The 41,096-nt window shown below is 35.4% G+C and carries 42 protein-coding genes and 6 pseudogenes; 17 read left to right on the forward strand and 31 right to left on the reverse strand.

The features are described 5' to 3' along the window. Positions 1-720 precede the first annotated feature (720 nt). Positions 721-1,335 (reverse strand): ATP-binding cassette domain-containing protein, encoded by a 615-nt coding sequence (locus tag JCM21714_RS14215; protein WP_035725355.1) that lies wholly within the window; start codon positions 1,333-1,335, stop codon positions 721-723. 420 nt (positions 1,336-1,755) lie between these two features. On the opposite strand from JCM21714_RS14215, the gene JCM21714_RS14220 reads away from it, so the two are divergent. Next, positions 1,756-3,117 (forward strand): IS4 family transposase, encoded by a 1,362-nt coding sequence (locus JCM21714_RS14220; RefSeq protein ID WP_035725357.1) that lies wholly within the window; start codon positions 1,756-1,758, stop codon positions 3,115-3,117. On the opposite strand, the gene JCM21714_RS24380 is transcribed toward JCM21714_RS14220, so the two are convergent. From JCM21714_RS24380 to JCM21714_RS24390, 6 genes are all read right to left on the reverse strand, one after another. Further along, positions 3,091-3,264, reverse strand: coding sequence for a DnaJ domain-containing protein (locus JCM21714_RS24380; protein WP_084040845.1), 174 nt, complete (start codon positions 3,262-3,264; stop codon positions 3,091-3,093). The genes JCM21714_RS14220 and JCM21714_RS24380 overlap by 27 nt on opposite strands. A gap of 117 nt (positions 3,265-3,381) precedes the next feature. After that, complete coding sequence (locus JCM21714_RS22005) at positions 3,382-3,585, reverse strand: hypothetical protein (protein WP_235182895.1); 204 nt, start codon at positions 3,583-3,585, stop codon at positions 3,382-3,384. Continuing rightward, positions 3,575-5,599 (reverse strand): restriction endonuclease-like protein, encoded by a 2,025-nt coding sequence (locus tag JCM21714_RS14225; RefSeq protein ID WP_235182896.1) that lies wholly within the window; start codon positions 5,597-5,599, stop codon positions 3,575-3,577. The genes JCM21714_RS22005 and JCM21714_RS14225 overlap by 11 nt, the downstream gene beginning before the upstream one ends. Continuing rightward, entirely contained in the window at positions 5,568-5,858 is a 291-nt protein-coding gene (locus tag JCM21714_RS22010; protein ID WP_235182897.1) for a hypothetical protein, read from the reverse strand. Before JCM21714_RS22010 ends, JCM21714_RS14225 begins: the two co-directional genes overlap by 32 nt. Further along, the gene (locus JCM21714_RS24385; RefSeq protein ID WP_369403606.1) at positions 5,830-7,320 is read right to left on the reverse strand and encodes an McrB family protein; all 1,491 of its coding nucleotides are present in this window, start codon (positions 7,318-7,320) and stop codon (positions 5,830-5,832) included. The genes JCM21714_RS22010 and JCM21714_RS24385 overlap by 29 nt, the downstream gene beginning before the upstream one ends. A gap of 5 nt (positions 7,321-7,325) precedes the next feature. Next, positions 7,326-8,348, reverse strand: coding sequence for an MrcB family domain-containing protein (locus JCM21714_RS24390; RefSeq protein ID WP_369403607.1), 1,023 nt, complete (start codon positions 8,346-8,348; stop codon positions 7,326-7,328). A 324-nt stretch (positions 8,349-8,672) separates the two neighbouring features. On the opposite strand from JCM21714_RS24390, the pseudogene JCM21714_RS24840 reads away from it, so the two are divergent. After that, positions 8,673-10,389, forward strand: a pseudogene (locus tag JCM21714_RS24840) (IS1634 family transposase). A 149-nt stretch (positions 10,390-10,538) separates the two neighbouring features. Here the strand turns inward: JCM21714_RS24840 and JCM21714_RS22030 are convergent. The 5 genes from JCM21714_RS22030 to JCM21714_RS14255 form a co-directional block, all read right to left on the reverse strand. Then, positions 10,539-10,931 carry a hypothetical protein gene (locus JCM21714_RS22030; RefSeq protein WP_235182901.1) on the reverse strand — a complete coding sequence of 131 codons (393 nt, stop codon included), beginning with the start codon at positions 10,929-10,931 and terminating at the stop codon, positions 10,539-10,541. After that, positions 10,876-11,928 (reverse strand): M28 family peptidase, encoded by a 1,053-nt coding sequence (locus JCM21714_RS14240; protein ID WP_235182902.1) that lies wholly within the window; start codon positions 11,926-11,928, stop codon positions 10,876-10,878. The genes JCM21714_RS22030 and JCM21714_RS14240 overlap by 56 nt, the downstream gene beginning before the upstream one ends. A 60-nt stretch (positions 11,929-11,988) precedes the next feature. Beyond that, on the reverse strand, positions 11,989-13,044 hold the full coding sequence (locus JCM21714_RS14245; RefSeq protein WP_035725359.1) for a tetratricopeptide repeat protein: 1,056 nt from the start codon (positions 13,042-13,044) through the stop codon (positions 11,989-11,991). A gap of 63 nt (positions 13,045-13,107) precedes the next feature. After that, positions 13,108-14,103, reverse strand: coding sequence for a nucleotidyl transferase AbiEii/AbiGii toxin family protein (locus JCM21714_RS14250; protein WP_035725361.1), 996 nt, complete (start codon positions 14,101-14,103; stop codon positions 13,108-13,110). After that, a complete protein-coding gene (locus tag JCM21714_RS14255; RefSeq protein ID WP_035725364.1) occupies positions 14,090-14,725 on the reverse strand; it encodes a DUF6088 family protein in 636 nt (211 codons plus the stop codon). The genes JCM21714_RS14250 and JCM21714_RS14255 overlap by 14 nt, the downstream gene beginning before the upstream one ends. Positions 14,726-15,069: 344 nt before the next feature. On the opposite strand from JCM21714_RS14255, the gene JCM21714_RS20205 reads away from it, so the two are divergent. Genes JCM21714_RS20205 through JCM21714_RS14265 form a run of 3 tightly spaced genes read left to right on the forward strand, consistent with a single transcriptional unit; the run spans position 15,070 to position 16,493 of the window. Continuing rightward, complete coding sequence (locus JCM21714_RS20205) at positions 15,070-15,216, forward strand: hypothetical protein (protein ID WP_158413528.1); 147 nt, start codon at positions 15,070-15,072, stop codon at positions 15,214-15,216. Then, on the forward strand, positions 15,213-15,680 hold the full coding sequence (locus tag JCM21714_RS14260; RefSeq protein ID WP_035725366.1) for a hypothetical protein: 468 nt from the start codon (positions 15,213-15,215) through the stop codon (positions 15,678-15,680). Before JCM21714_RS20205 ends, JCM21714_RS14260 begins: the two co-directional genes overlap by 4 nt. 45 nt (positions 15,681-15,725) lie before the next feature. Next, positions 15,726-16,493, forward strand: a complete 768-nt coding sequence (locus JCM21714_RS14265; RefSeq protein ID WP_035725367.1) for a hypothetical protein — start codon at positions 15,726-15,728, stop codon at positions 16,491-16,493. A 147-nt stretch (positions 16,494-16,640) separates the two neighbouring features. Here the strand turns inward: JCM21714_RS14265 and JCM21714_RS14270 are convergent, their stop codons facing one another. The 4 genes from JCM21714_RS14270 to JCM21714_RS14280 all read right to left on the reverse strand — a co-directional run bounded on the left by JCM21714_RS14270 (position 16,641) and on the right by JCM21714_RS14280 (position 18,761). Beyond that, entirely contained in the window at positions 16,641-17,048 is a 408-nt protein-coding gene (locus tag JCM21714_RS14270) for a hypothetical protein (protein WP_035725369.1), read from the reverse strand. Positions 17,049-17,401: 353 nt separating this feature from the next. After that, the gene (locus tag JCM21714_RS20555; protein ID WP_235182903.1) at positions 17,402-17,626 is read right to left on the reverse strand and encodes a hypothetical protein; all 225 of its coding nucleotides are present in this window, start codon (positions 17,624-17,626) and stop codon (positions 17,402-17,404) included. A gap of 61 nt (positions 17,627-17,687) precedes the next feature. Then, positions 17,688-18,260, reverse strand: a complete 573-nt coding sequence (locus JCM21714_RS14275; RefSeq protein WP_200868460.1) for an SDR family NAD(P)-dependent oxidoreductase — start codon at positions 18,258-18,260, stop codon at positions 17,688-17,690. 267 nt (positions 18,261-18,527) lie between these two features. Then, positions 18,528-18,761 (reverse strand): hypothetical protein, encoded by a 234-nt coding sequence (locus JCM21714_RS14280; RefSeq protein ID WP_235182904.1) that lies wholly within the window; start codon positions 18,759-18,761, stop codon positions 18,528-18,530. 747 nt (positions 18,762-19,508) lie between these two features. Between JCM21714_RS14280 and bla the strand changes: the two genes are divergently transcribed. The 3 genes and pseudogenes from bla (at position 19,509) to blaI (ending at position 22,721) form a co-directional block, all read left to right on the forward strand. Continuing rightward, positions 19,509-20,411, forward strand: a complete 903-nt coding sequence (bla, locus tag JCM21714_RS14285) for a class A beta-lactamase (protein WP_035725384.1) — start codon at positions 19,509-19,511, stop codon at positions 20,409-20,411. A gap of 130 nt (positions 20,412-20,541) precedes the next feature. Further along, positions 20,542-22,314, forward strand: coding sequence for a BlaR1 family beta-lactam sensor/signal transducer (locus JCM21714_RS14290; RefSeq protein ID WP_035725372.1), 1,773 nt, complete (start codon positions 20,542-20,544; stop codon positions 22,312-22,314). A 22-nt stretch (positions 22,315-22,336) separates the two neighbouring features. Further along, positions 22,337-22,721: pseudogene (gene blaI / locus JCM21714_RS14295) on the forward strand (penicillinase repressor BlaI). A gap of 127 nt (positions 22,722-22,848) precedes the next feature. Here blaI and JCM21714_RS14300 read toward each other — a convergent pair. Continuing rightward, positions 22,849-23,046 (reverse strand): hypothetical protein, encoded by a 198-nt coding sequence (locus tag JCM21714_RS14300; protein WP_052000751.1) that lies wholly within the window; start codon positions 23,044-23,046, stop codon positions 22,849-22,851. A gap of 111 nt (positions 23,047-23,157) precedes the next feature. Here JCM21714_RS14300 and JCM21714_RS14310 point away from each other — a divergent pair. Both JCM21714_RS14310 and JCM21714_RS14315 read left to right on the forward strand, forming a co-directional pair. Next, positions 23,158-24,271 (forward strand): annotated as a pseudogene (locus tag JCM21714_RS14310) (IS3 family transposase). Positions 24,272-24,385: 114 nt separating this feature from the next. Next, positions 24,386-24,811, forward strand: a pseudogene (locus JCM21714_RS14315) (ATP-binding protein); the annotation flags it as partial. A 20-nt stretch (positions 24,812-24,831) separates the two neighbouring features. Here the strand turns inward: JCM21714_RS14315 and JCM21714_RS22035 are convergent. The 7 genes from JCM21714_RS22035 to JCM21714_RS14335 all read right to left on the reverse strand — a co-directional run bounded on the left by JCM21714_RS22035 (position 24,832) and on the right by JCM21714_RS14335 (position 27,902). Continuing rightward, positions 24,832-24,993: a hypothetical protein gene (locus JCM21714_RS22035; RefSeq protein ID WP_235182905.1), complete on the reverse strand. Its 162-nt coding sequence runs from the start codon at positions 24,991-24,993 to the stop codon at positions 24,832-24,834. A gap of 250 nt (positions 24,994-25,243) precedes the next feature. Next, on the reverse strand, positions 25,244-25,732 hold the full coding sequence (locus JCM21714_RS14320; protein WP_035725374.1) for an antitoxin YezG family protein: 489 nt from the start codon (positions 25,730-25,732) through the stop codon (positions 25,244-25,246). A 12-nt stretch (positions 25,733-25,744) separates the two neighbouring features. Next, positions 25,745-25,918, reverse strand: coding sequence for a T7SS effector LXG polymorphic toxin (locus JCM21714_RS19480; protein ID WP_084040841.1), 174 nt, complete (start codon positions 25,916-25,918; stop codon positions 25,745-25,747). Between the two features lie 24 nt (positions 25,919-25,942). Next, on the reverse strand, positions 25,943-26,248 hold the full coding sequence (locus tag JCM21714_RS14325; RefSeq protein WP_369403608.1) for a YwqI/YxiC family protein: 306 nt from the start codon (positions 26,246-26,248) through the stop codon (positions 25,943-25,945). Further along, positions 26,236-26,439, reverse strand: coding sequence for a hypothetical protein (locus JCM21714_RS22040; protein ID WP_052000753.1), 204 nt, complete (start codon positions 26,437-26,439; stop codon positions 26,236-26,238). Before JCM21714_RS22040 ends, JCM21714_RS14325 begins: the two co-directional genes overlap by 13 nt. 40 nt (positions 26,440-26,479) lie before the next feature. Further along, positions 26,480-26,659, reverse strand: coding sequence for a hypothetical protein (locus JCM21714_RS22045; RefSeq protein WP_052000754.1), 180 nt, complete (start codon positions 26,657-26,659; stop codon positions 26,480-26,482). Positions 26,660-27,281: 622 nt separating this feature from the next. Beyond that, entirely contained in the window at positions 27,282-27,902 is a 621-nt protein-coding gene (locus JCM21714_RS14335; protein ID WP_084040847.1) for a DUF3298 and DUF4163 domain-containing protein, read from the reverse strand. Positions 27,903-28,129: 227 nt separating this feature from the next. Between JCM21714_RS14335 and JCM21714_RS24845 the strand changes: the two are divergent. Then, a pseudogene (locus tag JCM21714_RS24845) lies at positions 28,130-28,667 on the forward strand (PadR family transcriptional regulator). 14 nt (positions 28,668-28,681) lie between these two features. Continuing rightward, complete coding sequence (locus tag JCM21714_RS14345) at positions 28,682-29,155, forward strand: DUF4188 domain-containing protein (protein ID WP_035725375.1); 474 nt, start codon at positions 28,682-28,684, stop codon at positions 29,153-29,155. Between the two features lie 401 nt (positions 29,156-29,556). On the opposite strand, the gene JCM21714_RS14350 is transcribed toward JCM21714_RS14345, so the two are convergent. Beyond that, the gene (locus JCM21714_RS14350) at positions 29,557-30,141 is read right to left on the reverse strand and encodes a hypothetical protein (protein WP_035725377.1); all 585 of its coding nucleotides are present in this window, start codon (positions 30,139-30,141) and stop codon (positions 29,557-29,559) included. A 9-nt stretch (positions 30,142-30,150) separates the two neighbouring features. After that, complete coding sequence (locus JCM21714_RS14355) at positions 30,151-31,311, reverse strand: ParM/StbA family protein (protein ID WP_035725379.1); 1,161 nt, start codon at positions 31,309-31,311, stop codon at positions 30,151-30,153. Between the two features lie 455 nt (positions 31,312-31,766). Here JCM21714_RS14355 and JCM21714_RS24400 point away from each other — a divergent pair, with 455 nt between their 5' ends. The 4 genes and pseudogenes from JCM21714_RS24400 (at position 31,767) to JCM21714_RS24415 (ending at position 33,791) form a co-directional block, all read left to right on the forward strand. Then, on the forward strand, positions 31,767-32,090 hold the full coding sequence (locus tag JCM21714_RS24400) for a ferritin-like domain-containing protein (protein ID WP_369403609.1): 324 nt from the start codon (positions 31,767-31,769) through the stop codon (positions 32,088-32,090). Between the two features lie 8 nt (positions 32,091-32,098). After that, entirely contained in the window at positions 32,099-32,320 is a 222-nt protein-coding gene (locus tag JCM21714_RS24405) for a hypothetical protein (RefSeq protein WP_369403610.1), read from the forward strand. After that, the gene (locus tag JCM21714_RS24410) at positions 32,247-32,588 is read left to right on the forward strand and encodes a ferritin family protein (RefSeq protein WP_369403611.1); all 342 of its coding nucleotides are present in this window, start codon (positions 32,247-32,249) and stop codon (positions 32,586-32,588) included. Before JCM21714_RS24405 ends, JCM21714_RS24410 begins: the two co-directional genes overlap by 74 nt. Positions 32,589-33,000: 412 nt before the next feature. Continuing rightward, positions 33,001-33,791: pseudogene (locus JCM21714_RS24415) on the forward strand (chloride channel protein). A 77-nt stretch (positions 33,792-33,868) separates the two neighbouring features. Here JCM21714_RS24415 and JCM21714_RS14370 read toward each other — a convergent pair. After that, positions 33,869-35,347, reverse strand: a complete 1,479-nt coding sequence (locus JCM21714_RS14370; protein WP_084040843.1) for a cellulase family glycosylhydrolase — start codon at positions 35,345-35,347, stop codon at positions 33,869-33,871. A 195-nt stretch (positions 35,348-35,542) separates the two neighbouring features. On the opposite strand from JCM21714_RS14370, the gene JCM21714_RS14375 reads away from it, so the two are divergent. Next, positions 35,543-36,424, forward strand: coding sequence for a serine/threonine protein kinase (locus tag JCM21714_RS14375; RefSeq protein WP_052000757.1), 882 nt, complete (start codon positions 35,543-35,545; stop codon positions 36,422-36,424). Positions 36,425-36,513: 89 nt separating this feature from the next. On the opposite strand, the gene JCM21714_RS19915 is transcribed toward JCM21714_RS14375, so the two are convergent. The 4 genes from JCM21714_RS19915 to JCM21714_RS14390 all read right to left on the reverse strand — a co-directional run bounded on the left by JCM21714_RS19915 (position 36,514) and on the right by JCM21714_RS14390 (position 40,947). Further along, complete coding sequence (locus tag JCM21714_RS19915) at positions 36,514-36,666, reverse strand: hypothetical protein (protein ID WP_158413529.1); 153 nt, start codon at positions 36,664-36,666, stop codon at positions 36,514-36,516. Positions 36,667-37,621: 955 nt separating this feature from the next. Continuing rightward, a complete protein-coding gene (locus JCM21714_RS14385) occupies positions 37,622-38,614 on the reverse strand; it encodes a virulence RhuM family protein (RefSeq protein WP_035725381.1) in 993 nt (330 codons plus the stop codon). Between the two features lie 221 nt (positions 38,615-38,835). After that, entirely contained in the window at positions 38,836-38,991 is a 156-nt protein-coding gene (locus JCM21714_RS20210) for a hypothetical protein (RefSeq protein ID WP_158413530.1), read from the reverse strand. 468 nt (positions 38,992-39,459) lie between these two features. Further along, complete coding sequence (locus tag JCM21714_RS14390) at positions 39,460-40,947, reverse strand: type ISP restriction/modification enzyme (RefSeq protein ID WP_052000758.1); 1,488 nt, start codon at positions 40,945-40,947, stop codon at positions 39,460-39,462. Positions 40,948-41,096: the final 149 nt, after the last annotated feature.

The following is a 41,096-nucleotide window of genomic DNA, read 5'->3' on the forward strand; positions in this document are numbered from 1 at the left end:
TTTTATATGCGTCTCAAACGACTAAGTTCGTCTATACTTATATATAATTTATAATCTTTTTTTTTCTTCTTTTGTACAAAATATTGTAATATAAGTTGTATTTGTCTCATAATAAAATTCTTTTCTACCTACACTATATGCCCAACCATCTAAAAGTAAAATATCCCGTAACTAGGGGGGGTAAACGTATAACCTTCAAACTTTAAAGGCGTTGAAAAAATATATTTATCGTCTGCCAAGTCATAGTAAAGCAATTCAATATTCATATATATACCTCCTAAAATAATTTTGATATAGCAGATTTGAATTTCAAATTATATTACCATCGTAAAATTAAATATTTATACATACGAATAATTTTTTTCATCTCCATAAAAAGATATGTAGTGAATTTTTTTCTTAGTAAAACTGCAACACAATTAAATTTAATTTATTTTAAGGATATATCTTTTGGTTAATTTCACTATTTATTATAATACGTATTTACCGCTCAAATATTAGGATGTCAAACAATAACTTTATACCAATAGATCCAGAACCTATTAATAACACTTTACCCACTAACTCATTTTGTAGACCAAACATTAAAGTGAGAGATAAAATAAGTAAACATATTATCAATACTATCTTTTTGCCAATATTCTTGTTTTTAATTTCACTATGGGACTTCATGCAAGGCCTCCTTTATTTTTTTGTTTTCCAATAGCAATGTCTTTGCAGTCAGATCATTTTTATATTTTCTAAATGGGAAATATAAACAATTGAGTTACCCTTCTCTTTATATCTTTGCAAAATTTCTAATGCTATACCATAAGATTTATTATCCCAAGCAGAAAAGGGTTCGTCCATAAATAAAATCTTGGGTTCCCTGGCAAACATAGCGATGAAAAAAAGCTTGTGCTTCATCCCTAAAGAATAATTACCAACTTGTTGAGATAAATAATCCTTAATCTGTAGTTCATTTGCTAAATGATTAGCCAAATCAATATACTTTGTTTTATTCGATATTTTCCAAAGATTCATAATTAATTTTAAATTATCGTATCCATTCAAGAAATCATAAAGCATTGGATAATCTGGTATATATGCAATGGATTTTTTATAATCATTCATAGATTTAAATTGCTCGTCATAAAATTTCATTTGTAAGGATTCTATCTTAATTACACCAGTTAATATCTTAAGTAATGTTGATTTACCGACACCATTAGAACCTTTTATCCAGAGAACCTCTCCTCTATTAACTGTTAAATTTAAATTATCTAAGATTATATTTTCCTCGTAGTTAAAATATAAATTATCTACTCTAAGAAACGGGTTCTTAAATTGAGACATTTAAAGCCACCCCCCCGTAAAAAATTGAAAACAAATTAAACAGCAGAAGGATTGAAGCAAATATTAAGGAAATTTTTCTCGAAAGGCCAGCGTAATTTAAGACTCCATAATAGAATATTCGTATACCCCCCCAAATACTAATAAAAGCTAATATAATCGATGAAATTAAATATACATAAAAACTTTCATAGGTTAAATAATTTGAGACAGACATCATATTAAATAATAACATAAAACTATTATAAGATAATAACTCAACTTTCGCACCTAAAAAAATGTTATAAGTTTAACTAGCTGTAAGTATGATAGCGATTGAAGTCTGATCATTGACAAGAGCATAAACATGAAAAAACACCCCAACGTTTGGTATAGTTGATTTGTCGAGAATCACATAACCATACAGAAGAGGTGCCCCCCTATATGATAACGAATAATGACCATAATAAGCAACTACCGAATGAACTAACATCGACATTTAAGGAATTAAAAGTACTAAAACATCTAAGAAAGGCCGGTATTACAAAGTCCTTCGGGTTTTCATGTTCTTACCTTTTCCAATTGATTTTTTGTTTGATCTTTGAAAACAAGAACTGGTTTCGAACTCTTGAAAGTAAGAAATCTACCGATTTCCCTGCCAAGGATGCCGTATATCGTTTCTTGCATCAGTCTACCTTTGCGTGGAGAAGATTTTTACTGTTCCTCAGCGTTCACACGATTGGAAAAGTAACGAAGCTAACGAACCATGATCGTCCGAAAGTGCTGATATTAGATGATTCTTCGTATGATCGAAATCGCAGTAAATCTGTTGAATTACTAGCCCGCTGCTTTGACCACGCGTCTCAAAAGATGCGCTTTTATAAAGGTTTTCGTATGCTTACCCTTGGTTGGTCAGATGGTGCGACCTTCATCCCAGTGGACTTTTCTTTATTAAGCTCAAAGAAAAGCCAAATTAATGGAATATCATCAAAGGTGGATAAGCGTAGCTCTGGCTATAAACGAAGAGTGGAAGCTCTACAAACGGCGCCGGAACAAATACCTAATATGATCGAACGAGCTATGAATGTCGGCATTGATGCCTCTTATGTGTTGATGGACTCTTGGTTCACCTTTCAGCCTCTCGTTAAGAATATTAAAGACCAAGGGCTTGACGTAATTGGTATGGTTAAAAACTTGAAACAACGTTATCTTGTAGATGGAAAGCGTGTGAGTTTAAAGCAACTCTATCGTTTAGCGAAGCCAACGACTGGAGAAAAAGGTATTCTTCGCTCTATTCATACAACACAAGCGAACGGAGTTCGAATCAAAGTTGTCTTTGTTCGCAATCGTAATAAAAAAAGTGAATGGTTAGCCATTTTAAGTACAGATTGTACGCTTAGTGACCAAGAAATAATCCGTATTTATAGCATGCGCTGGGACATTGAGGTCTTTTTCAAAACAACAAAATCCCTATTAAAGCTCCAAAAAGAGTTTCAAGGTCGTTCATATGACTCCTTAATTAGTCATACAACCATTGTCTTTGCAAGATATATCGTTCTCTCATGGCAAAACCGATGTAGCTCAGACCAACGAACACTAGGTGGCATGTTTTATGAATTAAGTGATGAAATCAGTGACCTCGATTGGACTGTAGCTCTACAGCAATTATTCGAGCTTCTTGAAGATACCTTAAAAAAGAGTAACAAAAATATACAAAAACTAATCAAAAGTCAACTACAACAATGGATTGCAGGCTTACCCAACTATATCAAGGCATACCTACCTATTTCGGTCTGCGAAAGTTGAGTAATTATATTCTGCTCTCTTAGTATCATTTATTAATGTCTCATAAGCCTGCTTAATTTTGATGAAGTCTTCATGTAAACCTCCTGTATCAGGGTGATTTTTCTTAGCAAGTTTTCTATAAGCCTCTTTAATTTCTTTTTTATAGATTCTTGTGTAATTCCTAAGACATCATAATAATCTATAAACGATTTCATATTAGTCTCCTATTTCTACTGATATCTTGCATACCAAATCAGTATATTGGTGATGCTAATCTAAACACACTCACTCTCCGACAATTATTCCCGCCAACTCCTTAAATACCATAGAAGGCCTCTCTCTTAGCCCCCCCATTAAAGAAAACGATAATTTCAACACATTCTCTTCCTTCACTAAAATATTCTCTTCCTGAATAGCCAATTCCAAATTCTTAACATAAAAACTTTCCACCCGTTCAGCCTTATCTAAACTATAATCATCAAGCCCCATACTTCACCCGACCCGAAAACCTTCCCAGCATCCGCCAAAGTGTCCGTTCATCATTCGATTTCATAAATAATTCAGGCAATTCCTTAGCAGCTAATAAATTATTTAGGCTGGTTACAACATAGTTAGAGATTCCATAACCAACAGGCTTTATAATATTAGCGAGCAGCTTCCAGTTATCAACAATGAACCAAACTGCATCTCCATCAACCTTCACTTCTTTAATTTCTGCATAGTGTGTGACACCATTTTCCTCCATTACATTTCTTGTTGTGTAAAGAGATACATACTTTACTTCTTGCCAATTTTGATTTAATCGGTTTACAGCCATTTTAATATAGCGATTATGTAGGGCCAGTTTATATTCTTCTGAATCAGATATTTTCACAACCATTACTTTTTCTTCAATAGAAGATTCCCACTCACTAATAGTGCCTCTTGGCAATATTCCTTCTTGCTGGATTTCTTCTGGACTTTTATCAATTAATTGTTCAACAAATCGCTCTACTAATGTTGTAGCGTTCGGCAGGAATGGTAAACCTCCAATGTTCACGTCTTCAATACTTTTATAGAGCTTATGGCTTTGATAGAGATCTTCATTATTCCACGGAAATAACACATAGGCACCAAAGGCTTTTCTTTCAAAAGGTCCCTCTTCATTTACAACAATTGAATCACGATAACGGTGCATTGTATTGATATCTTCTTCCATGGGACCGGGAATTCCATCATAGTTACGCCCATAAGTTGTATCATTTAAAGCAAAGTCGATACGATATTTCGCATCAAAGACATATTGGTATTCATAGTCCTTTCCTTTTTTCTCAATGCTTAACATCGTATCTGGAATTTGTGTGATCGTCGGCAGTCGTTGCTCTCTTTTCTGATATATAAGTGTAATTTTTTCTTTTGTTTTAGGGTGGCGAAATACTCTCTTAGCTGAGGCGTTAGGCTGTAAATTGACAAAGAGTCCATTATGATTAACCTTAATTACGTCTTGATCAACCATTTCATATTTTCTTCCCAGCAATTGTCCTAGCTTTAAGTAAGTCCAATACTCATATAGGGTAGCGACATCCTTCACGGACATATTATAAATATTTCCTTGCAGTGCTAATCCTCTCGACAACAACAAATAAATCTGGAAAGATTCTCTGTATCCAGGCGCCATTTGTAATACGAGACTCATTACGGACCGATCTAGACGACTAATAGACTTCCAGAAATAACTTTGCGCCTTGTCTTTCAATTTTTGTTTCATATCGTTTAAACGGACTATTATATCCCCATCAACGGTATAATCGGCCCTAAACTGTAAAGTCTTAATTAAATCGTCAAGTTTCTCTTCTAACCGGATCATGATCCATTTAACAAATCTATTCTCATGCGTATCATAGGTTACTTCTTTCCGAATATTTAAACCATTTGTTGGCATGACATGTTGACCGCCTAAATTAATCCCCCCCTTGTCTACTTGGACTAAAAGATGAGGTCTTTTTCTCAAATATTTTCGCGCTTGCTGGTCTTGCCTGCCTAACTGATCTCCTCTTACTTTTCGATGCGTAGTATGAAATTTGTGATGTGGCTGCTGTTCGATCCGTTGAATGGCTTGCATTAACTTCACAAAGTGTGACTCTATTAAACGGAAAAATTCACTTCTTGACGGTGTTCCCTCTAGCTTAGTTTTTGCCCCCCCAAGATGTGTTTTCTTTATAAAATGATAGGCTAGGTTATAAATTTCATCATTTACCTCTTCTAATAGCTTTTTATAATCTTTTCGATAATCTAATTTGGTAGGAAATACTTCAATTGTGACTGTTATCAGTGCCTTATTTTCATGCCTAATCTCAAACGTGGATAACCCTACCTCATTTTGAAATTGGAGATTCCCCCCCATTAAGATATAGCTATTTCCTATCGTCACTTTGTCCACTGCTTTTCTTAGCCCTTGATGTTCATGGTAGAAAGTTAATTCTTTACTATCTTTAGGTGAAACAATTAATTGATAGACCCCCATTTTCAAAGAATATTGGTCGATGTGAGTATTTTTCTGCTAATTCACTAGTGTTTACGTCAAATACTTGAATGGATCCTATGTCATCCCCAATCACAGACAAGCTCATGGGGGGGTCATGGAAATCCATATTACGATATTGCGTCAACCCTTCATATTTTTCATGGTATGGTTTCCCTTTTATAACAATCGTCATATCTTTTGTATCAATGTGAAGTAATTCTACATCATCTCTAGCTGATCCAGAATGAAGTGAAGCCATCTACTAACCTCGCTCTCATTTCTACTAATTTCGCAGTACTCTTAGGATATTTTGCATAAGTTAAATCAATGGGCTGCTCCGTATCCTCTGGTATTTCAAATGCACAGAATTCAATTAATTGATCGATTACGTCTCTAACACGGCTATCACTTCCTGCAATTCGCGGCAGTATTTTTTGAAGCAGGCAATGATCAAGGGCCTGCTCATATTCCATCAGGTTACCCTGTTGATTATAGTTAATGTACATGCATATCTCATCACGTACTCGATAGCCTACCTGTGCATGAATAAGCTCAAGAACTTGATTAATTGAAACTAACTCCTTTGTAACTTGCTTTACCAAATCAGAGTTCTCATCATACACTTCTTTAAGATGTAAATAATTCGCTTCTAGTGATTTCTGATCCAACTTAATGGGATCCATCTCTTCTAATTCTTGCAGAAAGTCTAAATATCCAAGTTCTACTCGATTAAATTCAATCGTATTTGCCCTATCTAATACCTTTTTACTGAATGGATGTGTTGTTTCATCCATATTAACGGTTCCAACTATGTAGACATTCGATGGAAGCGGGAGATTCTCACCAGCTATTTCTTCTGTTAAAAGAGGATAGGTAATTATTTCACCATTCTCCCTTTTCCTGCTCTCCATCACACTTAAGAGATCACTCAAATAGTATTCCACTCGGGCTAAATTCATCTCATCTAATAAGACAATATAAGGCCTAGTTGGATTATTATAAGCATTCCTAACAATCTTTGTTAATGGGCCTTCCTTAAAATCCCCCTTGATATCGATATAACCTAAAAGATCAGAGCTGTCGTTCCAATCTGGGCGAACAGGAATAAGTGTAAACTGATTATTATCATTAGTTGCACCTATTGCTTCTGCAAACCATTCAACTATTTTTGTTTTTCCTGTTCCTGATATACCCGATAGAATGACGAATGGTTTTGTTTTAAGTGATAAAAAGAGATTAGTTACTTCTTCTTTTTCGTAATAGAATCCTTTGCTTTTTATATATTGGTAGATATGATCCACGATTTCTTTAAAGGTTAAGGTATCAGTTTCTTCAACCATATTAGTTGTATCGACTTCTGTATGGCCCGTTGTCTCTTGCTTCATTTGTATGTATTGCTCATAATAATCAATCATTCGCCTCAAGTCATTACGTAGTGATTGTTCTGACGGCAACTGTTTTTCATATTTAATGTAAGCTGCAGTAGATATTTCATATTTTTTCGCTAACGTACTACCACCAAGCTCAATATTATTATTTGTTGCAATATCGTCATCCATTTGTATCGATTGGCGTATTTCTTCATTGATTTTAGCCATTTCTTCTTTTGTTGATTCAGTTACTCCTTGGGCTAAGGTAAGATACAACCTCTCCATATCTTCGCTGAACAAATACACAATATAATAGCCTTTCTGAGTAGAGTTGGTCACATTTTTATTCATAATCGCTAACCAAGCACAGAAGCCCAATTTCCTATTCCAACAGAACCTTTAATCTCATAATACTTATTATCCAAGAACTCTAATTGCTTAAAAGCTTCTACTAGTTCAGTTCTTACAAGCATACCCATTTTATGATCTTTAGTGGATTCACGTTTTGCTGATATATAATTATCCATAACCTTTTGTAGTAATGGACGTATTTCTTCTGTCATTGTTGGGTTCAACTCCTCATCAATTAATTGAACATCTTGTAACCAAGAGATGATATTCCTTGTGCGATAATCAGCTACTGATTCTACCATCAAGTTATCCCCTTTGGAATTACGTACAATTTTCATACCAAGTTCTTTTAAATAATTGATTTTTTGTTTTTTTGTGTAGCTAGTGAGATATTGTAATAGATCATAAACCATTGATATATAAGGGCTTGTTAGCACCATTTCTTGTAGAAAAGTGATTTTATTCTTTTCAAGTTCATATTTACTTGCTTGGGGTTCAATTATTGAAAATTCATCATCTAGGAATCCTAGTATTCTCAAACCTTGACGCGCTCGAGATTTCGATCGTCTTTGAGCTTCTTCTGGAATATCAGGTAACCTTTTAGGATCATGTGTACCTGCTTGTATCTCTTCTAAAAATTTTAATGTTCCATTGAAGTTCATCTCTGGTAATTGATTCGTCTTATATTCAATGATCTGCAATGAAGTTTGTTGTTTAGTAGTAATTACTTCCACAAAAGGTAAACAAGAAAGCAACGCTAGAATAAATCTAGACTTTTCCTGATCTTCTATTTCAGCACGCTTAAGTGTTCCTGTTTTTAATAGCCTGGAAATTTCCCGTCGTACTATATCAAAATTTATAACGGAAGATATTGTCTTTTTGCTTTTTTGATACTCCTCTCTCACTGGATGTGCTTTTATAACAAAGCCATCTGATTCAATATTAGCAATCCAATAGTATTGGCTATTTAAATTTATTTTTTCTTTATTTAAACTTTTTAGGTATTCTAATAATGCATTTTCTAGCAAGTTTACACCGCCTTTGATGAAGTACTAGCTTATACTATATTTCTATTTTACAAAAAACACTTCAATTACTCTCAAATTATCCTAATTCAATTGTACTAAATATTAGAAAATTATGATATCCATAAAATCGCTTACTCTATATGTTTTATTGTTATGCAATCCCGTAGTTTTGCAGTTACTTATTTAGCCATTAAGCTTTTATCTGTTGTGTCTCAACAAGTTGAAGCTTTTTTTATTTTATTTTTTATTTAAATTTTCGTAGCGAATTATAGCGAAATAGTGTATGATAGGTATATATCATACTTTTTGAAGGAGGCTATCATCATGTATCTCAAAAAAACCAAACAAAAAAGCGGACGTATTTATCTTTCTATAGTCGATACTTATCGCGATAAAGAAAAAGGTTATGCACGTACGGTGACAGTTGAAAAAGTAGGCTATCTTGATGAATTAGAAAAAGACTATGATGATCCTATGGCCCACTTCAAAGAAAGAGTAGAACAGTTAAAAGAAAAGAAGGCTGAAAAAGTAGCTCCAATCACTTTGTCATTTAATCAGGATGACACGTTATCCGTTGGACAAAGTAATCGAAAAAATTTTGGTTATATGATTCTCAGCCAAATATATCATGAGCTACAGATTGATAAGGTTTTAACAAGTAAACAGCGTCCATCAAAGATTGATTATAATGTCAATGACATCATGAAGCTACTCGTTTTTTCACGCTCACTCTATCCTGGTTCCAAGAAAAAGACATTCGAAAATAAAGAGAAGTTTTTTGATAGACATGATTATTCTCTAGATGATGTATATCGGTCACTCTCTTTTTTCTATAAGCACAGTTCCTTACTACAAACAAAAATAAATGACCGAATAAAATCCGTCTACAATCGAAAAACAGATTTAGTGTATTATGATGTCACCAACTATTACTTTGAAACAGACATCCATGATGAGCTGAGAAAAAAAGGGGGGGTATCAAAGGAACACCGTCCCAATCCTATCGTACAAATGGGGGGGTTATTCATGGATACAAAAGGTATCCCTATTACGTTTAAACTATTCTCCGGAAACACCAATGATTGTCTAACTTTTCGCCCGGGATTTGGAAGATACATAAAGAGTATAATTTAGGAAGAGTGGTTGTCGTTACCGACAAAGGGATGACGACAGGTGATAATATCAATTACATACTCTCAGGAAAACACGGGTATGTATTTAGCATGTCTGTACGAGGAGCTAGTAAAGCATTTAAGAAATACGTACTCAATGAGGAAAGTTATACGTGGTACGGCACCGAATATAAGAGAAAATCTCGTTTAGAACCAAGAATGATTTCGGTCACATCAACTCATAATAAAAAATCAAAAAGCAAGTCGACGAAAAACAAGTGATTTTTTATAGTGAAAAATATGCAAAGAAAGCAAGAGCTGATCGGGAAAAAGCCATTAAAAAGGCACAAGAAATTATGGATAACCCGAGCAGATACAAAAAAACCAATTCCTATGGAGCTGCAGGCTATATTAAAAACATGGAAATTGACAAAGAAACAGGCGAGATTATCACCCCTCATCATCAACTTCAGTTTGACTATGATAAGCTAAAGGAAGAAGAAGCGTTAGACGGTTATTATGCAATTATAACAAGTGAATACAAAGAAAGTGATGATCATATTATCGATACATACCGTGGATTATGGCGCATAGAAGAATCCTTCAGAGTAACGAAAAGTGACCTTGAAGCACGTCCCGTTTATGTTTCAACAGAAGAGCATATTCACGCACATTTCTTAACTTGTTTTATTGCGCTCGTCATCGCAAGAATTATCGAAGTAAAGATGGATTATAAATATAGCGTGGGTAAATTACTAGAGAGTTTATCAAAAGCAGAGTGTACACATATGAAACAAAACTATTACTTATTCGATTATTATGATGAGGTTCTTAAAACGTTAGGCGATCAATTTCACATCGATTTTTCTAAACAAATTCGCTCTCGAGGAGAAATTAAAAAAATTTTAGCGAGCACCAAAAAACAGTAAAATTCGCTACATGTTCGTGCAAAAAAGGAACAGCCTCCACCCCCAATATTATCAAGGGACGACGGCTGTTTTTATCTTTTTTAAGTGCAAAACTCAGGATATATAGTTACCTACTATTCTATACGAATTGATAGGATTGTAAAGCATATCTATCCTGTAATTTTCGACACAAACTTTTTCCCTTCAATTTCCCGCAACACGCTCCTTAAGTCTTTCGCATTATTAAATATTCCTTTAATCAACTTCACGGTTTCATAAGCTACATGAATATCCAGAGACTCTTCTTCTGTATGTTCATCCATAAAACCTACAGAAAGATTAACGCTTTGAATACCTTTTTCTGCCCAAATCCTTGTATCACTGCTCCCGCCATTCGTGCACTTCCATTCCGTTAATCCTTCCTCTAACGATACACGTTCTATGAACTTCCCATACGCTTCATCACAAAAAGGAATGTAACCACCACAAGATGTGACAATATCACCTTTACCTCTTCGATCTACGACGATTGCAGCATCTGTTCCCCCAAAGGAAATAGTCATCCAGATTTCGTGCTCCAATAAGTCCGCGTTCTTCCTCTATCGTAAAAATGTATTTTACCTTTCCGCTGAATGAGGAATGGACAAGTGACTCCGCTATGTTTAGCAGGATTGCCACACCTGCTCTGTCATCTGCACCAAGTATTCCCTCGCTGCTGGTCCAGATAGAATCAATCTTACTAATTTTGCGATCCGCATTTATTTCAACAACCGTATCCAGGTGTGCATTTAATAAGATGGTTGGCCCATTTCCTGAATTGTATGTCTTCTCAGCTAATAAATTTCCGTGCCGATCGGTTGAAATATTATCTACAAAAGGTTGGAGTTTCTCTTTTACAAACTCACGTACAAGACTTTCATCACCACTTGTTCCAGGTATTGTTAAGAGCCCCCCCTCAAGTGATAGATAAAACATTTGCTCCTTAATATACTCTAACCCTAACTCAAGCCAATGTTCTTCAATAAGGCTCATTTTTTCAGCCAGATCTAGCAGTTCATTTTTTTGAGCGTGTAAATAAATACAATAACTATTACGTTGTTCACGATAATACACCCGTTTTAATCCTAATGCCAAAAGCATTCCTGCTAACTGATCGATGTCTTTTTCTTTTTTCACCATCACATGAGGAGACCTTTTTCCATGACCATCACAAGAACCCTTCGTATGAAATCCCAGGCGATTGAACTGACGAACGATTCCGCATATATACGTATCTAGCTCCTCCACCTTGGGATCCTCCTGCCCTGGTTCGAACCATAGACCTTCGCCTCGCCCTCGATTCGGAAAATCAAGTATCTTAATCCATTCACACTCTGCAACAGGTTTATCTGCAAGTATCAGGTTTGAGCCTTCCATCCAATAAGATACACCCAGCGCTTCAAGATTCTTTTGTAAAAACTCTACATTCTCCTTTGTTTCCATCTGACAATCAAATACATTCCCTTCATTTTTTTGTACATTCCATCCGTGACGAATAAATAACTGGTTCCATGTTTTCACATCCATCATCCCTTTTCGATTTGTTACATACAGTATCTCAAAAAGAGGATGACACTTATGTCATTGATCTAATATAAACGTGGTGTCAGTGCGATGCATAATGATATAAGGCATTGCATCGGTATAATAATATGCAGGTTCACTATTCAATGAACGACTGTTAATAATAACAGATGCAGGTACATCATTCTGTTCCATTTTTCTCTTTAACCGACGGACACTTTGAGTGAATGTGTTATTAGGAATGTTTCCATTTTTAACACTACTAGTGAAAATCTCAGAAAAGGCGTTTTTCGTTGCAGGACAATGCTCTCCTGTTTTCAAAAAAAGATATCGCATTATCTCCGCTTGATTCACGGATAACTGTATATCCTTTCCGTTGTAAATTAAGAGGTGATTTCGATCGGTAAAATAAAGAATTATCCTATCTGGAAAAGCCTCACCAAAAGCTATATCATCACATTTTTCTTTCGAACATCGACTTTCTCCATCTGGTGTAAATATTGCAAAAGCATTAGTTGCCAAAAGATCTTCATTTTGATTAATCTTTTCATATAAAGAAGACCTTTCAAGCTGAGGTACGTTATCCGGGTTCGCCTTATTCTCCAAACGCTGTAATGCTTGCTGAGCTTCTTCCGCAATATAAAGGGAACTATTAGCTAAATACAATTGCGTATTATAGAGCTGTTGATTTGTAAGTCTATATTCAGGAGAAGGACAGTCGACATCATGTTTAACAGCTTGTTGAAAATGATTAATCGAATTAGAATACCTTCTTTTTTTATAATTCAAAAAGCCTAAACGATAATGAGCTATCGGATTGCGATTGTCATACCTTAGGGCTTTTCTTAAGCTAGCTTCAGCAGTATAGTCATCCTTCTGAAATTGTGTCTTCAAATATGTTCCATAGCGAATTAAATAGCGAAGGAGCTTCTTTCTAATTTCAGGCAAACTTGACTCATATTCCTTTCCCCTGTCCCTCGTAATTTTTTTATGAAGTTCTTCATACAGAGATATTATTTGATTTAAAGAACTATCATTTTCCTCATCTGTCAACTGATGAAGATCTATTTCCAAATCAAAAAGTTCGTCAATCGTTTTTGTTCGTAAAGACATGTTTCAGACCTTCTTTCATTCATTACTTGATTTCTTATGAGAAATATTGTGATTATTCTGTGATCAATCAGTACGTAGACCTGTTTCAAGACTGGCTACATCCTCAGGAATTTCTTCAGGTAACCAGCCTCTAGTAACAATCTCTTGTAAAGATTTAATAGATGTCTCATAGTCAACAAAATTTGATAGAAATTCCTTTGTATTTGTTTCATAATCTTCTTTAAAAACTTCATTATCAATTATTTCTTGCATAACCTCTCGTGGTCTATAACCCGTCTCACAGGAGTAAGTTTTCTTTCCCCTTCTTCTTATTTCTATTATTTGGCTCATCAGAGAGGCTAAGTTCGTCGAATCTATTAATCCGCTTTGATAAATCATATGAATATCATAAATATGTCTGGACTTTCGGATATAATCCTTGTCATGATGGTAGTCACATACCGCAAATAGCTTGTCCAAAAACGTTCGATCGATTGATTGAATACTCATGGAAAAAGGATACATATTATACTCATCGATCAAATAATCTATATTTTCTTTCTCTAAAAATTTGGTTATGTAGTTATTAACGAGCTTTATTTCGCACGGAAAGGGTTTAAAGCCAAGGCTGGTTTCAATGAGGATGTGATCTAACATTTGAAAGTCGGTTTCATCCTGATACGTTCGATTATAACCTATCCTATATTTATTAAAGTGCCTTTTTGAACGTATTGGTTCATCTTGCTCATCATTTAATAAAGCGAAATCTAGTTTTTCTATTGTTTCTGTTATTGATTGAATCAATGATTTTTGGTGTCTTCTTAATGGACCACTCGTTAACTTATCACCATCAAAGTTAATGGTTAAATCAATATCTTCAGAAAAGCGATGGATGACATCGTAACACTTTGAAAGAGAGGTCCCACCCTTAAAAACTAGATTAGGCACGACCTCTTGCAAATTTTTCAACAATAGCGAAACATAATAATCTTTTTCCACCTGAAAAGGTTGTAAGTTAAATTCATCTGCTGCAGCTTCAACGACTTCCCCGAATACTTCCTTATTTTCATGCAAGTTCATTGTAAAGCTCCATTTCTATTACATTTTCCAATGTTTTTCTTGGATATTTTTTTAGATGCTGATTTAATTCACTGATGGTGATATTGGAATTTTGTAAATACTTTTTTATCAAGCTTGACCCTTTTTCTAATGGAATTTCACTTACTCGATCATAATCATTTAATAAGTCCAATACTTGTAACAGCTTATAATTCTGATCATTAATCTTTATTCTTGGCTTCTTTAGCTTCACGACCTTTTTTCCAAATGTGACTTCGTATTCAAGTCTTCCTGCTTCATTTGTTACGATGGTAGGCACACTTGCAGTTTGTGAAGTTAAACCAAGTTGATTCGCAAAATTAGTGCCACTAATATAGCCGATTACATTCTTATCAATCGGTTTAATATATCTCCTTCTTATTACTTTATCTATGTTTACACGAGGTTTCTTTAATATATTACTAGCTCTCGGGAGATAATAAATACCGTTTTTGACTTTAATCAAATCACCTATATCAGATAATCTTTTCACATTTTGACGTAAGGCCTCATCTGACATATCTATTCTTTTTTTTAATTCCTTTGTAAATACAGGCTCATCGTAACCATATTCTTTTATAATGACTTCATAAAGCTTATTCACCTTACATCCCTCCTGACACCTTTATTATAGCACTAATTCAATATTATGTAACGTATTAAGTTTTTGTTTATCCTAAACGTGACATTTTCAATCAAAATTTTAAATGCTTATTATTCAAAGTTATTCAAATCTTACAGGTGTCTGAGAAAATGAATACGTCCTATTTTAATGGTACAATTATGAATATCACAAACTTATAATTCAACACCTATCCACATGTTGATACCTTAACAATTATATGGAAGCTAATTAATAATTACCGAAAGATTGGACCTGCTATCGTTGCGGACATTGCGAAGCATACACAGTTCAATGATGATTTTACGTCAGCGATTATCTTATATGTGCTGCCACAATTTGAGGGGGGGTTACCCGTATACCAAATAAAAGAGTTTATCACCAAGCTTGACGAGCAAACTGACGTTATCATTGAAAAAGATTATCTAAATGACTTTGTGAATGACTTTTTTGAAGCTGGTGAAATGGAATGAGTAGAAAAGAAGAGGAAATGTTAGAGGAGATTTCTGGATTTCTTCATGGTTATTTAAAAGCTGGAAATGTAAGAATTAATTCCTTTTTATCGAAAACGAATCTTAACATTTCTAATTTGCAGCAATTATTAATGATACGTTTTCTATTATTAAAAGAAACAAAGAATTTTGCCAAAAGGCTACCTTTTTTACTCAAGAATTTCAAAACCACTACAGCTACTCGTAAGGAAACAAATATTGGGGGGGAAGTAAGAGGAGAAATTGATTGGGCGGAAACAACGAAGAGTCGTTTAGTAAGAAATCATAAAGATCGGACCATCTTTTCAACGAATGAAAGTATTCGGTCTTATGATATACCAGAGAATCTAGTATTGAAGGAATTACTAGGGATACTTTACAGACTGCTTTTTCATGATTCCTATCTGAAGGGATTTGAAAAAGCTGCATGGTTCGCAGAATGGTAGGATTTAAAATCCAATATAGAATATGCGTTTAAATACAATGTTTATTTGCAACGGGTAAATCAAGCACACGTTAGTGATCGTACCGTTCAAAAAACAAGACACCATAGAAATAGCTTATATCATGAAGCAGCACAATTATTAGTGTCTTATCGCAAAATAATAAAAGGGCAGTACACGGAAGATGACTTAAAAATGTTACTCCGAGAAACCTTTATTGCGCCAGAAAATCAGGATGTGTTATTTGAACTATACTGGATTGTACAGATAATTAAGCAACAGACGGAAAATAGTCAATTATATCTCATGGATGGCGGACAGAATAAAGTAGCAGCATGGGAGGATAATTCTCGTATTTATCACTTGTACCATGATTCAAGTGGCTCTGATTCTGTCATATTTCATATACCGAGCCGTGAAATTGCAGGTAATAACCATCCCTACCTTCAACAAAAGCATCAATCTTTAGAAGCAACCAAGGATTTAACACAAGATATCTTTGGCCGTAATGTTACTAGTCATTTATGGCGAGGGAGACCTGACTTCCTTATCGAAGTATACGAAAAAGCGACCAATAGATTAACGGAGCTTACAATCGGTGAAGTGAAGAATACCTCAAGAGTGGAATATGCAGCGACAGGATTAGAAGAACTTGTTGAGTATCTATATTTGGTGAAGGATCGTAAAGGAAATTACTTAATGAATAGTGATGTGACGGTTCAAGGGATGTTATGCTTAGACCAAATCGCAGTTGATAGTAAAAGTTTTGGGATGGTAAATGTTCTAAGTAGGAGTAATAGGAGGTCTCACCTGTGAATAATTCCGAATTAAACCAGTTATTCTCAAATAGAATAACTGGTTTTCTATTAGGGTTAAGTTTATTATTTTAAAGCTTGTTATATAATAAAGATCTTGTAACTAAGAAAGTTTTTCAAGTAAACTACGGACTAGTTCTCTCTTATCTTAAATATCAATATTATTAATTAGTAATTCAGCTTGTTCTGCACTTATTTGATAATATTCCCCCCCAGACGGTGTTTTTAAGATTACCATCTCTGAAGCTAACCATATTGTTCTTTTAAATTTACTTGTATTTTCTTTTTGATTATAAATTTCGATTATTGCGTTTGGTTTAGCTTGTTTAACCAGATCTGGTTCATTAATTGCATCCGCATTTTCAATTAGACTCGCTATCTCATCAATTTCCTCTTTATTTTCAATAGTATGAATTAATGTTGCTCCTTCTATTTGATAATTGGTTTCGCTCGAGTGGTCAGTGAAGTTCGGTTCTGATATCTTAAGAATTTCTGAATTGGATGAACATGCAGTTAGTATCATTAAAGATAATAGAGATATTTTAATTAATTTCATCTATTTATCCCCCCCCAAGAATATAAATAAAAGAGAAAGAACAACACAAGTAGTTTTTCATATAGAACTCTTCTCTTTAATTTTTAATTAGAATCATTTACAGATTCGCTACACCAATTTCTGACTTATCTGTTTCTAACCAAACTGAATATTCCTACTGTACTTGTATGACGTGAAGATACCATGCAAAGTTACAGACTTTTGGCAAGTAACACAAAAGGCTTATCATCTAGTTCCGGTAATTTTTTTTAGCAGCCATTGCTTCATCCTTACTTACTACTTTATCTAATACTTCGTGTAACTTCCATTGAATAACCACATATAATCACTGGTAGAATACCTTAAGATTTTAATTACGCTTTTATGACGAAAACTACTAACTTTGTGAAATTAAAGTACGTTATTAACAAACTGTTCACTGCGCTCCCACAGTTCACGTGCACTGTGCCATCATCTTTAAACGCGACGGACATCGGCTTGCCTTTTGAGTAGACTTCTCCTGATTTCCAATCGACTCCTGGTTTTCCCTCTACTAGCTCCGTGAGCATGCGCGCACTTTTCTCCGGGCTAATTGTCATCAAGTACTTTAACGGCGTGTGATAGAAAATCCTCATGAAGTGATTGGTCTCACTAGCAAAATTAGAACGCACCACTCCTGGATGAAAGGCCACGGTTGAGATCCCGCTTTTCCCATAGCGTCGGTCGAGTTCCCGGGTGAATAAGATGTTCTCTAGTTTGCCATAACCATAGGCCGTTAGAGGGGGCATATCCCTTGTCGTTGTTAAGATCCGTTACATCGAACTTTTTGCCGAACGCATTTGCTGCTGCACTAGAGGTTTGGATGACCTTTGCCTCACTGTCAATCAGTTGTTCGATAAGTAGCTTCGTTAACAGAAATGGCGCAAGATGATTGACCTGAAAAGTTTTCTCAAATCCGTCCTCGGTCACCTCTCGTGCTCCCATGATGCCACCTGCATTATTTACCAGCACATCAATTCGGTTATATTGCTTTAGTTCCGAGGCGAGGCGTTTCACGTCGGCCAATCGCGAGTAATCGGCTAAATGAGAAGGAGCATTGAGTTCTTTTGCAATCCTTTCGGTTTTTTCCTTGGAACGACCGACGAGTACGACATTGTAACCCTTGTTTTTCAACTGACGAGCAGCTGCGGCACCAATACCATCACTTGCTCCAGTAATTATGATTGTCTGCATGAATGAAATCTCCCTTCCGTTGTTTGTAAAATTGATCCGTTATATCTTCTTTTATATCGACTTTTACTTCATCGAAATTATATGACTGTAATTCTATGAAATGATTAGAGATATATAACTCATCCCACTATTTTTATTATAGACTTTTTTATTTTTCATTGTAAATATAATAGCAACAGCTTGGGCTTGTTCTCTTCAGGTATTATTTACTTTTTTGTTGGAAGTTTGGGACCAGCTATTAGAGGATTTAACCCATAAAGATAACCATCAACGCTCACGTGCTGCATAATATTTAGCTAATTTAGCTAAAAGTGACTTTCTGAAAATAACATTTTTGTACATTGATTCTTTAGAATTTTCAGCACTCACTTGCTGCTTCGCCTTAGAAATTATTGTTTTAATAAAAATAAACATTAATGTTAAATATACCCGCATAATAGGCATCATTAAGACAGATCGATAGGATTTATCTACCCCCCCGTTCGTTACCACCCCCCACAAAGTTATACTTTGTCGGTATCTGTTCAGGCATAGCATTGTAATTCTTAAAGGTAAGGAACACTGTAACCAGTACAATCACAAATGAAATAACAAACCGTAGATTGGAATAGTTGAGTTTTTGTTCACGAAAATCAGTGTCAACGACAACAAGCTGTGATTTATCTGCTGACCATTTATGATTCTGCTAGAGTATTTTCATGTTACGATGAAAAACCAGATAAATAAGAAAGCTGAGAACCATAAACCCGAGCACAATTCCACTAAATAATATACTAACCTTTAGTTCATCTGTAGCAAATGATAGATCTAGTAACAGAAAAATAATAGTCGCCACAATACTTAAAATAGCTGTTATCGGTGTCCCAGATCATGATAGTATTAACTGGTTATTAGAAAAGGGTGGAAGAATCGACAGTGCGACAGGACCGATAAAGTTCCTCAAAAGAAAAATTATTCAATATTTTTTTGCTTCATCGAAATTACCATCTAATTTTAATTCCTTAAAATGATTAGACATATATAACTCACCCACCTATTACTAATGTAAACTTTTTAGACTTTTCGATTGACTTTTTATTGATTACAGATGTAATATTGTACTACACGTGTAATCCATATAACGGAGGGGGGGAAATTTAGACTTCGAATAAAAATAGTTAGTTAAAGCAATAAACGAATACAAGGAATTTACATTAGATAGAAAGCAGGTAACATATGATAAAAATAATTTCAGATCAGTCTAGTATTATGAGATTTACCTTGTACCTGTACATAGCGTTGTTAACTTTGATAGTACTTACTGCTTGTACAAATGAAACCAATAAAACCGATGGAGCAACCACCAAAAAACCTGATACCGAGCAAACACTCAATAAAGAGCAAGAGTTTGAAAAACTCGAGAAGGAATTTGACGTCAGACTCGGTGTCTATGCTATGGATATGGGTAACAATCAAGTTATTGAGTACAACTCGGAGGAGCGTTTCGCCTATTCCTCTACTTTCAAAGTATTAGCAGCCGCCATACTGCTTAAGGAAAATGACTTCAAAGATCTCGAAAAAGTCATAACCTACAATGAAGATGATTTGGTTACCTATTCTCCAGTTACCGAAAAACACGTGGATAGCGGTATGACCTTGTTGGAGATTAGTGAGGCGGCCATCCGAAAAAGCGACAACACTGCAGGGAATCTAATGCTTGAAGCCCTCGGAGGTCCTGATAAGTTTAAGCAAGCCCTGCGAGACATTGGAGATGACATTACGGAGCCCGCGCGATACGAAACCGAATTGAATGAATTTTCACCGGATAGTAACAAGGATACCAGTACACCAAAAGCGATGGCCTCCAGTTTAAAAAAGGTCGCACTTGATGATTTCCTTCCAAATGATAAGCGCGAAATACTAATCGATTGGATGAAAGGGAACGCAACAGGCGATGAACTTATACGAGCCGGCAAACCTGATGGATGGGTAGTTGGAGACAAAAGTGGTGCAGCAAGTTACGGTACAAGAAATGACATTGCCATAGTATGGCCACCAAATAGAGAACCGATCGTCATTGCAGTGATGTCCCGCCGTGATACGGAAGATGCAGAATATGAGAATGAGTTGATAGCAAAGACTTCCGAGATCATACTGCATTCTTTTAAATAAAAAAAGTAAGGAGTACATATGTCTGGAATCTATGGCTTGTGTGCCTCTTTCTTTAATATAGTTATTGACGAGAGGTCCTAAAAGTAAGATAATTTAGATTCATCAATTCTCGGTTAAGGAGATGAAGTAAATGTCTGTCCTCCACCTGGGTGTATGCCTGTTTATATCCTCTTTTGTAGTCATTGTTATCCTGCTGATTCGAAGGATTTTTAAGTACCAATTATCGTCTAAATGGCAATATAATTTATGGTTTATTTTACTGGCCGCGTTAACCATACCCTTTCTTCCAACAAATGTATTGGATTTCGGAACCAAGTTCACGTACGGTGGACCTCAAACCAGTATGCCAACAGCGTCCAATTCCACAACAGCAAATCCCATTACAGAAAATGGTGGCGATTGGATGAGGGATTTTTCCGTGTCTGTTAGCCGATTTGATCTAACCTTTTTAAGCCCTTTCCTAACTATTATATGGGTTTCAGGCATGCTGGTAATGTTTGCTTTTACTGTTCACGCATGGTTGAGGCTGCGGAGTATTAAAAAGTCGATGAGCATCATTAAAAATCAAGAGGTTCATTCCTTATTTGCACAGTGCAAACAACGACTCGGCATTTCTCAGAAGATCGTGTTGGTGAATTCTCCACTAATTAAGTCGCCACTAACATTCGGCATGTTTAAAACCTATATTATTTTGCCACGTCATGCTGATGCATGGCTGAGCCTGGATGAGCTGAAGTACATTCTATTACATGAATTACATCACTATAAATATAAGGACATCTCAACAAATTACTTAGTTGTCCTCTTCCAGATTATGTATTGGTATAATCCATTGATCTGGATTGCCTTTAGAAACATGCGATTAGATCGAGAAATCGCCTGTGATAGTGCCGTTTTAAAAATGCTCAACCCAAACAATTATTCAGCATACGGAAACACCATCATTAAGTTTGCTCATAAATCCTTTCTTAAAAGTCAGTTTACAATGGTTAATCCACTTGTTAGCTCCAAAAAACAATTAACGAAAAGGATAGAAAGAATTGCAGTTTTCACAACCGAATCAAGGCTATTAAAAGTGAAAAGCATCATCATTTTTCTGCTTCTGGCCGGAATTGTGATCAGCCAGGTACCAGTTGTCTCTGCAATGCCGTATGGCGAGGATCGGATCGATTTTGATAATCAAAAGACTACTTATGAGGATTTAAGTACCTATTTCAACAGATATGACGGTAGCTTCGTACTCTATGATTTGCGGAAAGCACAATACCTTATCTATAATAAAGATAAAAGTGTGTTACGAGTTTCACCCAATTCTACCTATAAAATATACAGTGCATTATTCGCGTTGGAGTCTGGCATAATTACAGATCACCATACCTCCATAAAATGGGATAGAAAAACATATCCATACGAAACTTGGAATCAGAATCAGAACTTATTTACCGCAATGGATAACTCGGTGACTTGGTACTTTCAAAATTTAGACCAAAAAATGCAGAAGCAAAATATTCAAGCATATATCCAAAATATAAATTACGGTAATCAAAATGTATCTGGTGGAGTTAAAGACTATTGGCTAGAATCTTCTTTAAAGATCTCACCGATTGAACAAGTACAGACACTCAAGGATTTTTATACAAACCAATTTGGGTTTGATAAGCAGAACATTGAATTAATAAAAGATACGATCATGCTGGAGACGAAGGACGATGCCACACTATATGGTAAAACCGGAACAGGAACGGTCAACGGGAAAAATATTAATGGCTGGTTCATCGGATATGTTGAAGTGCACCACAACACATTTTTCTTTGCAACCAACATTGAAAATGATCATCATGCTAAAGGCAGTATAGCCGCTGATATTACCAAATCGATTTTAAAAGACAAAGGCATTTATTAACTACGAAAGGGCTGGGATTCACTTGACACATAAGATACCCACTATTTCAGAGGCGGAATGGGAAGTATTGAAAGTGCTTTGGCAAAAAGCTCCCCCAATCAGCAAATGAAATCATTTCATTCTTACCGTCAGAAACAAATTGGAAGCCAAAAACCGTACGCACCCTGTTGGATCGACTTACAAAAAAAGAAGTTATCGGTGTACACAAGGATCAACGTGTATATACATTCTATCCACTATTCTCGCAGAATGAATGTCAGCGTGCTAAAACAAAATCCTTTGTGAAACGATTCTATGACGGCACACTAAAATCAATGCTTGTTCAATTTATTCAGGAGGAAGACTTGTCTGAGGAAGATATTAAAGAGCTGCGGTCTATTTTGGATAATAAGCAGGAGAAGAAGTAAGTATTTCGTGTAATCAGATTTTTTCTTTGTTTTTTTACTATGCATGCTTTTGTTAATCCAGGCAATTTATTTATGACTCAACTTCGGAAAGTAATTAGTCAAACATTAAGTGGATTAAAGAATTGGTTTACTTATATATACTTGAATAAATAAAAGCTGTTATCGGTTGAATGACAAAAGTGAGACCGACAACAATAAGTAAAGGATAATTCTTTATATCACTTAAATTACTGACACCCTCAGTTATAAATAATACGAATCCAGACAGTATCATCAAAGCATAATAACCAACCTTAGAACCCTCTGTTTCTATATGCTGTTCCAATTCATCCTTCTCCTTCTTACCCTCTAACTGGATCGGTTACACTTAATTGGACAAGTTAGTTAAGGTGGTCAGATAGACTTGGTTCAAATAAAAACCGAGGAGTATTATAACATGACCAGAAGAGTGAGAAGAAGTTTTTCCAAAGAATTTAAAGAACAAATGGTTCAACTGCATGCATCTGGTAAACCCCCCCGCGCAGAAATTATTAAAGAATATGAACTAACACCTTCTTCCTTTGATAAGTGGGTTCGACAATATCAGGACAGTGGATCGTTTCAGGAAAAAGACAATCGAACACCGGAACAAGAAGAGTTAGTTAAACTTCGAAAAGAAAATCAAAAACTGTCCATGGAAAATGATATTTTAAAGCAGGCCGCGCTGATCATGGGACGAAAGTAGATGTGATTCGGAATAATCGTCACAAATACTGGGTATCAGCAATGTGCGACGTCCTGCAAATAGCCCGAAGTACGTACTATTATGAAGCAAAGGTTCGTGATGACCAGGACGGAGAATTAACAGATCTGATCCTCGATATTTTTAAAAAAAGCCGAAATAACTATGGACAAAGAAAGATCAAAGTAGAACTGAAAAAGAAGGGATGGATCGTTTCCCGCCGCCGTATTGGGAGAATCATGAAAGAGCAAGGACTTGTTTCTAAGTATACCGTCGCTCAATTTAAGCCGTCTAAATCATCATGTAATGAGTCGGAAGTAGGAAATGAACTTAATAGAGAATTTGACCAGGATCAAGAACTAAAAGTAATTGTAAGTGACTTAACGTACGTGAGAGTTGGACTGAAGTGGCATTATATCTGCGTTTTAATAGATTTATATAATCGTGAAATTATTGGACACAGTGCAGGACCTCATAAAAATGCTGCCTTAGTTCAACGTGCCTTTGCATCCGTTCCATACAATCTTCATCATCTTGAATTATTTCACACAGATAGAGGTAGTGAGTTTAAGAACCAACTTATCGACCAGGCATTAGAAACGTTTGGTATTGAGCGTTCATTAAGCGAAAAAGGAACGCCATATGATAATGCAGTTGCTGAGGCTACATTTAAGACGATCAAAACAGAGTTCGTCAAAGGGACTTTTTTACTAACCAACACGAACTTGACCTTGAACTTTTTGATTATGTTCATTGGTTCAACCACATACGAATTCATGAATCCCTAAGTTACTTAACACCTACTGAATACAAGTTGATGAACCTTTAAAAATTTGTTCGATTTAGTGTTGACATACCAGTTAATTGAATTATGTAAGGAGTTAAGATTACCCAGCATCAGAAGGCTGATTAAATCTTCTGATACATTTAAGAATGAAAAAGAAGCTTTGGATTAGGAATGGAGGCTTGTTTAGCTGGTTATCGTGTGTTTTTCGCAACGGTACCTTCGTTTATTAATCAATTAAAAGCACATCGTTCAGAACGAACGTTGCGTAGCTTTGAATTGAAATTTGAAAAGTATGATCTCGTCATTCTCGATGAGTTAGGCTATATTTCATTTGATAAAGAGGGAGCAGAATTACTGTTCTCGCATTTATCCTTAAGAGCTGGAAGAAAATCAACGATAATAACGAGTAATTTGTCTTTTATCAATTGGCAAGATATATTTCATGACTCTGTCTTGACCGCAGCTTTAACGGATCGTTTGACGCATAGATCTTACGTTTTAAATATGAATGGTAATTCTTATCGAATGCGAGAAACAGAAGAATGGTTGAAAGCAGAAAGTGTACAAGTGGTGCAAAATTAAATTAACAAACGGTTCACTTTTCAATTGACAAATACACAATTTCTTAATTTTCTTTTAAATGTTTCATAATCTAGTGAGTAATCAATCAAATGGAGAAGCTCTCTATGAGCTTTGCCAGAACCATCAAATTCATGTCTTCCTACCGGGTTAACAAACTCAACGTCTTTCGTTAATGTTCTCATTATTACTATATCTTCAGTCGATACACCCCCACCCCTTAAAATCTTCTCTTATCTTATAAAATGCCATCTCGTTCGATTCTTGCGAAAGATAAAGAATTACAAGGGACTCCATGATGGTAAAGCCATCATAAGGGCACTTTTTACATAAGTATTCTTTACTGTGTTCAACCAATTTTATTATATTTAAAAAAAGCACTTGATCCTTAATACAATCAAGTGCTTTATGGTTGACTATGCATAAAACTTTATATTAAATGGGGTCATTTGGAAAATCAGAATAATACTTTTCAATTAATGCCTTATCATTTTCATCATCCAGTACTTCACCTAAATATTTTTTTTTCCAAATAGTCATTTGGTCGCTGAAACTATATTCCGTATCAAACCAATTTGTATAATCAAAATGAACATTTAATTGGCCTGTACTCTCTAGTGTCAGTGTGAAAGAGTACCAAAGTTCTTGCTCTTCGCTTTTAAAAACTTCTCTCATTTCTTCTGATAAAGAAAATAGCTTTCTTTTATTTAATTTGAACGATTTTTCGTCTACTTGATAGTTAAAAGGAATTTCAAGACTATATACATTCAAACTTGGATTGGTTGAAGGCTGGTAGAAGAAGTATGTACCTCCACCATCTTCTGAAATTTGAGTATAATAGTAAAATCTCTCCCATTGTTCTGGAATCATTTCATTAACGGTCTCAGCTATCTTTCTATATAAATCATTCAATCTTTGCTCCATCTATTTCAACCTCTAAAAGCCTTTAATCGCATCGGCACTCTTACCAGTAAAAGCATCGATTCCGACTATTTTTTGAAAAGCAGCTCGTAATGTTTCCAGTCTTTCTCTTAATGCCTGGTATTCTTTTGCACGAGCTTCTACGGTTGCGACTAACGATTTTGTTTCCAACGTTCGGGTTGTGCTCATCGCTTCCTCTCCCTTACCCTCTCTCTATTTCCCGATTGCTTCATCTTGCTCTTTTAGCTTCCTTACACTTTCCCTGGTATCGGCCAGATTTTTCTCAACTGTTTCGATATACTGTAACAAAAACGAATGTATCATCTCTTCTCGTTCCAGCCATTCATCGGTGAACGCTAGCTCATTTCTACTAAATGCATTGGCAGGCTTGGGTAAGTCTAATCGAGACAGACATGACCTGGCATGTTCAAGCTGCGCCATGACGGAGGGAAAATGCAATTTAATTTCTGTACCGCCGCTGATTGTACTTCCTACTCGAATATTCATCAGAACAACCATCCTTTTAATTCGTTCAATTTACTTCCGTATGCTTCCGCTGCCTCTTCCCCCCCCTGGCTCCATAATCGATCAGCCTGGTGAGCAATTGTACTAGCTATATCTAAGCTGCTCTGCTGGAGTTGCAACTGACCTATTTCCCACTCTATCTGACCGATATAATACGGGTATTGATACAGGATCTTTTTTTTCATAAATTCATAGGCTTCCTGCGGGATTCATCAAATGTATTGGCTAGAGTGCCTCCCAGGAAGAATCCAATGAAGGCTGTAACAATTTTTTAATTTCTACGGAAGCCTGGTCTTGTTCGTTTTCTATATCACGCTTCGCCTTTTTTAGCCGGTCTATTTTTTCCTCTATGTCTGCCGATCGGTTAGAGATAACCTGGAATGCATTACTAAGAAAATCTGACAACCTATACACCTCCATAACAGGACAATAATCCAATGAAGCCCTTTATCTAATACATAATTATATAGAAAAATTAGAATAATAATCCAGTTATTATATGTGAAAAATGGAAAAACAAATCTATATGCCTATTAACCTTTTTACCATTCTATTACTTTCAAATTATTCACCATTTCTTTTCGTTAGTCGGCTTTCTACGATTATGGGAATATAACAAAAAAAGAGGAGCGATTCAGACCCCCACCTCTCTTCATTAACTAATTATTCAAGGTATTATAGATAGTTCTGTTCCATCCTCTATTCTTTGAACCAATTAAAATGGAGCACCTAGCCTGTCCCCCAAGTCCCATTGATTACAAATCATTCAAGTTTTTACTCAGCTTTTGTAATTCACTCATTACTCTGTTTCACACCGTCTCTTTTGTAAATTATAGAGCAATCAGGGGGGGCTGAAACTGCAAAGGGGGGGTACTTTTCCAATGTAGTTAGCCCTGTGATAATAAGGTTGAATGCGTAATTTTAGCAATGACCCATGATCAACCGACCTTCATTGGATACTCACTAGTTTTGAAATGGTGCTTTATTCCACTCCTATTCTTACATTTGAGGAAAAAGTTACAAAGCATTAATTATTAACAGCCAATTGTCCGAGTGGGCCATCTTCAACGATTATATCCTGGAGATCATATACCGAAATTGGGAACATAGGGAAACCATAAACATAGGGAGTAATTTCATATAGTTGAAAGTAAATAACCAGAGTTTTGTCCGCAATATAAAAATCTTGATCAGGTCGAATACCTGTAAATTCGCCCAAAAGCGGGATATCCCGCTGCTTTATTTGCTGATCAACTAAGCTGGAGAGTCTTTCCACATAATTACTTCCTGGCTTAAATAATTCACTCAGCTTACATTGCTCCCCTTTTTCCAGATCAAATGTTAGCGACTTGATATAGGTCATCCCATGCGCTGCCTGGTAATGATACGTATAATTGGAAAGTGATAAACTCAGGACTTTGCGTTGGTTGTTTTTCACCTCATATAACCCAATCATTTCTTCCACTGCTGTTGGCATATTTCCAATTTGTTCGTTTATCAGCTGTTGAGTTTGATTAATAATCGCGTGATTAATCAACCCTTCCAATGCCTGATTTTGCAATGCTGCCACTTGGGGATAAAAAACGGTTTTATTGTGACCGTCACTGATTTTATGCGTTTCTATCCGGACTGGAAATGTGTAAGGCATCATACCCATCCTCTCCTGTTTTTACTCATTGTATTCTTGCGGGAAGGAATGTGTGTAAATGCCTAAGTGGTTTAATTTATACACATTTCACTCCTTCATGTACTAGTTCATTCAAAAAACCCACAACTTTTTCTAAAAAATATAGTGACTCGCACTTCCTTTTTCCATATTTGTCATATATAATGTATCTAAATGATATATATCAACTAGATAGGTGGAGTCAACTCATGAAAGAATACAATAACACAACCTACGCAATTCTTGGAATTCTTACAACAGGATGCAAATCAGGATATGCGATAAAGCAGCTTATGGATCAAAGTCTTACCCACTTTTGGAAGATCAGCTATGGCCAGATTTATCCTACAATGAAACAACTTACTGCTAATGAACTAGTCACCGTTACGAATACTCAGCAAGATGGAAAGCCGGACAGAAAGGAGTATGACCTTACCCAAAAAGGAAAGGATGCATTGAAACATTGGCTCTCACAACCTATTGAACAAATTCCGGTGGAACGAAATGAAGTGCTTCTAAAGTTGTTTTTTGGCAAACACCAGACTACAGAGCAAACTGTCAAGCTGTTAGAAGACTACAAACGCAAGCTGGAAGAGCGTCTGCAGACATACCATACCATCGCTCATTCCATTCAGACACATCATGAAAGTGATCCGAATGCTCAGTATTGGCTATTCACATTGGATTATGGCAAGCGAACTACTATGCTGCATCGATTGGTGCCAGGCAACGATAGAAGCTATCTAAAGGAGGAGACGAAAATGAGTAAGGGAATATTCAGCGGAAGGTTTACAACAAAAAATGAAGAAGACTTAGTTGTTTTTATCATTGGGATGCGCATAAACAAGCGATGGGCTGTCCATAAATGGTTTCCTGTTTTTATTGCGATGCCCTCCATGATTAGAGAGCTTTATACAAACAAGGAGGAGCTTGGTTTTCTATCAATGGAGAGCTTTTTCGGACTTCGCACAACAGTCATGATTCAATATTGGCGTTCAACGGAAGATTTGCTCTCCTATGCAAAAGGGAGCAACCATCTAAAAGCTCGGAAGAATTTTAATCAAAAAGTTGGCGATCATACAGCAGTGGGAATTTACCATGAAACTTATATCATAAAAAAAGGACAATATGAATCCATTTATGGAAATATGCCACAATATGGTCTAGCAAAAGCCATGGAGCATATTCCGGTTAGATCTGATAAAAGATCGGCACGGAAACGCCTTACTCAGTGAAAATATATATATTGATGAGAGCATTAAACAAACCGCTACAAATGTAATAGACACGGTTGACGATGATTAGTACAGAAAAAAGTATTTGAATATTTAGAAACAATCGAATAATTTTTTATAAGAACAAAAGCGCAGAGCGTCGGTTAAAACAAGAGCAACTGGAGCGAATCAATTGAGATAAAGAAATCACGGTAAGCTTGCGAACCGATGATGACTTATCGTAGATTGCTTCGTGAAGTTGCCTAGTTTTTGGCGCTCGGAGCTGGACGTGGCTATCCCTGTTCCGAAATGTTATCCACAGTGCAAAAATTTATAATTTCCTAAGCAACAATAAAATAAGCTGAAGACACAAAAGTCTTCAGCTTTATGAAACAGTAGAATCGCCCTCATCTTTCACCCATTCATTTATTCATCTTACCTAAAAAGTCTCCTAACAGATCATCAAGTTCTTCTTCTGGTTCTGGTTCTTCTGGTTCCTCGGAATCTCGATTGTGACTTAATGCTGCATTCCAATCAATCGAATCTAAATCATCATCTGTCTCTTGATTGTTTAAAGGACTTTCCTCGATTTCATCTACCATCGATTCCTGCTCATTTGTCTCCATTGGAGGTTCTTCCTGTAGATATAGTGCTTCATCGATATTTGTTGCATTACTGTTCAGTGAAGCTAACAATGAAGTTGCACGAACGGGATCATTTAATAGTTGATACATGATACTTCCTAGCAACGCTTCGGAATGTTCATGTTTGATCCAATTACGTTGTGCTTTTGTCAAACTTTTAGGGAGAGGTACCGTAATGGTTTCCTGCTGTTTCGATGTTCCCTCATTCACACCTTTTGTGACAAACTCGGCGATTTTACTAGAGAAATTACGACGTTCTATTTCTTTTAAACGCTGCAATTCTTTTAGTATATAATCCGGTGTATCTGACGGGATCCGAAATGATATAGTTTGACCTCTATTAATTTCGTTATTTTTCTTCATGTTATCACCTTAAGATTGTTGTGAGACTTTTTTCTCTTCTTTCTTCTCAGACTTCTTTAGATATTCAGCAATCAGTTTATAATAGGCATTTGCCATCATCCATATGCTTTCCTTTTCATCTTCAAAAAATTCAATGTTATAGCCATCTAAATTATTATTTAATGTTTTCAAGTATTCTTTTAATACATTGGATCCTCCGCCTACAAAATAACAGATTTCCGTTTGTGAATTTTTTTGCCATATATTTCGCAACAGGCGATATTGTTTCTTCGCTAATTCTAACAAAATTCTATCTGTCGATTCATGTACGCTCGTTCTGCTTCCTTTTACCATTATGTGATTACGGTCATTTTTTCTCGTAATAATGTCCACCACGTCACGGCGACTGTCTAATTCCACCCCATATTTCGAGAAAATTTCTTCACGAATAAGCTCAAGCGACTCGGAAACACCAAGATTAAACCCTTGTGCTTTATCATCATCGACCGTTCTGTTTCTAATCACAGCTATATCTGTTGATAAACCACCAATATCCTGAATTAAAATTTGTTTGTCTATTAATTGCTTATTAATGATTTTTAAATCCTGATCCATCACAAGGTTGATAAAAGCGGCAAACCCTTCAGGATACACCTTCACTTCATCAAATTTTATGTTCACTTTTTTGCCTTGGTGTTGTGGTGTAACTAAAAATTCCACCTGATGAACAGAACCGATCAGCTTGGAACGATATCCTGCATCTTTTCCTTCTTTCACCTCTCGCAATGGCAATCCAGTTCCCAACGTATAATTTGTATCAATAACCTGATTGGCATTTACTGTAAATGTATTTACAGCATCTAAGGCTATCGTCGCCAAAAGCATCACTAACGTTTGATCTTCCTGCGATTTACTGCTGCCTGGATCAAGTTCTGTTGAATTGCTTGCTTTTGCTGCTAAGTGTCCCACACGATAAATCGCATTATTTTCTTTCAACGCTGGTGAATGTATACGAATATGTAACCCTTCTATTGGATCCTTTTGGTCTAATTCTTCAATTCCAATAACAGGACGGTCTTCTGTATCTCTAGCGATGATATTTGGAAGATTAAGCTCTCTTTCCATTTTTCCAAAAATCGCTTTAATAGAATCGTTACCTACATCAATTGCTGCTATTCTTGACTGACTCATATATATCCATCCTCTCTAACTTTTACATGTCAGACTTTTATTAAAATAATACAAGCCTTAAGTATAGCATATTTTATTTTAAGGTTTTCAGCAATGCCTTTTGTTGAAAAGAAAGAAAATTGTAATCTTTTTGTAATGTAAATATTTTGTTTACATTTTCGGATTACATGTTTACATCTTCCAAAAAATCTATACATACCAACATGTTTACGTTATCGCATACATGCATGCTATAAACGTTTACTTTATATATATATTTGTTTACATGTATGCTGTAATGTATATGTAATCTTATATAATGGTTTATAACATGAAAATCATAAACCGTATCCAATATGACATTTGGAGGATGGTTAAAAGAAAGAATCAATTAAATTTATTTCTTGAGTCCATGCACAATAACCCATTTCAAATACATACGATATATTAGACGATTCAACTAAGGGAGGATAACGATGTATTCCAATCCATCGTATGATAATGATTTTTATCGAAGTGTATCAGATACACAACTTATAACAGATATCCAACAAGCAATACATGCAGAGTATAGCGCAATTGCTTGTTATGAGAAATTAGCCCAAATGGCACCATCACAAGAGGAAAGGGACAAAATACAGGAGATTCAGAATGATGAAAAGCGACATCTTGAGGAATTTAGCAGCATTTATTATCATTTTACGGGGGGAGAGCTCCCTCTTATCAAATCATCGAGCAATGTCCAAACAATTATAAAGCTGGTATTGAATTCACCTTTAAAGATGAACAAGAGGCGGTAGATTTTTATTTGAGCATCTCAGATAAAGCCGAGAATATAACAATCAAAGATAGATTCAAGTGTGCAGCAGCAGATGAACAAAATCATGCAGTATGGTTTTTATTTTTTCATTCAAAAAATCCATCGGCAACACACGCCCAAAGACTAATCGAAGACTATGGGGGCTATAGGAGCTTTAAACGCTTCCTCTTTATCCTTACCTCAAATGTTGACGTATGCTCTACAGGATGAATACTTGGCCCAGGCTAGATATAATAACATAATCGGAACTTTTGGTAACATTCCAACATTCGTACAAATTAGAGAAGCTGAATTAAGGCATATCCGAGCATTATTACCCCTTTTCGAGCGTTATCAAGTACCTTTACCTCAAGATATTTCGGGATCCTTTGTGACAACTCCGCAAAATCTTAAGGCCGCATATGCTACAGGAGTACAAGGGGGGGAAATTGACAACATTGCTATGTACGAGAGATTTTTACCCCCTAAATCTTCCTAATGATGTAAGAAGTGTTTTCACTCAACTTCGTGATGCTTCATTAAACCATTTAGCAGCATTTGAAAGAGGGCTTAGCAGGAATTAATCAGGAATGGAAACATATAGAACTAAATCATATTTTCTCTTTATTATTATTCAAACTAAGATTTATACGTTAGTATGTAATTACATACAAACGTATTTAATGTTACTTTACAAGAACAATTCGCACAACAAAATTAGTGGATTCTAACACCTGTCAATTATGTATTAATTCCCTTTTGTATATTTCGTAATGAGCGATTCATTATTCATCATAATAATTCTAATACGATGGGCAACACTACCAAGAGAAAGAAAAGAGGTGAATCGGTGAATGGTGTTGAAGTATAACAACTTTTTTCTGTCCTGATTCTTCGGGACCTTTATCACCATCCTTTTTTGGGGGGGTTCTACGGGGGGGAGAGAAGGTGCAGCTGTCCAAATGGGAGAAAGTGTAGCTGCAGCGGTTAACAAATTTTTTAAGGTAAACAAACTAGATAAGAAAATTTTAATGATGAGCGGTATAAGTGCTGGTTTCGGAGCTGCCTTTGGTGCACCTATTGCTGGTACTGTCTTTGGCATGGAGATGGTTGCCATGGGAAAACTGAAATTGGAAGCATTTGTTCCTTGTCTTACCGCAAGCTTTGTCGGTCATTATCTAACTACAGTAGCCTGGGGACATAAACATGAAGAATTTATCATACAAATCGTACCGAAAATAACTATTACTACCTTTATCATCGTTATTCTTCTATCTGTTCTTTTTAGCCTTATAAGTGTTTTATATTGTCAATTGAGACATGAGATAGAAAAATATCTAATAAAATTTTCAGGAAAAACCATATGAAAAGAGCCTTTTTTGGAGGTATCATCATTATAGTATTAACAATGATGGTTGGATCACAAGATTACAATGGACGTGGACTAGAGATGTTAGAACAATCTTTTAATGAAGACGTGCCGCCATTTGCTTTTCTGGCCAAGTTGGCTTTTACTGCGGTAACCCTTGGCACTGGTTTTGTTGGTGGGGAAGCAATTCCTTTATTTTTTATCGGGGCAACATTGGGTAATGCCTTACATACGTTCATTGATTTACCGATGTCATTTCTTGCTGCGTTAGGTTTAATTACTGTTTTTTGCGGAGAAACAATTGAAAATGTGGAATCAAAGAAAAAAATTTAGAAAATCAGACGTAAAGCGTACTTTATTGCCGATTATACAGTTCATAGTTTCTTCTATTAGCTTGCGTTTGTCTTTATTCATCCTTTGGTCAGAGTACAGTTATTCATTGTGGCTAATTGGTCCCCATTAAAAGACGCAGGAATTCGAAAGGCAACGGTGGTCCCTTCAGTTTCTTCCAATTCAACTGTTTGATATACGATAACATCAATTTCCCAATCTACTCCACCAGTAAACGCTATCGTTATAGTGGAGACTGTCCCAAGTTCGTCAGTGGTTACAAGAGATTGCAAGAATTTTTTGCTAAACGTAATCGTATTATCACTTATTTCATAATCATTTTCTTCTTCTAATACTTGATCAGTTACAGTGACCTCATCAAAGTCATTGCCATTCAAATCGAATGTGATCACTTTATCCGTTATTTCTTCAGATTGTTCCAAATAAATAAAATTATCATTTGGTGTTGCGGAACGTGTATCCCAACTTGTTTTTAACATATTAAAAAATTCGGGATCGTTCCATTCTAGCGTATCACGATTTAAATGTTGGCCGTTATCCCACAGCATATGAATCAGTTCCTTCTCATTCGCATAATGAATCATATGTTCAAAAAATTTCAATTTTTCTCCTTGTTGAACAACCCCTGTATCTACATCAAACCCAAGCAAACCATATTCACCAATTATCACAGGGATACCATTAGCAGTAAAGGTTTCATGTACACGGTCAAAGACAGTATGAATGTCTTTTTTTGTATCTTCTTCAAAGCGGGTATATCCAGCGATATTAACACTAAAAGGCCAGAAACCGTAATAATGAACTGTGGCGATAATATTAGGATCTTTTAAGCCTTGAATATATTCGTATAAAGAGTTTATTTTCTCTGGTTCTGACCCGGTGTTAAGGGTGGGCAACACTAATGGCCGGTTATCGTTATAACCTCCTGATCCTCTAACAATTTCATAAAAATGTGTGTGTAATTCATTCAGGTATGCCTGACTTTCTTCTTCCGTTCCCGAAAATCTCGGCTCATTAATACTTTCAAACATTAGTTCCTTTGGATAGTCCTTAAAATGATCCGCCAACTGCGTCCAGATAGCATTGAATCGATCGACGGTTTGATTATGTTCCTCTTGCATTCCCGTTTCAACCCAAAGCCAAGAATCATGGTGGACATTAATCATGACATATAAATCCTCTTCTAATGCCCATTGCACTGTCTGATCGACACGCTTCAAGAAATCGTCGTTAATCTGGTAATCATCATCTTCTCCCATACGTTGATCAAAGGTGATCGGGATGCGAATACTTTTAAAGCCTTGATCTGCAACTCTCTGAATTAACTCTTGCGTCACATACGGGTTACCCCCCCATGCGGTTTCGTCATTACCAACAGCATCAAACGTATTACCTAAATTCCAACCTGGTTGCATATTTTCAGCATATCTTTCGATGTCCAATTCTGTGGTAGGAGTTTCCTCAGCAAATGAAGTAATGGAAGTAAAACTAAGAAGTAATACAAACGTAAAAAAGCAAAAAATGAATTTCTTTCTCAATATTAATCCCTCCCAAGAAATAATAGAAAGCGCTTTCTTTTATATGAAGTTTATCATACTAGTTGAAACGCTAATACCCGAAAAACAAGTGATAAATTCACGCAAAAAGGAGACATCAGATACAGACGGTTCTTAAAGGGATAAAGAAAATATTGATAAATGAATACAATATAAATTAAAACTTTATGATGTCACTTGAAAAAGTTATTTCTAGCAGCAAAATTTGCTATAATACAAACAAACGTAAAACAAGGAGGTGCGTATGGAACTTATACATTGGATGATAAAAAAGTAAGACAGACGGTATTCGACCACCAATATGCTATACAGCAGACGCTCGCAGGACGATACAAAATTGAGAAGATATTGCAGAATGGCAGTTACGGCATCATATATCTATGTTGGGATCTGCATGCCAATCAAAAGTGTGTCGTCAAACAGATGCGCAAAAGCAAGAAGAAAGAAAATGTGGAAAATTATAAGCAGGAAACTGCTATTTTACAGATACTGGATAATAACGGTATTCCCAAACTGATCGAAACGTTTGTTTATGAGGATAGGCAGTTCTTTTCGATGGAGTTTGTCGAGGGGGGGAGTAATGTAGAGGATACGTTATTTGCATCCGAGCAGAAGTACAGTGAGAAGGAATGTCTGGAACTGGCAAAGCAACTAACCGCCATTGTCTGCTATATTCATGAAAAAGGGATATTCCATGGCGATATCAGAATTCCAAACGTACTGCTTAACCGTGGTGGGCTATATCTGATAGACTTTGGATTAGCACACAACATTCATACAGACAAGGAGTCGAGAGAACATCATAAACAATTGGCACAAGAGGACTTTTTTGACATTGGGGATTTCCTGCTTTTTCTTTTATACTCTGCCTACGAGGGTGACACAAAGAGAAATAGACCATGGACCGAAGAGTTAAACATTCATGAGAAAACAACCCATATCCTCAAAAGGTTACTTCAGATTGATCCGTCGTATCAGCGATGTGAGGATATCATGACAGATATGGTGGAGGCAATTACAATTATTTCCGGGGAAATTTTGCCGAAAGCAAAGGCCTAGCTGTATTTTAATCTTAACGTATAAAAGACTCCATTCGCTGGGAGTGGTTCTTATTCCCACCAAATGGAGTCTTATTGCGAGTTATTCCATTAAAGATTAGCTACTTCTAGAGTAACCGCCTCTTTTGCGGTAACGATGTGATCCGCTATATGGATTATGTCCGCGATGCCCGCTACTGCTTCCATAATAGGATCGGCCTTTTCTGCTACTGGAGCTATAACGGTGATACCTTGACCGTCCACTACTGCTGCCGTGCTTTTTCAATTCATGAGAAATACTTTTAAGGAACTTTTTGAACATGAAGCTCCCTCCTTTAATGTATATACGTTTCACTTTTTAGATTGGTTTCATATTTTTTAGTTAAGAGCACTCTTTTTTTTCATATCATAAGGCATGTAACTAAATTACACAACTAAATTGACTTACATAAGCACGAGATCTTTCTATACTAATGTGTTAATTACGCAAAGAAGGAGCAACATTGCCACATCTACAATCAAAGAAGCAAAAACAGGCAGACGTATTCACTTATACTGAATGTGTTGCCTGTCAGTAATAGATTTATAGAAATAAGTATCAGTCATCCGATTTCTGCTTTTTAAAACAGATATAAGTAAATATTGCTGCGGCAATTGTCCAAATCGCTACAATACCCAGTGGCATCCAGGAATTGGTATCGTGCATTTCAATTATTGTTTACCTGTGTAAAGGAAGCGTCTACTTCTCTTATAAATTTATCTTCTAAGAATTTTACTTTCGCTAAACACGATTGGCTTGAACCTGCATATTGAAGAGAAAAATAATTAAGGTCTCTTATCTTTTTTGGTCTATAACTTAAATCTACTTGGTATCTGTCCTTATTTAATTTTGAAAATCCTTTTATCAGTTTATTCATAGCTTTATTCCCATAGGTATCCAGTATAGTAAAACCCCCACACCTTTAATAAAGCCTTTGATTCAAGGAACTCTCTGTAACGTTCATCTTTTTCAATATACTCCTGGTATTCTGAGCTTTTTATTATCTCTATCAACTTGTTGATATAAATTCTTCTTCGTTTTTGATGATTTACTCTCATGAAAACTATCATCCCTTATATCATGTTTATATTTTTTCCTCTAAACCTATAACACTTCATAGAATATTACAAAATAAGCCGCTGTATATTTAAAACAGCGGCCATGATACTCATTTTCAAATTACTTTAGTCTATTGTCTCTTACGAATTTTTCAAAGTCACTTTCTTTATTCTGTGTGATTCGATTTTGCCTATATTTTTCGTACTCTTGTGTCGCTAACTTCTCAGCAACTTCCTTCGAGACTTTCTCTGCATTCTGTAAAATATCATGTTCATTAAACTTCAAGAACGCATTTAGTTTGTCTGTCCAATCTTTCATATACATGACTTGATTACGTTCGGCCTGACTTTCCGCATAATCTAAGTACATTGTAACAATACGGTTAAGTTGCTTGATTTCCTTTTCAGATAAATAGTTCTTTGCCACAGTGATATCACTCTTACGAATGTTATCACCTTTCCAAGTAGTTAAGCCCATATTTTCTTTCGTAGCATCTGCCCTATTTGCAACGATTTCCGATGCTGTTAGACCTGTAATTGCAAAGTGTAATTTATTTTGAACGGTGGCAAAAAACTTCTTCGAGATTTCAGCTTTAGCATCATAATCAACTGCTGTAGCATAAATATCTGTGATCTTTAAGTAAAATCTTTTCCCAGATGCACGTATATCTCTAATACGTTCCAGAAGTTCATCAAAGTAATCTTGTCCAAAGTTTCGCATTTCCTTCAAGCGGTCGTCATCCATCGTAAAGCCTTTTACCAGATATTCATTCAGACGCTCTGTTGCCCACTGGCGGAATTGTGTACCACGATGGGAACGGACACGATAGCCAATCGCAAGAATCATTTCGAGGTTGTAATGTTTTGCTCTTCTTTTTACCTCTCTTGCTCCTTCATTTTGAACTTGTAAGTAATACTTACAAGTTGCCTCTTCCTCCAATTCACCTTCTTCATAAATGTTTTTTATATGAAGAGTTATATTCTGAGAAGTTGTTTGATAAAGCTCAGCAATTGCCCTCTGTGTCATCCAAACCGTTTCATTTTCTAAGCGAACATCTATTTTTGTGTTTCCTTCTTCTGTTTGGTAAATCAAAATGTTAGATTCATTATTCATTAGCGTTCCTCCCCGATTTTTATATCTATGTTATCTCCATTCTCTTTCATTACCATCAATTATTATAGCATGTCATACCAGGATAAGTGGTGTTAGGTAAGTGTGAAACAAGAGGCACCATGTTGCTGTAACTCATTATGTAAACAATTACTATTACATAAATGTTTACATTTCCTCAAACCTTTTAGTAATCTAAAATAAAATCGTTTATGTAACACTTTTTAAAATATGTCTACAACTGTAATGATTTTCGGTTCAGAATCATTAAAATCAAATAATTGAACAAGTACAATTAAAAGTAGTATGGTTACTTCATATGCTTTTCCAATGGTTTCCACAAAAAAAGGAAACAGAACGTTCCCTTTCTTGTCAGTCATTTCATTTTATACCTCAATATTCTTAATCCATGAAACAGCAAACCTGTTTATCGCCATACTTGTTGGCCGCGAAAAAAAATCGTTCCCATTATATTGACAACATAGAACTCAACTTTAACTTTACAGAAATGAATGTATCACAAACTTTTACACTTATCGACATGTTGTATCGTGAAACGGATAAAAATACCTCTTATTCGTAGGAATTACCCGCTTCCGACAATAAAACACCACCTTATTTACAACTTTTTTTGCTTCTATTTATGATACGGTTCACCGTAACGTTGGATAGGGTTAAATAGTTAAATAAGAAAGGTAGTGGACTGACAACCCCCCCTACCTTTCTTTATGTTTAGTAAATTTAATAATAAAATTTAACAAATCATCTAGAAGTACTAATGTATTTATAGCTAATTAGGTCTAAGGTGAGATAAGTTTTTAAAATTTCATTTAGAAAAAATTCGGATGCTATTCAAGCTCTAACGCAGGAAGACTATTCACTAGGTCAACTGTTTGAATTGATACATTAATAACTCGTAATAACAAACTAAAAATATATTTATCATCTTCAGAAAAAAGATTAGGATCATCAACCAATCCTGAACTTTTATCAACTTTTACTTGGTACTGTTCCATAACCCATTGAATAGCAGGCTTTCCATTTACAACATAGTCATATGCTTTTTCAGGTATGTTCTTTATTTTAATATCATTATTAAAGATAATTTCTGTAATCATACCTTTCTTCGGATGTTTCATCTTGTTAACCTTATAGGAAGGGTTGCTAGAAATCGCAACATGTAAATCTTTAAATTCTTCAATATATTCGTAATTCAAATGTAATTCTACAAGTTTCTTACCAATTTCAGTGAACTTTTTTCGTTTCTTTAGGATGGGTATTCTAGGAAATCCCTTTTTTAAATCATTAGCATATTTAGTTCTGTACTCATTTGAATGAAGTACAGCATAAACATAATAGAACATTTCTTCCGTTTCTAATCCTAATTTATTAGCTACATCTTCTTTAAGATTAAACTCTTCGTTTATTAGGAGGTTAATATCTTTATTATTTTTTAAAATGAACCCCCCCGAGCCTGTATCCATTAAATAGAAGTTTGGTGGGCAATCAATTACTAAAGCTGAAAAAGGTTTGGATGTCCCTATTCCTGTAATATAAATTGCTTTGTTATTTTCACCAAAGTCCGTTTTAAACTTACCTGGTCGCTCTATAATATCTTCTTGATAATAAAGATGTTTCTTCACAAATGGTCTGTACATACTTAATATTAAATTTGAATCGTCTGGCTCTAAAATGATATTCTTTAAGAGTTTTTGCTTTAACCCTGCACTCCACTTTATATAATTATCAGATGTATTGGCTAACGTAAACTTTTCTTTCGGATCAACACCACTTAATTTTGAAACTTCAGAATTATAATTTCCAATTAATGTTCGTGCGTTTGAAAGTGCATTATCTTTAGAAAAGTTATACACCCAAAAATCTCTCGCAGTATTTATACCGACCGTTCTTTTATTAAAAATTTCTGTATCTAATGCCAAATAATTTAAGTAATTATTATCCCGTTTATTAATCCAGTCATAGTTTTCATCAGATTCAATTTTAGTCCAAGAGACATTTTCTAAGGATACTAAAGAAGAAATGTTTTTTAACTTTTCTTCTTTAGACAAATAGTCTCCAATGTCGAAATATTTGATTTCATGTACATCAGAGCCATCCTTTATTAATAATGTAATAGCTACTGGAGTCCTTGTGCCCTCTCCAAAAACATTTCCAGCTTCTTTTCTTCTCTGCTCTCCAGAAGTTCTAGCATCACCACGAAGATTATATACATAAATGTAATTAAATTCTTTTTCCCAACATTTCCTTAATCCATCTGTACTATTACTATCAATAAAAGATGCATTGGTTACAAACCCAATAACCCCCCTTGTCACACAGTCTATCTGTAGCCCATCTGAATGCCTGTATATAAGAATCATATAAAGATTTTTTTAAGTTTGCTTTACTTTCCCTAGCATAAGTATTATCAATTGCTTTTTTCAGACTAGGATATACAATATTTTGTTTATTATCGTTTGCACTA

Source organism: Gracilibacillus boraciitolerans JCM 21714, assembly GCF_000521485.1.
In the GTDB taxonomy this organism is placed as follows: domain Bacteria; phylum Bacillota; class Bacilli; order Bacillales; family Amphibacillaceae; genus Gracilibacillus; species Gracilibacillus boraciitolerans.

Excerpts from the sequence above, each read along its gene's own strand:
- JCM21714_RS24400 (WP_369403609.1), top strand. The coding sequence starts at position 31,767 with ATGTATTCCAATCCATCGTATGATAATGATTTTTATCGAAGTGTATCA.
- JCM21714_RS14320 (WP_035725374.1), bottom strand. The coding sequence starts at position 25,732 with ATGGAGCAAAGATTGAATGATTTATATAGAAAGATAGCTGAGACCGTT.
- JCM21714_RS24410 (WP_369403611.1), top strand. The coding sequence starts at position 32,247 with ATGGGGGCTATAGGAGCTTTAAACGCTTCCTCTTTATCCTTACCTCAA.
- JCM21714_RS14355 (WP_035725379.1), bottom strand. The coding sequence starts at position 31,311 with ATGAGTCAGTCAAGAATAGCAGCAATTGATGTAGGTAACGATTCTATT.
- JCM21714_RS14290 (WP_035725372.1), top strand. The coding sequence starts at position 20,542 with ATGTCTGTCCTCCACCTGGGTGTATGCCTGTTTATATCCTCTTTTGTA.
- JCM21714_RS22030 (WP_235182901.1), bottom strand. The coding sequence starts at position 10,931 with ATGACTATTTCCTTTGGGGGAACAGATGCTGCAATCGTCGTAGATCGA.
- JCM21714_RS14385 (WP_035725381.1), bottom strand. The coding sequence starts at position 38,614 with ATGAATAATGAATCTAACATTTTGATTTACCAAACAGAAGAAGGAAAC.
- JCM21714_RS14220 (WP_035725357.1), top strand. The coding sequence starts at position 1,756 with ATGATAACGAATAATGACCATAATAAGCAACTACCGAATGAACTAACA.
- JCM21714_RS24385 (WP_369403606.1), bottom strand. The coding sequence starts at position 7,320 with ATGAATAAAAATGTGACCAACTCTACTCAGAAAGGCTATTATATTGTG.
- bla (WP_035725384.1), top strand. The coding sequence starts at position 19,509 with ATGAGATTTACCTTGTACCTGTACATAGCGTTGTTAACTTTGATAGTA.
- JCM21714_RS14260 (WP_035725366.1), top strand. The coding sequence starts at position 15,213 with ATGAGTAGAAAAGAAGAGGAAATGTTAGAGGAGATTTCTGGATTTCTT.
- JCM21714_RS20210 (WP_158413530.1), bottom strand. The coding sequence starts at position 38,991 with ATGACTGACAAGAAAGGGAACGTTCTGTTTCCTTTTTTTGTGGAAACC.
- JCM21714_RS14325 (WP_369403608.1), bottom strand. The coding sequence starts at position 26,248 with ATGGTTGTTCTGATGAATATTCGAGTAGGAAGTACAATCAGCGGCGGT.
- JCM21714_RS14275 (WP_200868460.1), bottom strand. The coding sequence starts at position 18,260 with ATGCAGACAATCATAATTACTGGAGCAAGTGATGGTATTGGTGCCGCA.
- JCM21714_RS14215 (WP_035725355.1), bottom strand. The coding sequence starts at position 1,335 with ATGTCTCAATTTAAGAACCCGTTTCTTAGAGTAGATAATTTATATTTT.
- JCM21714_RS20555 (WP_235182903.1), bottom strand. The coding sequence starts at position 17,626 with ATGACAATTAGCCCGGAGAAAAGTGCGCGCATGCTCACGGAGCTAGTA.
- JCM21714_RS14245 (WP_035725359.1), bottom strand. The coding sequence starts at position 13,044 with ATGTCTTTACGAACAAAAACGATTGACGAACTTTTTGATTTGGAAATA.
- JCM21714_RS14270 (WP_035725369.1), bottom strand. The coding sequence starts at position 17,048 with ATGAAATTAATTAAAATATCTCTATTATCTTTAATGATACTAACTGCA.
- JCM21714_RS22010 (WP_235182897.1), bottom strand. The coding sequence starts at position 5,858 with ATGGCTTCACTTCATTCTGGATCAGCTAGAGATGATGTAGAATTACTT.
- JCM21714_RS22005 (WP_235182895.1), bottom strand. The coding sequence starts at position 3,585 with ATGGGGCTTGATGATTATAGTTTAGATAAGGCTGAACGGGTGGAAAGT.
- JCM21714_RS14250 (WP_035725361.1), bottom strand. The coding sequence starts at position 14,103 with ATGAACTTGCATGAAAATAAGGAAGTATTCGGGGAAGTCGTTGAAGCT.
- JCM21714_RS14225 (WP_235182896.1), bottom strand. The coding sequence starts at position 5,599 with ATGGGGGTCTATCAATTAATTGTTTCACCTAAAGATAGTAAAGAATTA.
- JCM21714_RS19480 (WP_084040841.1), bottom strand. The coding sequence starts at position 25,918 with ATGAGCACAACCCGAACGTTGGAAACAAAATCGTTAGTCGCAACCGTA.
- JCM21714_RS22040 (WP_052000753.1), bottom strand. The coding sequence starts at position 26,439 with ATGAAAAAAAAGATCCTGTATCAATACCCGTATTATATCGGTCAGATA.
- JCM21714_RS14345 (WP_035725375.1), top strand. The coding sequence starts at position 28,682 with ATGAGTAAGGGAATATTCAGCGGAAGGTTTACAACAAAAAATGAAGAA.
- JCM21714_RS14350 (WP_035725377.1), bottom strand. The coding sequence starts at position 30,141 with ATGAAGAAAAATAACGAAATTAATAGAGGTCAAACTATATCATTTCGG.
- JCM21714_RS14335 (WP_084040847.1), bottom strand. The coding sequence starts at position 27,902 with ATGCCTTACACATTTCCAGTCCGGATAGAAACGCATAAAATCAGTGAC.
- JCM21714_RS22035 (WP_235182905.1), bottom strand. The coding sequence starts at position 24,993 with ATGAGAACATTAACGAAAGACGTTGAGTTTGTTAACCCGGTAGGAAGA.